This is a genomic window from Methylorubrum suomiense (genome assembly GCF_022179765.1).
Lineage (GTDB): Bacteria > Pseudomonadota > Alphaproteobacteria > Rhizobiales > Beijerinckiaceae > Methylobacterium > Methylobacterium suomiense.
The window spans coordinates 114,196-169,707 of sequence record NZ_BPRE01000010.1; the positions used below are offsets into that span (position 1 = coordinate 114,196).

56 protein-coding genes (2 of these 56 cut by a window edge) are annotated in these 55,512 nt (G+C 68.1%); 32 read left to right on the forward strand and 24 right to left on the reverse strand.

Annotated features, from left to right (window positions below):
- The 6 genes from mtdB to fae form a co-directional block, all read left to right on the forward strand.
- Positions 1 to 860, forward strand: the 3' portion of a protein-coding gene (gene mtdB, locus MFF26_RS16705) for an NAD(P)-dependent methylenetetrahydromethanopterin dehydrogenase (RefSeq protein ID WP_137828425.1). The gene continues 34 nt to the left of window position 1, outside the view; 860 of the gene's 894 nt are visible here — the last part of the coding sequence; the start codon falls outside the window, past its left edge; it ends in the stop codon at positions 858 to 860.
- Between the two features lie 98 nt (positions 861 to 958).
- Complete coding sequence (locus MFF26_RS16710; RefSeq protein WP_137828426.1) at positions 959 to 2,083, forward strand: ATP-grasp domain-containing protein; 1,125 nt, start codon at positions 959 to 961, stop codon at positions 2,081 to 2,083.
- Positions 2,013 to 2,984 carry a methenyltetrahydromethanopterin cyclohydrolase gene (mch, locus tag MFF26_RS16715; protein ID WP_137828427.1) on the forward strand — a complete coding sequence of 324 codons (972 nt, stop codon included), beginning with the start codon at positions 2,013 to 2,015 and terminating at the stop codon, positions 2,982 to 2,984. Before MFF26_RS16710 ends, mch begins: the two co-directional genes overlap by 71 nt.
- Positions 2,985 to 3,043: 59 nt before the next feature.
- Positions 3,044 to 3,958 carry an ATP-grasp domain-containing protein gene (locus MFF26_RS16720; RefSeq protein ID WP_137828428.1) on the forward strand — a complete coding sequence of 305 codons (915 nt, stop codon included), beginning with the start codon at positions 3,044 to 3,046 and terminating at the stop codon, positions 3,956 to 3,958.
- A complete protein-coding gene (locus tag MFF26_RS16725; protein WP_137828429.1) occupies positions 3,955 to 4,806 on the forward strand; it encodes a triphosphoribosyl-dephospho-CoA synthase in 852 nt (283 codons plus the stop codon). The genes MFF26_RS16720 and MFF26_RS16725 overlap by 4 nt, the downstream gene beginning before the upstream one ends.
- Positions 4,807 to 5,041: 235 nt before the next feature.
- Entirely contained in the window at positions 5,042 to 5,554 is a 513-nt protein-coding gene (gene fae, locus MFF26_RS16730; RefSeq protein WP_137828430.1) for a 5,6,7,8-tetrahydromethanopterin hydro-lyase, read from the forward strand.
- Between the two features lie 307 nt (positions 5,555 to 5,861).
- Here the strand turns inward: fae and MFF26_RS16735 are convergent, their stop codons facing one another.
- The 3 genes from MFF26_RS16735 to MFF26_RS16745 all read right to left on the reverse strand — a co-directional run bounded on the left by MFF26_RS16735 (position 5,862) and on the right by MFF26_RS16745 (position 8,742).
- Positions 5,862 to 6,992, reverse strand: a complete 1,131-nt coding sequence (locus tag MFF26_RS16735; RefSeq protein WP_137828431.1) for an FAD-dependent oxidoreductase — start codon at positions 6,990 to 6,992, stop codon at positions 5,862 to 5,864.
- Between the two features lie 523 nt (positions 6,993 to 7,515).
- A complete protein-coding gene (locus MFF26_RS16740; protein ID WP_137828432.1) occupies positions 7,516 to 7,917 on the reverse strand; it encodes a tautomerase in 402 nt (133 codons plus the stop codon).
- A 15-nt stretch (positions 7,918 to 7,932) separates the two neighbouring features.
- Positions 7,933 to 8,742: an SDR family NAD(P)-dependent oxidoreductase gene (locus MFF26_RS16745; RefSeq protein WP_137828433.1), complete on the reverse strand. Its 810-nt coding sequence runs from the start codon at positions 8,740 to 8,742 to the stop codon at positions 7,933 to 7,935.
- Positions 8,743 to 8,985: 243 nt separating this feature from the next.
- On the opposite strand from MFF26_RS16745, the gene MFF26_RS16750 reads away from it, so the two are divergent.
- The 3 genes from MFF26_RS16750 (at position 8,986) to MFF26_RS16760 (ending at position 13,660) form a co-directional block, all read left to right on the forward strand.
- Positions 8,986 to 9,939 (forward strand): GlxA family transcriptional regulator, encoded by a 954-nt coding sequence (locus MFF26_RS16750; RefSeq protein WP_238308220.1) that lies wholly within the window; start codon positions 8,986 to 8,988, stop codon positions 9,937 to 9,939.
- A 485-nt stretch (positions 9,940 to 10,424) separates the two neighbouring features.
- A complete protein-coding gene (locus tag MFF26_RS16755) occupies positions 10,425 to 11,660 on the forward strand; it encodes an HlyD family secretion protein (protein ID WP_137828435.1) in 1,236 nt (411 codons plus the stop codon).
- On the forward strand, positions 11,642 to 13,660 hold the full coding sequence (locus MFF26_RS16760; protein ID WP_238308221.1) for a glycosyltransferase: 2,019 nt from the start codon (positions 11,642 to 11,644) through the stop codon (positions 13,658 to 13,660). The genes MFF26_RS16755 and MFF26_RS16760 overlap by 19 nt, the downstream gene beginning before the upstream one ends.
- A gap of 25 nt (positions 13,661 to 13,685) precedes the next feature.
- Here the strand turns inward: MFF26_RS16760 and MFF26_RS16765 are convergent, their stop codons facing one another.
- Positions 13,686 to 14,387, reverse strand: a complete 702-nt coding sequence (locus tag MFF26_RS16765) for a HisA/HisF-related TIM barrel protein (protein WP_137828437.1) — start codon at positions 14,385 to 14,387, stop codon at positions 13,686 to 13,688.
- A 3-nt stretch (positions 14,388 to 14,390) separates the two neighbouring features.
- On the opposite strand from MFF26_RS16765, the gene MFF26_RS16770 reads away from it, so the two are divergent.
- The gene (locus MFF26_RS16770) at positions 14,391 to 15,425 is read left to right on the forward strand and encodes a hydantoinase/oxoprolinase family protein (protein ID WP_137828438.1); all 1,035 of its coding nucleotides are present in this window, start codon (positions 14,391 to 14,393) and stop codon (positions 15,423 to 15,425) included.
- A 53-nt stretch (positions 15,426 to 15,478) separates the two neighbouring features.
- Positions 15,479 to 15,679, forward strand: coding sequence for a hypothetical protein (locus MFF26_RS16775; protein ID WP_137828439.1), 201 nt, complete (start codon positions 15,479 to 15,481; stop codon positions 15,677 to 15,679).
- Between the two features lie 131 nt (positions 15,680 to 15,810).
- Here the strand turns inward: MFF26_RS16775 and MFF26_RS16780 are convergent, their stop codons facing one another.
- From MFF26_RS16780 to MFF26_RS16815, 8 genes are all read right to left on the reverse strand, one after another.
- On the reverse strand, positions 15,811 to 16,935 hold the full coding sequence (locus MFF26_RS16780; RefSeq protein ID WP_373324487.1) for a YncE family protein: 1,125 nt from the start codon (positions 16,933 to 16,935) through the stop codon (positions 15,811 to 15,813).
- A 29-nt stretch (positions 16,936 to 16,964) separates the two neighbouring features.
- Complete coding sequence (locus tag MFF26_RS16785) at positions 16,965 to 17,495, reverse strand: SRPBCC family protein (RefSeq protein WP_137828441.1); 531 nt, start codon at positions 17,493 to 17,495, stop codon at positions 16,965 to 16,967.
- 139 nt (positions 17,496 to 17,634) lie between these two features.
- The gene (locus tag MFF26_RS16790; RefSeq protein ID WP_238308223.1) at positions 17,635 to 18,171 is read right to left on the reverse strand and encodes an SRPBCC family protein; all 537 of its coding nucleotides are present in this window, start codon (positions 18,169 to 18,171) and stop codon (positions 17,635 to 17,637) included.
- 23 nt (positions 18,172 to 18,194) lie between these two features.
- A complete protein-coding gene (locus tag MFF26_RS16795) occupies positions 18,195 to 18,791 on the reverse strand; it encodes a DUF447 domain-containing protein (protein ID WP_238308224.1) in 597 nt (198 codons plus the stop codon).
- 9 nt (positions 18,792 to 18,800) lie between these two features.
- Positions 18,801 to 20,384: a DUF6513 domain-containing protein gene (locus tag MFF26_RS16800; protein ID WP_238308225.1), complete on the reverse strand. Its 1,584-nt coding sequence runs from the start codon at positions 20,382 to 20,384 to the stop codon at positions 18,801 to 18,803.
- A complete protein-coding gene (locus tag MFF26_RS16805; RefSeq protein WP_238308226.1) occupies positions 20,381 to 20,938 on the reverse strand; it encodes an amino acid kinase family protein in 558 nt (185 codons plus the stop codon). Before MFF26_RS16805 ends, MFF26_RS16800 begins: the two co-directional genes overlap by 4 nt.
- A gap of 77 nt (positions 20,939 to 21,015) precedes the next feature.
- Positions 21,016 to 21,729, reverse strand: a complete 714-nt coding sequence (locus tag MFF26_RS16810) for a (5-formylfuran-3-yl)methyl phosphate synthase (RefSeq protein WP_373324488.1) — start codon at positions 21,727 to 21,729, stop codon at positions 21,016 to 21,018.
- A 111-nt stretch (positions 21,730 to 21,840) separates the two neighbouring features.
- Positions 21,841 to 22,380 carry a DUF3280 domain-containing protein gene (locus tag MFF26_RS16815; RefSeq protein WP_137828446.1) on the reverse strand — a complete coding sequence of 180 codons (540 nt, stop codon included), beginning with the start codon at positions 22,378 to 22,380 and terminating at the stop codon, positions 21,841 to 21,843.
- A 195-nt stretch (positions 22,381 to 22,575) separates the two neighbouring features.
- On the opposite strand from MFF26_RS16815, the gene pedA1 reads away from it, so the two are divergent.
- The 8 genes from pedA1 (at position 22,576) to MFF26_RS16860 (ending at position 28,593) form a co-directional block, all read left to right on the forward strand.
- Positions 22,576 to 23,820, forward strand: coding sequence for a lanthanide ABC transporter ABC transporter substrate-binding protein PedA1 (pedA1, locus tag MFF26_RS16820; protein WP_238308228.1), 1,245 nt, complete (start codon positions 22,576 to 22,578; stop codon positions 23,818 to 23,820).
- Positions 23,821 to 23,889: 69 nt separating this feature from the next.
- Positions 23,890 to 24,141, forward strand: a complete 252-nt coding sequence (locus tag MFF26_RS16825; protein WP_137828448.1) for a DUF1902 domain-containing protein — start codon at positions 23,890 to 23,892, stop codon at positions 24,139 to 24,141.
- A gap of 359 nt (positions 24,142 to 24,500) precedes the next feature.
- Positions 24,501 to 25,487 (forward strand): YVTN family beta-propeller repeat protein, encoded by a 987-nt coding sequence (locus MFF26_RS16835; protein WP_137828449.1) that lies wholly within the window; start codon positions 24,501 to 24,503, stop codon positions 25,485 to 25,487.
- 43 nt (positions 25,488 to 25,530) lie between these two features.
- Positions 25,531 to 25,965 (forward strand): cupredoxin domain-containing protein, encoded by a 435-nt coding sequence (locus MFF26_RS16840; RefSeq protein WP_238308229.1) that lies wholly within the window; start codon positions 25,531 to 25,533, stop codon positions 25,963 to 25,965.
- Positions 25,966 to 26,070: 105 nt separating this feature from the next.
- Entirely contained in the window at positions 26,071 to 26,340 is a 270-nt protein-coding gene (locus tag MFF26_RS16845; protein ID WP_137828501.1) for a hypothetical protein, read from the forward strand.
- Positions 26,337 to 27,086, forward strand: a complete 750-nt coding sequence (gene pedB / locus MFF26_RS16850) for a lanthanide ABC transporter ATP-binding protein PedB/LutE (protein ID WP_137828451.1) — start codon at positions 26,337 to 26,339, stop codon at positions 27,084 to 27,086. The genes MFF26_RS16845 and pedB overlap by 4 nt, the downstream gene beginning before the upstream one ends.
- Positions 27,083 to 27,964, forward strand: a complete 882-nt coding sequence (gene pedC / locus MFF26_RS16855; RefSeq protein WP_137828452.1) for a lanthanide ABC transporter permease protein PedC — start codon at positions 27,083 to 27,085, stop codon at positions 27,962 to 27,964. The genes pedB and pedC overlap by 4 nt, the downstream gene beginning before the upstream one ends.
- An 8-nt stretch (positions 27,965 to 27,972) precedes the next feature.
- A complete protein-coding gene (locus tag MFF26_RS16860) occupies positions 27,973 to 28,593 on the forward strand; it encodes a hypothetical protein (protein WP_137828453.1) in 621 nt (206 codons plus the stop codon).
- 87 nt (positions 28,594 to 28,680) lie between these two features.
- On the opposite strand, the gene MFF26_RS16865 is transcribed toward MFF26_RS16860, so the two are convergent.
- Positions 28,681 to 29,016, reverse strand: coding sequence for a hypothetical protein (locus MFF26_RS16865; RefSeq protein WP_137828454.1), 336 nt, complete (start codon positions 29,014 to 29,016; stop codon positions 28,681 to 28,683).
- Positions 29,017 to 29,162: 146 nt separating this feature from the next.
- Positions 29,163 to 29,783: a helix-turn-helix domain-containing protein gene (locus MFF26_RS16870; RefSeq protein ID WP_137828455.1), complete on the reverse strand. Its 621-nt coding sequence runs from the start codon at positions 29,781 to 29,783 to the stop codon at positions 29,163 to 29,165.
- Positions 29,784 to 30,000: 217 nt separating this feature from the next.
- Between MFF26_RS16870 and MFF26_RS16875 the strand changes: the two genes are divergently transcribed.
- The 4 genes from MFF26_RS16875 (at position 30,001) to glnT (ending at position 34,326) form a co-directional block, all read left to right on the forward strand.
- Complete coding sequence (locus tag MFF26_RS16875) at positions 30,001 to 30,909, forward strand: class II glutamine amidotransferase (protein ID WP_137828456.1); 909 nt, start codon at positions 30,001 to 30,003, stop codon at positions 30,907 to 30,909.
- Positions 30,909 to 31,598, forward strand: a complete 690-nt coding sequence (locus tag MFF26_RS16880) for a protein glxC (RefSeq protein ID WP_137828457.1) — start codon at positions 30,909 to 30,911, stop codon at positions 31,596 to 31,598. Before MFF26_RS16875 ends, MFF26_RS16880 begins: the two co-directional genes overlap by 1 nt.
- Positions 31,598 to 32,932, forward strand: a complete 1,335-nt coding sequence (locus MFF26_RS16885; RefSeq protein WP_137828458.1) for an FMN-binding glutamate synthase family protein — start codon at positions 31,598 to 31,600, stop codon at positions 32,930 to 32,932. Before MFF26_RS16880 ends, MFF26_RS16885 begins: the two co-directional genes overlap by 1 nt.
- Before the next feature lie 95 nt (positions 32,933 to 33,027).
- Positions 33,028 to 34,326: a type III glutamate--ammonia ligase gene (gene glnT, locus MFF26_RS16890; RefSeq protein WP_137828459.1), complete on the forward strand. Its 1,299-nt coding sequence runs from the start codon at positions 33,028 to 33,030 to the stop codon at positions 34,324 to 34,326.
- A 304-nt stretch (positions 34,327 to 34,630) separates the two neighbouring features.
- Here glnT and MFF26_RS16895 read toward each other — a convergent pair whose 3' ends face one another.
- The 5 genes from MFF26_RS16895 to MFF26_RS16915 form a co-directional block, all read right to left on the reverse strand.
- On the reverse strand, positions 34,631 to 35,857 hold the full coding sequence (locus MFF26_RS16895; RefSeq protein ID WP_137828460.1) for a molybdopterin molybdotransferase MoeA: 1,227 nt from the start codon (positions 35,855 to 35,857) through the stop codon (positions 34,631 to 34,633).
- Positions 35,858 to 35,897: 40 nt separating this feature from the next.
- Positions 35,898 to 36,389, reverse strand: a complete 492-nt coding sequence (moaC, locus tag MFF26_RS16900; RefSeq protein WP_137828461.1) for a cyclic pyranopterin monophosphate synthase MoaC — start codon at positions 36,387 to 36,389, stop codon at positions 35,898 to 35,900.
- Positions 36,390 to 37,238, reverse strand: a complete 849-nt coding sequence (trpC, locus tag MFF26_RS16905; protein ID WP_137828462.1) for an indole-3-glycerol phosphate synthase TrpC — start codon at positions 37,236 to 37,238, stop codon at positions 36,390 to 36,392.
- Between the two features lie 44 nt (positions 37,239 to 37,282).
- A complete protein-coding gene (gene trpD, locus MFF26_RS16910; protein ID WP_137828463.1) occupies positions 37,283 to 38,296 on the reverse strand; it encodes an anthranilate phosphoribosyltransferase in 1,014 nt (337 codons plus the stop codon).
- A gap of 161 nt (positions 38,297 to 38,457) precedes the next feature.
- Positions 38,458 to 39,060 carry an anthranilate synthase component II gene (locus MFF26_RS16915; RefSeq protein WP_137828464.1) on the reverse strand — a complete coding sequence of 201 codons (603 nt, stop codon included), beginning with the start codon at positions 39,058 to 39,060 and terminating at the stop codon, positions 38,458 to 38,460.
- A 162-nt stretch (positions 39,061 to 39,222) separates the two neighbouring features.
- Here MFF26_RS16915 and MFF26_RS16920 point away from each other — a divergent pair, with 162 nt between their 5' ends.
- On the forward strand, positions 39,223 to 40,065 hold the full coding sequence (locus tag MFF26_RS16920) for a DUF5625 family protein (RefSeq protein ID WP_137828465.1): 843 nt from the start codon (positions 39,223 to 39,225) through the stop codon (positions 40,063 to 40,065).
- Positions 40,066 to 40,069: 4 nt separating this feature from the next.
- Here the strand turns inward: MFF26_RS16920 and trpE are convergent, their stop codons facing one another.
- Positions 40,070 to 41,590 (reverse strand): anthranilate synthase component I, encoded by a 1,521-nt coding sequence (gene trpE, locus MFF26_RS16925; protein ID WP_137828466.1) that lies wholly within the window; start codon positions 41,588 to 41,590, stop codon positions 40,070 to 40,072.
- A gap of 7 nt (positions 41,591 to 41,597) precedes the next feature.
- On the reverse strand, positions 41,598 to 43,502 hold the full coding sequence (locus tag MFF26_RS16930; RefSeq protein ID WP_238308230.1) for a peptidylprolyl isomerase: 1,905 nt from the start codon (positions 43,500 to 43,502) through the stop codon (positions 41,598 to 41,600).
- A 337-nt stretch (positions 43,503 to 43,839) separates the two neighbouring features.
- Between MFF26_RS16930 and tpiA the strand changes: the two genes are divergently transcribed.
- Complete coding sequence (tpiA, locus tag MFF26_RS16935; RefSeq protein ID WP_137828468.1) at positions 43,840 to 44,604, forward strand: triose-phosphate isomerase; 765 nt, start codon at positions 43,840 to 43,842, stop codon at positions 44,602 to 44,604.
- 183 nt (positions 44,605 to 44,787) lie between these two features.
- On the opposite strand, the gene MFF26_RS16940 is transcribed toward tpiA, so the two are convergent.
- Entirely contained in the window at positions 44,788 to 45,060 is a 273-nt protein-coding gene (locus MFF26_RS16940; RefSeq protein ID WP_137828469.1) for a hypothetical protein, read from the reverse strand.
- Positions 45,061 to 45,278: 218 nt separating this feature from the next.
- Between MFF26_RS16940 and secG the strand changes: the two genes are divergently transcribed.
- Complete coding sequence (gene secG, locus MFF26_RS16945; RefSeq protein ID WP_137828470.1) at positions 45,279 to 45,740, forward strand: preprotein translocase subunit SecG; 462 nt, start codon at positions 45,279 to 45,281, stop codon at positions 45,738 to 45,740.
- 168 nt (positions 45,741 to 45,908) lie between these two features.
- Positions 45,909 to 47,537, forward strand: a complete 1,629-nt coding sequence (gene pyrG / locus MFF26_RS16950) for a CTP synthase (RefSeq protein ID WP_238308231.1) — start codon at positions 45,909 to 45,911, stop codon at positions 47,535 to 47,537.
- A gap of 280 nt (positions 47,538 to 47,817) precedes the next feature.
- On the opposite strand, the gene MFF26_RS16955 is transcribed toward pyrG, so the two are convergent.
- Entirely contained in the window at positions 47,818 to 48,126 is a 309-nt protein-coding gene (locus MFF26_RS16955) for a hypothetical protein (RefSeq protein ID WP_137828472.1), read from the reverse strand.
- A gap of 158 nt (positions 48,127 to 48,284) precedes the next feature.
- On the opposite strand from MFF26_RS16955, the gene MFF26_RS16960 reads away from it, so the two are divergent.
- The 5 genes from MFF26_RS16960 (at position 48,285) to MFF26_RS16980 (ending at position 53,561) form a co-directional block, all read left to right on the forward strand.
- Positions 48,285 to 48,737 (forward strand): DNA polymerase III subunit chi, encoded by a 453-nt coding sequence (locus MFF26_RS16960; protein WP_137828502.1) that lies wholly within the window; start codon positions 48,285 to 48,287, stop codon positions 48,735 to 48,737.
- Positions 48,738 to 48,905: 168 nt separating this feature from the next.
- On the forward strand, positions 48,906 to 50,516 hold the full coding sequence (locus MFF26_RS16965) for a S10 family peptidase (protein ID WP_137828473.1): 1,611 nt from the start codon (positions 48,906 to 48,908) through the stop codon (positions 50,514 to 50,516).
- Between the two features lie 2 nt (positions 50,517 to 50,518).
- Positions 50,519 to 50,875, forward strand: a complete 357-nt coding sequence (locus MFF26_RS16970) for a hypothetical protein (RefSeq protein WP_373324483.1) — start codon at positions 50,519 to 50,521, stop codon at positions 50,873 to 50,875.
- A gap of 83 nt (positions 50,876 to 50,958) precedes the next feature.
- A complete protein-coding gene (locus MFF26_RS16975) occupies positions 50,959 to 52,086 on the forward strand; it encodes a carboxylate-amine ligase (protein WP_137828503.1) in 1,128 nt (375 codons plus the stop codon).
- A gap of 209 nt (positions 52,087 to 52,295) precedes the next feature.
- Positions 52,296 to 53,561, forward strand: a complete 1,266-nt coding sequence (locus MFF26_RS16980) for an adenylate/guanylate cyclase domain-containing protein (RefSeq protein WP_238308232.1) — start codon at positions 52,296 to 52,298, stop codon at positions 53,559 to 53,561.
- 100 nt (positions 53,562 to 53,661) lie between these two features.
- Here the strand turns inward: MFF26_RS16980 and MFF26_RS16985 are convergent, their stop codons facing one another.
- A protein-coding gene (locus tag MFF26_RS16985; RefSeq protein WP_137828476.1) for an amylo-alpha-1,6-glucosidase crosses the window boundary here: on the reverse strand, positions 53,662 to 55,512 show its 3' portion. Its footprint extends 486 nt past the window's final position; 1,851 of the gene's 2,337 nt are visible here — the last part of the coding sequence; its start codon lies off the right edge, out of view; it ends in the stop codon at positions 53,662 to 53,664.

A 55,512-nucleotide genomic window follows, 5' to 3' on the forward strand; every position in this document is an offset into this window, starting at 1 on the left:
TCAAGCATATGAGCCCGTTCGACGTGAACATGGCGGTCGATGCCGGCTTCGAGACCCTGATCACCTATACGGGCGTCGATCTCGCCGACGTGGTCTCGCTCACCCAGGATTCGATCTTCTCCCGCGCCCCGCAGGACGGCGTGCGCACCGGCATCTTCATCGGCGGCAAGAACGCCGAGACGGCCCTCGACATGGTCGATCGCGCCAAGAAGGCCTTCGTGCCGCCCTTCGCCAACCACGTCTTCGCCGATCCGGCCGGCTCCTTCACCACCGGCGCGGCGATGGTGGCCGAAGTGAACCGGGCGCTGAAGGCGAAGTTCGGCACCGATCTCAAGGGCAAGCGCATCGTCATCTTCGGCGGCGCCGGCGTGGTCGCCTATGTCGCGGCGGTGATCGGCGCGCTCGAAGGCGCGAAGACCGTGCTGGTGGGCCATGATGGCGAGGAGCGCGTCTCCAAGATCGCCTTCACCATGAAGTGGCGCTTCGGCATCGATGTCGGCGCGGTCGACGGCACGCTGCCGGAAGCCCGCCGCGCGGCCATCACCGATGCCGACGTGATCCTCTCGGCCGGTCCCGCCGGCATCCCGATCCTGACCGCCGAGGATCTCGAATCGGCGCCGAAGCTCCTGGTCGCCTCCGACGTGAACGCCGTGCCGCCCGCCGGCATCGCCGGCATCGACGTGAATGCCAAGGACGTCCCCCTGCCGGTCGGCAAGGGCGTCGGCATCGGTGCGCTGGCCGTCGGAAACGTCAAGTATCAGACCCAGTGCCGGCTGTTCCGCAAGATGCTGGAGGCCGACCAGCCGCTCTGCCTCGATTTCCGCGACGCCTACACCCTCGCCGTCGAGATCGCCGGCTGACCGCGCCCCGCATCGTCGAGGGCGGCGCGGTCCTGATCGCCGCCCAGTCCGGCCGAGCGCTGGCCCAGGCGGCCCGGCGGGCCGGGCTGAAGCCCTACGTGCTCGATCTGTTCGGCGACGAGGATACTCTGGCCCTCGCCGAAGCCCATCGTCCGTTGCCCGGCCGCTTCGGCGCCGGCCGACGCGACCGCGACGCCGTGCTCTCCGGGCTCGCCGCGCTGGCTGAAACGGCGGGTGGGGTGTTCGGCATCGTTCTCGGCAGCGGCTTCGAGGGCGCACCGGATCTGATCGCGGATATCGCGGCCCGTTTCCCGCTTCTCGGTGCGTCGGCCGCATCGATCGCGGCCCTGAAGGATCCGGCCGGCTTCGCCGCCCTGTGCGCGCGCCTCGCCATCCCGCACCCACCGCTCCGTGCCGGCCCCGTGGCGGAGCGGAGCGCGTGGCTCCTCAAGCGCGCGGGGGGCTGCGGCGGCTCGCATATTCGCGTCAGCGCCACCGGTACCGCCCCGCCCGGACATTATCTCCAGGCCCGCATGCCCGGCCGAGCCTTCGCCCTCAACTTTCTGGCCGACGGCCGGCGCATCGCCGCTTTGGCCCTGACGGAACAGTGGCAGGCGCCCTCGCGGCTGCGGCCGTTCCGCTACGGCGGTGCCCTGGCACGGGGCCGGGACGAGGCCGAGCCGGTCGCCCCCGCTCTCCGCGAGGCGGTGACGGAGGCCGTCGGCCGGATCGTGGCCGCCACGGGCCTCGCGGGTCTGGCCAGCGCCGATCTGCTGGTCGAGGGTGAAGGCTGGTGGCTCCTCGAGATCAATCCGCGCCCCGGCGCCACCCTCGACGTTCTGGACCGGCGCCCGACGCCCCTGTTCTTGGCGCATATCGAGGCGAGCCTCGGATGCATGGCGGCGCCGGAACCCTCGCCGCCGGATGCGGTCGGCGCCGAGATCTGTTACGCGGCGCGGGGATACGCGGCTTTGCCGCCGCTCGACTGGCCGGCCCATGTCCATGACCGACCGCGGGCCGGTAGCCGGGTGGGGCGCGACGCTCCGCTCTGCACGGTGACGGCGACCGGGCCAGACGCGGCGACGGTCAAAAGGAATTTGCGGGTGCGGGCCGATGCGCTACGCGCTCGCCTCGACGACACGGAGAACAGGCATGAGTTCCAACACGACCGTCCCGAGCCTCAACGCGCTGGCGGGACCGCTGGTCGAGAGCCTCGTCGCTGATGCGGCCAAGCTCCGGCTCGTCGTCGCACAGGAGAACGGAGCGCGCACGGTCGATGCCGGCGCCAATGCCCGCGGATCGATCGAGGCGGGTCGGCGCATCGCCGAGATCTGCCTGGGCGGCCTCGGCACCGTGTCGATCGCCCCGACCGGACCGATCGCCTCCTGGCCCTACAGCGTCGTCGTCCACTCGTCCGACCCGGTGCTCGCCTGCCTCGGCAGCCAGTATGCCGGCTGGAGCCTCGCCGATGAGGAGGGCGATTCCGGCTTCTTCGCCCTCGGCTCCGGGCCCGGCCGCGCGGTGGCCGTGGTGGAGGAACTCTACAAGGAGCTGAATTACCGCGACAACGCGACGAAGACCGCCCTGGTGCTGGAATCCGCCAGCGCCCCCCCGGCCTCGGTCGTTCAGAAGGTCGCCGCCGCCACCGGCATCGCGGCGGAGAACGTCACCTTCATCTACGCCCCGACCCAGAGCCTGGCGGGCGCGACCCAGGTGGTCGCCCGCGTTCTCGAAGTGGCCCTGCACAAGGCCCACACGGTGGGCTTCGACCTCCACCGCATCCTCGACGGCATCGGTTCGGCGCCGCTCTCGCCGCAGCACCCGGACTTCATCCAGGCGATGGGCCGCACCAACGACGCCATCATCTATGGCGGCCGGGTGCAGCTCTTCGTCGATGCCGACGATGCCGATGCCAAGCAGCTCGCCGAGCAGCTGCCCTCCACCACCTCGGCGGATCACGGCGCCCCCTTCGCCGAAATCTTCTCGCGGGTGAACGGCGACTTCTACAAGATCGACGGTGCCCTGTTCTCGCCGGCCGAGGCGATCGTGACCTCGGTCAAGACCGGCAAGACGTTTCGTGGCGGCCGGCTGGAGCCGCAGCTGGTCGAGGCCTCGTTCGCGTAGAGCGCAAGCGCCAAAGAACCCTCCTCCTCCGCGGGGGAGGGAAAAAAACGGAAGAATCCATGCGCATCGGGCTCGCGGCCGATAACGGCAATTGGCACAAGGCGCGCCTGCGTGCGGCGCTGCGCTCGCTCGGCGTCGAGCCGGTGCTGTTCTCGCTCGCCGACGTGGCCGTCGTGACCGGCGGTGGCGAGCCGCTGCAGGTGCCGGGCTTCGCGGACGGCTTGCCCGACGGCGTCCTCCTGCGCACCATCGCGGGCGGCACCTTCGAGGCGACCACCATGCGGCTCGGCGTGCTCCACGCCTTGGTCGCCTCGGGCGTCACCGTCTGGAACGGGCCGGTGGCCATCGAGCGCTCGGTGGACAAGGCGGCGACCTCGCTGCTGATCGCCCGCGCCGGCCTGCCCACTCCCGACACCTTCGTGGTCTCGAAGCGCGAAGCCGCCGCCGAGATCGTCGCCCGCGAGGCCCGACCCGGCCGGCCGATCGTTCTCAAGCCCCTGTTCGGCTCGCAGGGCGAGGGGCTGATGCTGCTGGAGACGCCGGACGACCTGCCGATCCCTGAGGCGGTCAGCGGCGTCTATTATCTCCAACGCTACGTGCCGCGCAGCGACGGGCTGTGGCGCGACTACCGCGTCTTCGTCTGCGAAGGCCGGGCCATCGCCGGCATGATCCGCGAGGGCGATGGCTGGATCACCAACGTCCATCGCGGCGGTCGGCCCCATGCCTGGGACGTACCGGCCCGCGCCGCCGAACTCGCCGAAGCCGCCGCCGCCGCGGTCGGCGTCGACTATACCGGCATCGACCTCGTCGAGGACGGGGAGGGCGGCTTCCTCGTACTCGAGGTCAATTCCATGCCGGCCTGGTCGGGGCTCCAGCAGGTCACCGAGGTCGATATCGCCGGCGCGGTCGCCCGCGGCTTCCTCAACGCGGTCCGCGCCGCCCGCCCGCCGCGCCTCGTCTCGGCCCTCGGATGAGGGCGGGATTGCCCGCCGCGACGGTGGCCGATCTCTATCGGGCCGCCTGTCTCGCCGAACTCGACGCGCTCAAGCCCGGCAACGTTCACGCCTATGCCTCCGGCCACCGCATGGTGACGGCCGATTTCGTCACCAGTGCCGACGTGTCGGCCCCCCTGCTCGCGGCGCCGGGTGCCCGGGTCGGCGCACGGGTGCGCGGCGGCGTGGAGGCGACGATCGCGGCCGTCGGCCAGAACACCAATCTCGGCATCCTGCTCCTCTGTGCGCCGCTGGCCCGCGCCGCGGAGGCCGGTGGGACGTTGGCGGAGGGCCTCTCGACGGTCCTCAGCGAGTTCGATGCGTCGGACGCGGCCGATGTCTTTGCCGCGATCCGCCGGGCCAATCCCGGCGGCCTCGGCAAGGCCGCGCGCCACGACGTCACCGAGACGGCTTCCGTCCCGTCGCTGTCGGAGGCAATGGCCGAGGCCGCCCCGCGCGACCGCATCGCCCGCGCCTATACCGACGGCTTCCGTGATCTGTTCGCGATCGGGCTCCCAGCGCTCGCTATGGCTCGGGGGCGGGGACTTGTCGCGCCCTGGACGACGACGGCCGTCCATCTGGCCTATCTTACGACGGTTCCCGACAGCCACATCGCCCGCAAGCACGGGGCCGAACGCGCGGAGGCCGTGCGGGCGGAGGCCGCGACCCGCCTCGCCGGGCTCGACCTCGCCGAACAACCCGTCGCGGCCCTGCTCGATTACGACAGCGCCCTGAAGGCCGACGGCCTCAATCCGGGAACGAGCGCGGATTTCACCGTTGCGACGCTGTTCCTCGATGCCCTGCTCGCGGCTCGCGACGAGCGGATCTGATCCCGCGCCCGTAAAGGAACGAAATCCCGTCCCGTCAAGGACCCGGCCGGTCCAAAAAATCGCCGATTTCAGGCTCTTGCGCGGGTTGTTCGGCGCAAAGGCCCGCTGTAGGGTCCGCCCCGCTATCCGGGCTAACCGGCTCGGCCCCCTGCCGGGCGCCGCGAACAAGGATGGCTTCCGGCCCCGCCTCCTCTCAGGGCGGGCCTTTTTTCAGGAATGCAGGGAGAGACCCCGAATGGCAAAGATCAACAAGCTTCAGGTCGGTGAGGCCCTCGTCGGCGACGGCAACGAGGTCGCCCACATCGACCTCATCATCGGCCCGCGCGGCTCGGCCGCCGAGACGGCCTTCGCGAACGGCCTGATCAACAACAAGCATGGCTTCACCAGCCTGCTCGCCGTGATCGCGCCGAACCTGCCGTGCAAGCCGAACACGCTGATGTTCAACAAGGTTACCATCAACGACGCCCGTCAGGCCGTCCAGATGTTCGGCCCGGCCCAGCACGGCGTCGCCATGGCGGTGCAGGATGCGGTCGCCGAAGGCATCATCCCGGCGGATGAGGCTGACGACGTGTTCGTGCTCGTCGGCGTGTTCATCCACTGGGAAGCGGCCGACGACGCCAAGATCCAGAAGTACAACTACGAGGCCACCAAGCTCTCGATCCAGCGCGCCGTGAACGGCGAGCCGAAGGCTTCGGCCGTGACCGAGCAGCGCAAGTCGGCGACCCACCCCTTCGCCGCCAACGCTTAGATCGGACACAGTCCTGGGCAGAGCGAGCCTCCGCCCGCACCGCGGGGCCTGCTCCAGCGACTGGCTTCGATCTTCCTCGGACGTTGATGGATTGGGACGGCTTCGGCCGTCCCTTTCTTTTTGTGCGGTGAGACGCCAGCGCCTCATCGGTCTGCCGGCCTCCGACTGTCGGCCGTCCGCGCGGCTTCGTCGGGCCCCCCGTCCGCAGCGAGCGGCGCAGGGTGGCACCCGTGACGTGAAGCCCGCGCAGCAGACCCTCCTTCGCCTGGCTGGACGCGGGACGGGTTTCGAGTCCCGAAGCGGATGCTCATGCCGGTCTCGGCCCGAACATCGCGACGACGCTGTGCGGTGCGTCGACCCCGAAGAACCGGGTAAGGTTCTGCGCCGATATCGCCGCGATCGCGGCGCTGCGGGGGAACAGCTCGCGCTCGTATGCGCGGAGCGCCGTATCGAGATCGTCGGGTGTCGCGACGATGGCTCTGGCGAGATCCGCTCCGTCGTAGAGCGCGAGATTCGCCCCCTCGCCGGCGAACGGCGACATCAGGTGCGCCGCGTCGCCCAGCAGGGTCAGGCCCGGAACATGCTCCCAGCGGTGACCGACCGGTAGCGCGTGGATCGGGCGAAGGACGGGCGCGACGTCGGTGGTCGTGATGAGGGCGGTCAGGTGTGGCGCCCAGCCGGAGAACTCCGTCGCGACACGGGCCAGGAGGGCCTTCCCATCACGGACGGGGATGGCGTCGAACCAGGGTTCAGGCCTGTCCAGTGCCGTGTAGGTTTGTAGGGCTCCGTCCGCATGCCTGTGAACCAGAATGCCCTGACCCGGCGCCACAGCCATGAGTGTGCCAACGCCGACCGCATCCGCGCTGGCCTTGAGGCATGCGTCGCCGTGATGGATTCGTGTCTCGACGAACGAGACGCCCGAATAGGCGGGCAAGGCCGCCGAGAGCCGGGGGCGGACCTTCGACCACGCGCCGTCTGCGCCTACGAGAAGGTCGGCTGTGACCGTCGCGCCGTTCGTGAAGGTCACGGCGTGCTGCCCATCGCCGCATCCCATGACCGCGACGGCTCGATGGTCCCACCGGATCGTCCCCTTGGGAAGTGAGGCGATGAGAAACCGGCGCAGATCGCCGCGATCGATTTCGGGCCGACCACCGGCCGCGTCGCCAAGCCTTTCGAGGAGAGTGGTTCCACGCGCATCGACGACGCGCTTGGCGTCTTCGCCGGGTCGCACGAGGCGGAGGAACGCGTCGTGGAGTCCAGCGTCCCGCAAGGCGACCTGTCCGGTCCGCTCGTGGATGTCGAGCAAGCCGCCCTGGGCCCTCGCATCGGCCGATGGCTCGGCCTCATAGATTGTTGCCGTGATCCCGTGGAGGTGAAGGATCCGGGCGAGGACGAGGCCGCCGAGGCCAGCGCCGAGGATCAGGATTGCGTGTCGCATGGCTGCGCTCCTGCGACCGTACGCGATCAGCACCGCTCAGTGCCGAGCACCACGGTTGCCCGAGATCGTCGGGCGGTTGCTTTCGGAGACGCTGGTCAAACCACCTGAACGGCGTGGATGACGTGTATTCGACCGCCTCGGGGCGGCCGTTTTTCGCGACATCGCCGAGGTTACCCCCGGCCCCCCGTTTCGGCAACGGCCCGGCTCACGGCAGCCGAAGAGCACCGGATTCAGCGCTGAGCAGTCCGTCACGCGATCAGGTCGATCAGCGCATGACGGTCGCGTCGAAACTCATCACCGTGACCGCGAGAAGGATGGCTTTCGATTTTGTTCGGTCCTGTGAAATGGCCCGTGCGCGCTCCCGCACTCGACGGAAGACGGGCGATGGGGCCGTCGGGTTTCCATTCGGCAGAAGCTTTCCGGGAACGTGGAAGCTCCCGGTTCTCGCATGCCTATCCACCCGCACCCGTTCCTTTGAAGCGAGGCAATTCCGCGAGGAGGCCACAGGCCGAGGCCGATGCGATCATGAACGGGGCGCGTCTTCGCTCGCGTTCCATTCGTCGCTCAGACCACCCAGCATGGGGTGATACATCTCGTCCCCCGCGTGCTGCGTGAACTCGAGATTGAGATTGTCGTCGCCAAAACCGAGAATGTCCCGGCAGGCTTCGAGCAGCAGGCGGGCCAGTTCTGCGCGCTGCTCCGACGGGCGCCCCCGGCGGATGTCGCACATCAGCAGGCCGGCCGGCCGAGGCTCGTCCCGGCTGCAGCGCCAGATCCCGTCCTCGCCCAGCACCCGGATCGCGACCGTCACCCGGTTGATGTCGGCCTGCATCTCCCGCGCGTAGATGTCGCCGAGGCGCTTGGCCAAACGCCGCTTGGCGTCGGGCGAGCATGCGAAGGGCGTGTCGAGCTGGAGGTACGGCATCGTTTGCGTTCCGCGTCAGGCCGCGCTGGCTGGGGTGAGGCCGTAGCGGAGCGACGGCTTGGCGTTGTTGAATTTCGGGCTGATGGAACGTCGACCTTCCTCCCAGCGCTCCCAATCCTCGACGTCCTGCAGGCCCGGGATGGTGACGCGTTCGCCCTGATCGAGGCCCGCGAGCGCCGCATCCACCAGATCGGCGGCCGACATCGTGACCGATGAGGTCTTCTGGGCCGCATAGCCGGCTACATCCCAGAACTCGGTCGCCGTCGCGCCGGGCAGCACGGTCTGAACGCGCACGCCTTTGTCAGCCAGATCCCTCTGCAACGTGTGGCCGAAGCTGAGCACGAAGGACTTCGAAGCGCTGTAGACGCCGTTCAGCATCTCGACCGCGACGCCGACGACGGACGAGATGTTGATGATCGTACCCGCGCCGCGCGCCGCGAAAGCCGGAGCGACCGCGTAGGTGAGCCGGGTGAGCGCGGTGATATTGAGGAAGATCATCGCCTCCATCGCGTCGATGTCCGCCTTGAGGATCGAGGCGACGGAGCCGATGCCGGCGTTGTTGACCAGCATGGTGATGCTCGAATCGTCGCGCAGGCGCGCTTCGAGCCGAGCGAGATCCTCCTTGCGGCCAAGATCGGCCTTGAACGGCTCAACCTTTCGCCCCGTTTCCCGGGTCAGACGATCGGCCAAGGCGCGGAGGCGCTCCTCATTGCGGGCGACCAGCACGAGGTCATAGCCACGTCTCGCCAGGCGATCGGCATAGATCGCGCCGATGCCCGCCGAGGCGCCGGTGATCACCGCGACGCCCTTGTCCTGCTCACTCATCGCTTCTCTCCGTGTGCCCGTTGATCCGATCCGCGCAGGGGGCAGGTGTCCCAAGGGGCAAAGGTCGCCGTTGCGCCATCGCCGGATGCCGGTCGCGCCGCTCTGGGCCGTGCGACCGGACATCGTCGATCATCCGCCTTCCCCCGTTCTGGCTGGGGCCGGCTTCCGATGAGTGCAGGCTATCTTTGACCCGTCATGACGCAAATGTCATATATGCGTCGTTTTAGGACGTATGGAATCAGCATGCAGCGCGTCGGCTTCGTCATCTTCCCCGGCCTCTCGATCATGGGGCTGGCGGCCGTGCCCGCCTTCGAGCTCGCCAACTTGGCCGATGAGCAGGCGCCCTACGACATCCGCTTCATCTCGGAGCACGGCGGGCCGATCCGCACTTCGGCCGGCATGAGCGTGGAGACGGAGCCCTTCGGCGAAGCGGCGTTCGATACCCTGGTCGTCGGCGGGGGCACGTCCGTCCTTCCCTCCACCTCAGGGCTGCTCTCGCTGATCCGAGAAGCGGCGCCGCGGGCGCGACGCGTGACCGCGATCTGCACCGGATCCTTCGTCCTCGGCGAAGCCGGTCTCCTCGCAGGCCGACGTGTGACGACGCATTGGATGCATGCCCGCGAGCTGCAGGCGCAGTGTCCGGACAGCACGGTGGACATGGACCGCATCTTCATCAACGACGGGCCGATCTGGACCTCGGCCGGCATGAGCGCCGGCATCGACTTGGCGCTAGCCCTGATCGAGGACGATCTAGGCCACGACGTCGCCCAGGCGATCGCCAAGAAGCTCGTGCTCTACCACCGTCGCGCCGGCGGGCAGTCGCAGTTCTCGGCCCTGCTCGATCTCGAACCGAAATCGGACCGCATCCAGTCCGCCCTGACTTACGCCAAACGAAACCTGCACAAGCCGCTGACGGTCGAGGAGTTGGCGGGCGCGGCGCATCTGAGCCCTCGGCAGTTCAGCCGCGTGTTCCATGCTGAAACTGGCCAATCGCCGGCCAAGGCGATCGAAAACCTGCGCGTCGAGGCTGCGCGGGTGATGATGGAGAGCAGTCGGCATCCGATCGACGTCGTTGCCGATCAGACGGGATTCGCCGATCGCAATCGGATGCGGCGCGCGTTCTTGCGCGCCTTCGGGCAACCGCCCCAGGTGATCCGCCGCAATGCCCGCGGGGCGTTGGCATCCACCGAGCCGTAATACCGTCGCCGAGAAACTCGTTTGCAAAAATCCATCGCATTGGGGTGAGGCTCGGAGCGGACATTCGCCGCGAGCCTGCCGAACGTCCGCAACCGAACTCTGAGCCGTCCGTCGCGCGATCAATTCGATCGGCTTTCGCCGATCGGGTTGGAACCTCATGACCTTAGACCGCCCGCAGGTCGTCTTTCACTTCCGCGCGGAACAGCGGAACGTCGACGTTCCGGCACGCGCAGCGTGCCCCTGCCCGCGTACAAGCCGCCGGCCCGAACGCGCCATGGCGGGGCTTGCCGTGATCCTCGGTGGGCTACCCCCCGCGTCGGCAGCCGAGCCGCCGTTAAGAAACATGCAACCATTGTGCGAGCCAAAGGATACCAACCGGCGCGTTGAAGGTTTACGCGAATGCATATCAAGAATCTCATCCCACGTGCTCGGGCGAATAGCCTGAGCTGACAGGACGCTGTGGAACTGTATGAGGATGATGTGGCATGTTCTGGAACACGCGTATTGTCCGCATTCTTGTTGGGCTGGCGCTTCTAGCTATCGCTGTCCTCGTGATGCTGCCGGGCCTGACCGGCTATACGAGTCTCGACGGCACCGTGAACGCGCGCTTCGCGGTGGTGTCGGCGCCGATCGAGGGGGTCGTGTCCGATACGCCACCGAAGGTCGGGACGGCCTTGAGCGAGGATTCCGAACTCTTCCAGATCAGCAACGATCGCATCGCCCGCACGGCCGAAGCGCAGCTCGATGCCGATCTCGGCGCTGCGCGCGAGCGCCTGAAGGCCCTCGAAGCGCAGTTGGGATTGCTCGCTTCCCTCAAGGCGGAACTCGCCGCGCGGCTCGGTGACTACCAGAGGGCAAGTCTGCAAAGTATCCAGCAGGAAATCATCATCCGCCAGCAGCGGATCAGCACGGCTCAGGCCAACCGCGTCTCGGCAGAGGCCGATCTCAGTCGCAAGCAGACACTGGGTGTCTCCGGAGTGGTCGCCAACAGCTCGGTCGAGGCTGCTCGGGCCGCGGCCATCGCCTCGGGCAATGAGGGAACGATTGCGAAGGCCGAACTCGACCGTCTGCATCAGCAGCTCGATGCCTTGAAGCGCGGGACCTTCGTCGGCGAGGGGCGCAACGACGTGCCCTATTCGCAGCAGCGCGGCGATGAAGTCACGATCCAGCTCGCCAATGTCGAGGCCCAGGCCAAGATCGAGCGGGCCCGCGTCCAACTTCTGGAACGGCAGCTCATGATTGAGCGCAGCCGGAACGATCGATTGTCGAGTGCGTCCATCCGCCTTCCGTTCCGCGGCGTGATCTGGCGCAACAACGTCGTGGGCGGATCGAATGTCGTGGTCGGCAACGAGCTGACGCGTCTGCTCGACTGCCGTGACCTCTTCGTCGACATCCTGCTCGACGAGGTCGATTACGATGAGATCAGGCCCGGCGATCCGGCGGAGGTGCGCCTGCTCGGCACCTCGGAGGTGATCGCGGGACGGGTCATCTCCGTCCGGGGATCGAGCGCGGCGGTCGAGGAAGTGACGCTTGCGGCCATGCCGCCGAAGAGCCGGGGCAAGAACGCCCGCATCCGGGTCAGCCTCGACCAGAACCCGATGCACACCGACTACGAGAACTTCTGCCATGTCGGGCGCACCGTGCAGGTTCGGTTCGCGCGATCGGCTGCAGCGCTGCCTCTCGTCAATTGGGTGAAGAGCCTGTGGTTCAGTATCTCCTAGAATTGGAGCTCGGACCGATGGCTCCGACCCTGGTGGTCGCAGCCGTCTTTCTCGTCTTCATCACGAACTGGCCGCGGCAGCGAAGTTGGTCCCGCGCGATCGCCTGCGCCTTCGTGCTCGCGGTGGCCATTCGGTATCTCCTCTGGCGGTTCTTCTACACCGTGCTGCCGCATCCGGCCGACGGGAGCTTCGCGTTCATCTGGACCTGGACCGTGTTCTGCGTGGAACTCGGTGCCTTCGCCGACATCCTGCACTTCCTCGTCGTGATGAGCCGTTCCGTCGACCGGAGCGCCGAGGCGAACCGCCGAGAGAAGAGTTTTTTCGCGCGCCCGACGGAGGAGTTGCCGACGGTCGACGTCTTCATCCCGACTTACAATGAGCCGCTCGACGTGCTGGAGCGGACGATCATCGGCGCTCTCGCGCTCGACTATCCGCGGGACAAATTCACGGTCTACGTCCTCGACGACAAGCGACGCGATTGGCTCAAGACGTATTGCGAGGAAAAGGGCGCCATCCACGTCACAAGGCCGGATAATTCCCACGCCAAAGCCGGTAATATGAACAATGGTCTGAAGGTGTCGTCGGGTGATTTCATTGCGATTTTCGACGCCGACTTCGTTCCGTACCGCAATTTTCTGCGCCGTACGCTGCCCTTCTTCACCGATCCGACGATCGGGATCGTTCAGACCCCGCAGCACTTCTTCAACAAGGATCCGGTCCAGTCGAACCTCTCGCTCGAGAAGGTTTGGCCCGACGAGCAACGGCTGTTCTTCGACGAGATGGCGGCGAGCCGCGACGCTTGGGACGTAAGCTTCTGCTGCGGCTCCTGCTCGATCGCCCGCCGTGCGGCCCTGGATGTGATCGGGGGCTTCCCGCACGACTCGATCACCGAGGATCTGCTCACGACCCTCGCCATGCTGAACCGGGGATACAAGACCCGTTACCTGAACGAGCGCCTGTCGATGGGCCTCGCCGCGGAAAATCTGAAGGGATATTTCGTCCAGCGGGGCCGCTGGTGCCGCGGCGGCATCCAGACAATCTATCTGCATAACGGGCCGCTGCGTGGACCGGGCCTGACCCTGTTTCAGCGGGTGATGTTCCTGCCGCTGTCATGGCTGATGCAATATACGACGCGGTTCATCATTCTCGTGGTTCCGGCAGTCTATCTCTGGACTGGCGCCGCACCCCTCTTCATCACCGGCACGCAGGACATCGTCTCTTATCAATTGCCCGTCGTCGCGGCCTACTTTCTTCTGATGGGCTGGCTGACCCCGACCCGCTATCTGCCCCTGGTGTCGAGCGCCGTGGGCACCTTCGCGACGTTCCGCATGCTGCCCGTGGTGGTCTCCAGCGTGATCAAGCCCTTCGGTGTGCCGTTCCGCGTCACGCCGAAAGGCTCCGGCAACGAGGAGAATGCCTTCGACGCCTATACCTTCTTCTCGATCGCCTTCTGGATCGCCGTCACCGCCCTCGGCCTCGTCATCAACATCGTGCCCGAATGGTCGCGCATCGGCGACAGCGAATTCTCGCTCGTCTCGGCCTACTGGGCCGCGCTCAATATTCTTGTCCTCCTGGTCGCGGCGCTGATCTGTTTCGAGAAGTCCCGTCCGCTTCTCGACAGTTTCGCAACCGATGAGCCGGCGCGGATCGTCGCCTCCGAACAGGCTCTCTCCGCCCGGATCGTCAGCCTTTCGCTCGATCGGGGTGTCGCGGCGTTCCCGATCGACCCCGGCCTGCGCGCGGGCGACCGGATCTGGATCGAGATGGAGCGCTTTCCGCATCTCGAAGCCAGGGTCGAAGGCATGGCGCCCGGCACGCGTCGCAGGCCGGCCTGCATCAGCTTCTCCTACGCGCTCGGAGGGGCCTGCCGCGATGCGATGATCGTCCGGCTCTACACAGGCCAGTACTCGCAGGACATCGACGGCATCGACAAGTCGGCGATTTTCGGGGGGCTTTGGAGCCGCCTTTTCGGACGCTCCCGTACCTACGATCCGGCCTGAGCCGAGATCCCTTCTGAGCGGGCCTTCATCGCAGCGTACCGTCATGGATGGCTGAGGCCACCAGGGCACCGGCAGCGCCGGCTTCCGTCAGGCGCGCCACATCCTGCGGCCCGCGCACGCCGCCCGCCGCGAAGATCGATCGGTCTCCCGCCCGATCCACCGCCTGCGCGATCCGAGTGAGATCCGGGCCGGTGCCGGTGCCGACGCGGGCCAGCGTCATCACGATGACCTCATCGGGCCACGCGCCGACATCGTCGTGCAGCCCGTCCGGCCCCAGCCGCTCGTCGCCCCGGCTGTCGAGGGAGAGGACGGCGCGATTGCCCAGCATCCGCACGAGGCTTTCGTCGCGCTGGCTCTCGCTGCCGATCACCGGCCGGCCGAGCCCCATGCCGAGGAACCGCTCGACCCCGTCCGCGTCGGCAAATCCGGCATCGACCCACAGCCCGACGCCGGGACAGGCACGGGCGACGGCCTCCAGGCTGGCCCGGTCGGGCGCCGTGCCATCCATGATCGCGTCGAGGTCGGCCACGTAGAGCGTGTCGGCGGCTACCGCGTCGAGGAGGCCGCGGGCGATGTCGGCCGGAGCCGAACCCCTGGCCAAGGGGGTGACGATCGGGGCATAGGCATCGCGCTCGCCCGCACGGGCGCGCACCACCACGCCGCGGCGCAGGTCGATCACCGGTACGAGCCGGAACGGCGCCGCCCGAGCCTTGAGAGCGTGAGACATCGCGTGAACCGGACCAAGAGCAGGATCGTCGGGTGGGATCTCGGCGGGGTGCATGTCAAGGCGGCACTCGTCGAAGATGGCCGCGTGATCGAGGCGGTGCAGGCGGCTTGCCCGCTCTGGCGCGGCGTTCCGGCTCTGGACAAGACGTTCTCGGAATTGCCCGATTGGGCGCGGGGCGAGGCCGACCACGCCGTCACCATGACGGGCGAACTGACCGATTGCTTCGCGGACCGTGCCGACGGTGTCCGGAAGCTCTCGGACTGGGCCGCCGCGACGCTGACAGGCCGTGTGCGCATCTATGCCGGCAGCGCCGGCTTCGTTTCTCCCGCGAATGCGGGGGACATTTCAGACAGGATCGCCTCCGCCAATTGGCACGCCACCGCCGCCCTCGTCGGTCGCTGCCGGCCCGATGCTCTTCTCATCGATATCGGCTCAACCACCGCCGACCTGATCCCGATCGTCGGCGGGAATCCGGCCGCCACGGGCTACAGCGATGCCGAGCGACTGGAGGCGGGCGAACTCGTCTATACCGGCGTCGTGCGGACCCCGATCCTGGCCTTCGCGACCCACGCCCCCTGGCGTGGCCGGCGCACCGCCCTGATGGCCGAGACCTTCGCCACGGCTGCCGACATTCACCGCCTGACCGGCGACCTGCCCGACGGCGCCGACCAGCAGCACAGCGCCGATCTCAAGGGCAAATCGCTCGCCGAGACCGAGACCCGCCTCGCCCGCATGGTCGGCCGGGATCGGGGGGAGGGCAGCGCGCAGGAATGGCGGGCGCTCGCCGCATGGTTCGCCGAGGCGCAGTTGCGCCCCCTGCACGATGCGGCGTTGGTGCTGCTGTCCCGGCCGGATGTACCGCCGGATGCCCCCCTCGTCGTCTGTGGCGCCGGCCGATTCCTCGCCGAGCGCTTGGCTCGCCGGCTCGGACGGGAACCGCTTCCGCTGACCGACCTCATCGCCGAAAGAATTCCCCCGTCGGGACGCGAATGGGTGTCGACCTGCGGGCCGGCCGTGGCCGTGGGGTTGATCGCGTGAGGAACGGCGCCCGTCCCGCGCGTTACCGGAACTGAAATGAGGAGAGGGGAAGAATGAGCGCAGCCCAGAAACTCACCCGTATCCTGGCGACCCGGACCGGGCCGGATGTCGAGTTGGCCTTCGTCACCGAGGACGGCCGCACCACCCGGGTTCTGGTCAGCGAAGATCAGGTCGACCGGCTCGTGGACGAGTTGGAGGACATCCTCAACTCACCCGCCGAGGGTGATTCCGGCGAACCGCCGGCGGCGGCCTGAGCGCCGTTTCCTCGCGTTCGTGATCGAGCGGTCTTCCGCTCACACTCTTCCTGGGATGCGCCGCGGAAGCGGAGCCCTCCTTCGAGGCCTCTTCGCGGCATCTCAGGATGAGGGGATTGGACGGGAGGGGCCTACCTCAAGAAATCCCCGAACGCGCGCGGGCCGTCGCCGGTCTCGATCGTGCCCGTGATCTTGAGGCTCGACGGGTCGATCAGGCTCAAGCTGTTGTCGCCCCAATTGGCGACGACGATCACCGTCCCGTCGCGCGTCGCGGCGATTCCCTCCGGATGGTCGCCGACATCGATCGTGCCGAGCTTCGTCATCGTGGTGGGGTCGAACGCCGTCACGGTGTTCGAATACTGGTCGGTGACGAAGCCGCGCTGCCCGGCGAAGGCGATGACGTAGGGGCGCTGGCCCGTCTTGACCCGGCCGGTCTCACGGCCGGCGGCGATGTCGATCGCCGACACGTCGTCGGACAGGACGTTGGCGGTGTAGGCGCGGGTGGCGTCGGGCGCGAGCGTCAGGCCGAACGGGTGGGTCCCCACCGCGATGCGCCGCCTCTCCGTCCGCGAGGCCACGTCGATCACCGAGACCGAGTCGGATTCGCGGTTGGCCACCAGCAGGGTCGCCCCGTCCGGAGTCACGGCGATGCCGGAGGGCGACTTGCCGGTTGCGATCTCCCCGTCGAGCGTCAAGCCGTCCGCAGTCGCGCGCAGGGCGAACACCCGCTCGCCGAACCAATCGGCAACGTAGACTTCGCCCGATACGGGATTCACGCCGATGCCGAGGGGGCCGCCGGGCAGGCCCAGTTCGGAGACGACCTTTCGGGCGGCGAGGTCGATCACCGTGACGCCGTGCCCCTCCGGCCGCGTGATGTAGGCGCGGGTCCGGTCAGGCGAGAGCGCGATGCCGGCCGGGGCGCCCGCGACGGGAATCGATTGCAGGATTTTCTTGGTGGCGAGATCCACGATCTCCACCGCGTTGCCGAGCTGCGCCGTGACGATGGCTTCCTGGGCCGGGGCAGGGGTGGCCGCGAACAGAAGCAGGCACAGGCCGAACCAGCAAGAAATCGTCCCCCTGCTGCGAAGCGGGGTACCCCCGGGATGCGCAGGCGAGGGGAGCACCGGTGCAGCTTGGCCAGCCTCGACCCTCATCCCCGGGACGCCGGGTTCTCCCTTGCCCAACATCCCCCGAGGGGCACCCTTCCCCGCAAAGAGGGAAGGGGAGGGGCGGCACGCCTGTCCGATCACGACCATCGAGCGCGCCGCCTGCATCATCGGAGACCCTACGAACCCTTCTCGGCCTTGTTCTTCACGTTCTCGAGGCTCGCCTTGTAGAGACCGCTGACGGCGCTCTTGGCAGCCTCGTCGTTGAGGTCCGGCGGCGGATCGTTGTTCATGTAGCCGCGATAGAAGGCGCCGCGCCAAGTCAGCTTGGTCTTGTCGCCGTTGCCCTCGACCTCGACGGTGGAGGAGTAGTCGTTCACCGGGAGGGTCTTCGGATCGACCTTGGTGATCCGGTACATGAAGGTCTTCTTCTCGGCGTCGTACTTGGCGAGCTCTTCCTCGACCGTGGCGCCGCCCTTGAGCGTCAGCGTACGGGTCGCCTTGACCTCGTTGCCGCCCTTACCCTCGGTCTTCTCCACCGGCGGGATCCAGCTGCCGTCCTGGAAATTGCCGACGATCTGCCAGACCTTGTCGGCGGGGGCGTTGATCTCGATCGATTCCGAGACTTTCTGGCGGGTCGGGCCATGGGCCTGGGCCGCGAAGGTCACCGTCGCCAAAGCCGCGACCGCGGCGAGCGTCCTGAACTGCATCGTCTCTTCTCCTCCCCTGCGCCACGGTTGGCGGCGCGTCCTCGACGTGTCACCCCACACATTGCCCGCCGCAACGGCTTAGCCAGGGGTCGGCGCAGGCCATCACAGCGAATTTTGTGCAGGCGTGTCGGGCAGCCCCTCAGGAACCGCCCTTCTCAAGCCGCGCCTTGAGATTCTCCAGGCTGGCGTGAATCCAGTCCCGCACCGCCTTCTCCGAATTCTCGTCGTTGAGGGCGGGTGGGGGATCGTTGTTCGGGTAGCCGCGATAGAAGGCGGCCTTCCACTCGACGCGCGCCGCCCCCTCGCCCTCGGGCACGACCGAGAGGGTCGCCGAGTAATCGTTGGCCGGCAGGTCCGCGACGTCGTTCTGAGTGAGGTAATAGGCGAAGCTGCGCGCTTGCGCATCGAGCTTGCGGGTTTCCTCGACGAGGGCATGCCCGTTGTCGAGCGTCAGACGGTAGGTGGGCTTGGCCGCATCGGCCACGCGCTCGGCCCCCGTGACATGCGCGATCCAGGTGGCGTCCGCGGGGTTGCCTATGACGGTCCAGACCTTGTCGGCGGGCGCCGCGATCGTCACGCTCTCGACCACCTTGCGGCGGGTCGGCGCGTGCTGGGCATCGGCGGCGGTGGCCATGGCGGCGAGCGCGGCGGCGGCCAGGAGGACGGTTCGCATCATCGTGGAAAGCATCTCCTGCCCCATCAGGCGGGGCGGCCCACGTCCTTGAGAACCCGTTCGCTGCGCCCGAGGGCGGCGGCGACCTTGTCCTCGATCCAGTCCCAGGCCTCGCGCTCGGCGGGGCCGGCCGTCTTCTCGATGGCGATGGCGTGGTAGGCCATCTCCGTCAGAACCTTCTCGGGTTCCAGCATGTGAAGCCGCGTCGAGAGGATGGCGGCCTCGATCACGGCTGCCTGCGCCCGATTATAGCCGATGAACGGCACGTGGCTCTGCGCGTGGACCATACGGCCCCGGTAGCGCGGGCGGGTCTCGTCCTCCGCGATGGACGCGACCTCGAACTCGGCATGGCCGAAGCAATCCGCGAGGCGTTTGCCGGGGATCCTGTCGCAATCCACCACCGGCCAGTCGCGGCGGCCGGTGACGATGCCCGCGATCACCCGCACGTCGCTCGGTGCGGAGGCGCAGAAATAGGGCCGTTCGGCCAGATTCGTGATGGTGGGCGAGGGGCGGAACGGCGCGAGCACGAAATTCTCGCCGTCGCGGATCAGGCCAAACGGCACGAGGTGCATGGCGCCTTCGGCCGAAAGGGTGGTGACGACGGTCTCGAGGATCAGCGGCATGGCCGGCTCCTAACCTCGCTCCTCGTCCGGCACCAGCCGTCCGCAGACGATGCGCCCGCCGCGCGGTTCGCTGAGTGCGTCGCGCGCCGCGTCCGAACCCGTACCGGTCTCGATCTCGGGCGCCTGCGCATCGCGCTCCGGCGGGATCGCGGCCGCCTGCGCGGCTTCTGGCGCCGCAGGGCCGCTGTGGCGCGTATGGGCGGCGTTGCCCCCCTTGGTCGGCCCGGCCTGCTTGAAGGCCGTGGTATCCTCCTGGGCGCGATCGGCGGCGCAGCCCCAGTCGAGCGGCTCGTCCTGGACGTAGCGCTTGCCCAGGCGAAACGCCGTCTCGGCCTTGGTCAGTTCACCCCCGAGATAAAAGGCGTGGGCGCCGTCGCTTTCCACGCCCAGATCGGGGAAGAACGCCATCGCATCGGTGCCTGTCTTATGAATGTCGCGATTGAAGACGTGGATGCCGTCCTCGGCCACGGCGATGCGGTAGTTGGGATCGCGCACATCCGCCGCCTGCGCCGCGATCTCGTCGGGCGTCTGCACGAAGGGGCGCTTGTCGTGAAGGGCCAGGAGCTCCCGGCCGTAGCCCTTCGGCAGGGCGGCGTCGGCCTTGGCCGCGTACATGATCCGGCGAGCCGCGTCGTGCTCCTCGACGGTACGGCGGGTATGGTTGGAGACCTGCACGATCAGAACGTTGCGGATCGCCAGCTCCGAGCACATCCCCACCAGCAGGGCCGTGACGCCGAGGCTGTCGGCCTCGGTGAGTTCGGTCAGGTTGCCGGTGCCCATCATCATCTCGATGTCGGGCCAGCGGACGCGGGTGTCGCGGTAGCGGGCGATCGAATCGACGAAGCCGAAATGGATCGGCTCCAGGATCGGATCCGCCAGGAAGGGCTTGCCCGCCTTCACCATCCGCTCGATCGCGCGATCGAGCGAGGGCAGGTCATCGGGACGCATCGGCACGAGGACGGGCACGGCGTCGGTCTCGAAGGCGAGGTCGAGCGTCTCCTCGTTGAGACTCAGCAGGTAATCGGCCCCGGCCTTCGCCCCACGGGTCAGCTCGTCCAGCGAGAAGGAATCGACGCTGACGGTCAGACCGGCGGCCTTCAGACCGCGGACGCTCTCCTCAAGATGGGGAAAGGCGGTGTCGGGCAGGCCTCCGAGATCGATCACGTCGGCGCCCTTGCGGGCCAGTTCCACGCCCTTCGCGACGATCTGCTCGGGCGTCATCTTCGAGGCATCGACGATCTCGGAGAAGATGCGCAATTCGTGGCGGGAGAGGTCCACCTTGCGGGCGGTGAGCCCAAGATAGGCCGGCAGATCGACCACCTCGTCCGGCCCCCGCTCCACCGGCAGGCCAAAATGGAGGCTCAGCGCTTCCGGGTTCGCCCGACAGCGTCCGGGCAGGACGATGCGGGTCGCCCCGTCGGGCATCCGGACGCGGCGCTTGATGATCTCTTCCGTCATCAAGGCGGCGACCTTCACGCCGGCATCGGCAATCGACCAGACGTAGCGCTCCGGCGGCAAGGTCGCGGCGACCTTTTCGAGGCGGGCATGGGCCAGCTTGCCGGTGATGAAGACGAGATGTTCGGGCGCGCTCATGCGGCCTGTCCCAGGGCGGAGGGGCCGCGCACCACGATCTCGCCGGCAAAGGCCGCGGCGAAGCGCGGGAAGGCGGCGTCCACCACACCGGCGGCGGCAAGCTCCGCCGCATCGGTGGCGATCACGGGCGCGGATTTCTCCAGGATGCAGCGGCTGGCGCCGAGCCGGCTTGCGAGCCAGAGCGCCAAGCTGTCGGACGTGACCTCCCAACTCTCGGGGATTTCCGGGAAACCCGCCTTCAGCGCGGCCGGGTCCCAGACGATGGAGCGACCCTCCCTGAGGGCCCGCGTGAGATCCTCAAGGCGGACCGTGGCGGTCAGGCGCGGTTCGAGACTGCAGAAGATCTCGGCCATGCGGCCCATGGCGTCGAGGGCGAGGCGATGGGCGAGGGCGTCGTCGAAGCCGAGGGCGGCCTGAGATGCGCGCACCGCGTCGGCGAAGGGGCCACCGCCGGGGACGACCGCGACGGGGCCCTCGACCACGCACGCGGCGAGGATGGCACGCAGGCGCTCGCGATCCGAGACGAGGCTGCCGCCGATCTTGACGACGTGCACCTCCGCTGCAGCGTCGCGCGCCGGGACATCAACGGAGGGAGCCGAACGGGAGAGGGAGGATCGGGCGGCGTGCATCGTCAGGCGGCGTCGGCGCGGCGCAGCACCCGCACAGCCGCGACGGCTTCGGCGATGCGAGCCTCGTCCAGTCCCTGCCGCCGGTCGTCGGCGCGGCAGAGGCCGCCGCGGAAGCCGAGATAATCCGGACCAAGACCCGCAAGGGCCGGGATATCGGCGCGCCGCAGGGAGCCGGCGAGGCCGCTGATCAGCCCGCAAGATCGACAGGCTGCGATGAAGGCGGAGAGTTTCGGGGCGGGCAGAAGATCGCGAAGGCCGATGCCGTGCTTACCCCGCGTATCGATCATGGCACCGGAGAAGCCCGCCGCCGCGAGCCGTGCCGGGAGATCGGGCAGGTCGAGCGCATCCTCGGCGAACACGACGCCGATCAGGCGGCCCGGAGCCGCGTCGGCAGCCTCGGCCAGGGTGTCGTCATGTGCCACGCCGACCGCGATCTTGATCCAGCGCGGTCCCGCCTGCGCCATCGCGGCAACGGCGCTCACAAGGTCGGTACCGGTGCCATCGCCGGCCACCGCACTGGTGACCGCCCGACCGGCGATCGCCTCGACGATCGCCCGCACCGTGGCGACCGGCAGGGCGCCGAGCGCGCCGCGCTCGGGATCCTTGGCATCGATCAGATCGGCGCCGGCCTGCAACGCAAGGCGCGCCTCCGCGACGTCGCGGACGCTGACGAGGATGGACGCGCGTTCGGGCTTCAAGGTCTGAGACACGGGAATGCTTAAACGCTCGGACAGGGCGCCTGTGCAAGCCCCGCTGGGGATGGCCCTGTCATCGTCCGGCGCACGGCACCGCTGCGGCGGCAACGGATCTTGGAGAGGCGGCAGAGGTCAGGAGCGGGGAGGGAGCGGTTCCGCCAACAGGCGATTCTTCACGATCCAGCGCACGGCGTGGGACCAGTCGTCGTCGGTATTGGCCCTGATCACGACCTGACCCTGGCGCAGCACCTTCCCACTCTCGGCTTCGCTGATGGTGACGACGAGACTGAACAACTGGTTGGCACCCTTATCGGCGAACGCCGTCACGGCGAGCTCGGCACCGAGTGCCTTCGCGATCGGCCCGGTGCAGCCGTTGCATTTGTAGAGCGGACTCTCCTTGCGAATTTCCTCCGCCTGAGGCGCGAGATCGACGCTCTGAATTCCGGCTTTCTCCGTGAGCTGGTCCTTCAGCACATCCGTGACGAGGCCGAGCCGTTTCTGATCCGCCGGCAGGTTCTTGCGGCCATAGGCCAGGGTCGGGTCGTTCATTTCCGCCGGGAAGATCGCGGCCTTGCGCGCCTCGTCCGCCATGGCTGTCCCGCCGAATACCGGCAACAGCGCGAGCGCCGCCAGGGCATGACGGCGGAAGGCCGGGTGGGCGCGCGGTCTCATGGGGCGAAGCCTCGACGAAGTGTCGCGGCCAGGACTGCCGCGGGAGGAAATATCTCGGGCGTTCGGTGAATTTGGCAACGGCGGACCTATGACCGCCCGCGCTGCGGATCGTCCCCCCGAAGGGTCATGTCTTAGAAAAATCTTATGTTTTCGCCGTTGAGGCGGGCGGTCCAATGTTGCTAGCGTGGCGCCCGCATGCGCCTTTTCCCATCCCACCTCCTCGCCCTCGCGCTCTTCGCGGGAATCCCGGCCGCCGCGGCGCAGGAGCCGAAGGCGGCCACCGGCGAGCCGTCGCCCGGTACGCCGAATGCCCAGGCGGCCCAGCCCGGCGGGAGCGATACGCATATCGCGATGATCTATCGCTCGGTGCCGCCCCCGTCCTCCTACGACGCGGAGGCCGAGCCCGAGGATCTCGGCGTCGCCGGCGCCCGAATGGCGGTGAAGGACAACAACACCACCGGCCGCTTCACCAAGCAGACCTATGCCCTGGACGAGGTCGCCCTCGAACCCGGTCTGGACGCCGTTGCGGCGGCGAAGGAACTGGCCGCCAAGGGGGTCAAGTACTTCGCCCTCACCCTGCCGGCCGACGAGGTGCTGGCGGTGGCCGACGCCCTCAAGGATCAGGATATCGTGATCCTCAATGCCGGCGCTCCGGACGATCGCCTGCGCGGTGCCGATTGCCGGGCCAACGTGTTCCACACCCTCCCCAGCCGCGCCATGCAGACCGACGCGCTGGCGCAGTACATGACGCTGATGCGCTGGCGGAAGATTTTCCTGATTGTCGGTCCGACCGAGCGCGATAAGGCCTATGCCGAGGCGCTGAAGAATTCGGCCAAGAAGTTCGGCCTCAAGATCACCGCGGAGAAGCCCTGGACCTTCGGGCCGCTGGCCAAGGCGCGGGGCGACACGCCGACCCGCGCCGAGGCGATGGTGTTCACCCGCGGCCTCGATTACGACATGGCGATCGTCGCCGACGAGGAGGGCGATTGGGGCGACTACGTCCCGTTCCGCACCGTCGATCCCCGCCCCGTCGCCGGCACTCAGGGGCTGATCGCCACGACCTGGCACCCGACGCTGGAGACCTGGGGCGCGGCCCAGGCGCAGAACCGCTTCCGCCGCCAGACCGGCCGGTTGATGAAACCCCTCGATTACCAGGCCTGGGCCGCGGTGCGCACGGTCGGCGAGGCGGCGACGCAGAAGAAGTCGACCGAAGTCGGGGTGATCCGCCCCTATCTGACGACGCCCGAATTCTCGCTGCCGGCCTACAAGGGCGTCTCGCTCACTTACCGACCGTGGGATCACCAGCTGCGCCAGCCGGTGATCGTGGTGCAGCCCAAGGCGATGGTCTCGGTGGCGCCCGAGCAGGGCTTCATCCACCAGCGCACGCCGCTCGACACGCTCGGCACCGACGAGCCGGAGACGACGTGCAAGCTGAAGTGAGCGCGACGCTTGCGGCGCGACGCACGGGGTCCTACCGTCCGGGCATCGCTTTTTTAGGCGGGCAATTCCATGCAGGCTCCGGCTCAGCTCACCGTCACGGTGCATCACGACGAGGCGGCCCAGCTCTGGTACGTCCATGCCTCGGAACTGCCCGGCCTCCATGCCGAGGCGTCGACACTCGATGCCCTGGTGGCGATCATCGAGGATGTCGCCCCCGACCTCATCGAAACGAACTTGTCGCGGGGTGCCGACGGCGCCGCTCCGCCGACCGAGTTGCGGGTGCAGCACGTCTTCAGAGCGAAGCCTGCCCGCGCCGCATAGATGGGCGGCAACCTCTACCCCGAGCTCGTGCGTCTGCTGCGGGAGGCGGGATGCCTGTTCGTGCGGCCGGGCAAGGGCTCGCACGAGATTTGGTAGAGCCCACGGACCAACCGCCGGTTCACCGTGCCTCGCAACACGGCCATGACGCACACGGCCAACGCCATCCTCAAGGATGCCGGGCTCGAAAAGGCGTTCTGATCAGAGCGCCCAGGATGCCCTTGCGGCAATCCACCGCCCGGTGTGGGACGGCGCGGACACCGATTTTCCGTTTGTGCCGCGCGCCCTAGATGGCCATGTCGCTTCAAGAGATGATTCGAACCAAGGCGCGGCCAAGCGCCGGAACGACAGGGAGGAAGCCGATGGTCGCTCGCTTCAGGGCGGGGATGGGTTTGGCGGTGCTTGCGGGCGCCTGGGTCGCCGGGGCCGAGGGCGCTCAGGCCTTCACCGCCTACGTCACCAACGAGAAGGCCAACACCGTCTCGGTGATCGATACCGCGACCATGGCGGTGACGGCGACGTGGAAGGTCGGACGCCGTCCTCGTGGCGTCACACTCTCGAAGGACGACAAGGAGCTGTTTGTCTGCGCCAGCGACGACGACCGCATCGACGTGCTCGACACCGCCACCGGCAAGGTGGTGCGCTCGCTGCGCTCCGGCCCCGATCCGGAGCAGTTCATCCTCGATCGCAGCGGCAACCCGCTCTACGTTGCCAACGAGGATGACAGCCAAGTCACGATCCTCGACATCGAGAAGAACAAGGTGCTCGCCGAGGTGCCGGTGGGCGTGGAACCGGAGGGAATGGGTCTGTCACCGGATGGCAAGATCCTGGTCAACACGTCCGAAACCACCAACATGGCCCACTTCATCGACACCAAGACCTTCGAGGTGATCGACAACGTGTTGGTCGATGCCCGGCCCCGCTTCGCGGAGTTCTCCGGCGATGGAAAGATCCTCTGGGTCTCGGCCGAGGTCGGTGGCACGGTTTCGATCATCGATACCGGGACGCGCAAGGTCATCAAGAAGATCACCTTCAAGATTCCCGGCGTCACCGACGAGCAGATCCAGCCGGTCGGCGTGCGCCTGACGGCCGATGGCAGCAAGGCCTTCGTCGCCCTGGGCCCCGCCAACCGAGTGGCGGTGATCGATGCCAAGACCTACGAGGTGCAGAAATACCTGCCCGTGGGCCAGCGCGTGTGGCAGCTCGCCTTCACGCCGGACGAGAAGCAGCTCTTCACCACCAACGGCACGTCGAACGACGTGTCCGTGATCGATGTCGAAGCTTTGAAAGTGGTGAAAAGCATTCCCGTGGGCCTGCTGCCCTGGGGCGTGGCGATCTCGAAGAAGTGAGCCGGACAACAAGAAAAGACGTACGGCCCTAGGAGGAAACGACATGGCATGGACTACGCGCCTCGGCCTCGCCGCCGTGGCCCTAATGCTCGCCGCTGCCCCGGCCGGGGCCCTCGACCTGACCAAGAAGCGTCAGAATTTGCCCGACCTCGTTCTCGGTAACGAGGAGGGCAACGACTTCATGGTGGAGAACAAGGACATCGAGCTGGAAGCCGGCAAGGCTTACCGCTTGCGGATCGTTGCCAATGGGCGGCAGGAATACAAGTTCTACGCGCCGGAATTCTTCCGCTACATCTGGCTCAACCAGATCGTCATCGAGCACAAGGAGATCCATGGCGGCGGCCCGCCCGATCACCTCGAATTCGACGATCCGGGCGAGATCGCCATCGAGTTCGTCGCGATCAAGCCCGGCGAGTACCGGTGGTACGCGCAAGGGCTCGAGGAGAAGGGGATGGCCGGCAAGATTTCGGTAAAGTGAGGGATAGTGCTCATGAACCCCACAAGCCGGATACGCTGCGCACCGCGCGCTGACATGCACGTACAGAGTGTGCGATCGTCCTCACCGCGCTCCGTCCTGGCCTTTCTGCCCGGTCGTATTCTCCCCGCAACGGGGACGGCAGGCGCCTGGGCGGTTGCGGCGGTCCTTCTGACGACTCCCGCGCTCGCCGACGACAAGGCGGCGTGCAGCGCCGGGATTGCCGACATCAAGGCGAAGGTCGCGGCCCTCGCCCCCGACGCCGTCCCGCAGAAGCTCAAGAAGGCCCTCCGGGTCGCCGAGCGCGAGCAGGGCGAGGGCGAGTACGACGAATGCGTCGAGGCGCTTGAAGACGCCAATCGGGCTCTGCCGCGATGAGCGCGGCTCTGGAGGTCGCGGGCGTCAGCCACCGCTTCGGCCAGCGCGCCGCGCTCTCCGATGTGTCGATCACCGTCGAGCGCGGGCACTTCATGGCGCTGCTCGGCCCCAACGGGGCAGGTAAGACCACCCTGTTCTCCGTGATCACCCGGCTCTACAACAACCAGGAGGGGCGGGTGTCGATCCTGGGCCATCCCCTTGATCGCGAGCCGTCGCGGGCGCTCGCGCGGTTGGGCGTGGTGTTCCAGGCCCGGACCTTGGACACCGATCTCACCGTCGCGCAGAACCTGCATTACCATGCGAGCCTGCACGGTATCGGCCGCAAGGCCGCCCGCGCCCGCATCGAGCAATTGCTCGCCCGCGTCGGCTTGTCGGAGCGTCGGGACGACAAGATCCGCACCTTGTCGGGCGGTCAGTCGCGCCGCATCGAGATCGCCCGCTCGCTGATCCACGAGCCGCGCCTCCTGCTCCTCGATGAGCCGACCGTCGGGCTCGATCTCGAATCCCGCGCCGACATCGTCGCCATCGTCCGCGCGCTGGTGCGCGAGGAGGAACTCTCGGTGCTGTGGGCGACCCATATCTTCGAGGAGATCTCCCCCGAGGACGATGCGGTCGTCCTCCACCGCGGTCGCATCGTCGCTCGCGGCAGGGCCGGGGAGATCGGTGCCCCGGGCGAAACCCTGGAAGCCGCCTTCAGACGGCTCGTGGCGGATCCGGGCAAGACCGCGGGAAAGGTGGCCGCATGACCGCGCCGTTGAACATTGCCGTCGCGGAAGGCGCCCGGTCGGTTCCCCATGCCGGTCGGCTCGACGCGGTCGGCTACCTAATCGCGCTCGGCGGCATCGTCCGTCGTGAACTTCTGCGCTTCTTCAATCAGAAGGAGCGCTTCTTCTCGGCGCTGGTACGCCCGCTCGTCTGGCTGTTCATTTTCGCGGCGGGCTTCCGCAACACCCTCGGCGTCTCGATCACGCCGCCCTACGAGACTTACGTGCTCTACGAGGTCTACGTGGTGCCGGGGCTGGCGGTGATGATTCAGCTGTTCAACGGCATGCAATCCTCGCTGTCGATGGTCTACGACCGCGAAGTCGGCTCGATGAAGGTGCTGCTGACCTCGCCTTATCCGCGCTGGATGCTGCTGCTCGCCAAGCTGATCGCCGGCGTCTGCGTCTCGATCGTCCAGGCCTACGCCTTCCTGGCGGTGGCATGGTTCTGGGAGACCGACATCCCGACCATCGGCTACCTCGCCGCGCTCCCTGCCTTCCTGGCGGCGGGCATGATGCTTGGGGCCATCGGCCTGTTCCTGTCTTCGCTGGTGCGGCAATTGGAGAACTTCGCCAGCGTGATGAACTTCGTGATCTTCCCGATGTTCTTTGCCTCTTCCGCCCTATATCCGCTGTGGCGCATCCGGGAATCGAGCGACACGCTGTACTGGATCTGCCAGGCCAACCCGTTCACCCACGCCGTCGAGCTGGTGCGCTTTGCCCTGTACGGGAAGTTCGAGCCGCTCAGCTTCGCCGTCGTGATCGGCACCGGCCTCCTGTTCTTTACGCTCGCCGTGATCGCCTACGACCCGGGCCGCGGAATCATGGCCCGTCGCGGCGGACCGGCCGGCGAGACACCGTGAGAGGAAACATGCGCGCGACCCTTCCCCTGACCCTCCTGCTGGCACTGGCCGCCGGGCCGGCCCTGGCGCAGCCGAAACAGGATCCGGATTGGCCCTGCGCCCAGCGCCGGGTGCCGACGATCGGCTACGGTGCGGTCTGGACCGGCCCGGATCCGGCCGAGGCCGGTGATTGGGGCAGTGACCGCGAGGCGGCGCAACTCGCCCGCAAGCTGGCCTCCCGCCGGACGGAGCTGCGCGAGGCCGATAGCCTCATCGATGAATTCGTCGAGAAGGCCGATCCGGCGGAGAAGGGAAAGCGCCTGACCCGCGTCTTTGCCGGCGTCTTCGAGGTCATCACCGGAGAGCGCAGCACGGTGATGAACGGGATCGTCCGCTACGCCCAGGGACAGCGCCGGCTGGCCGAGCGAATTCGCGACGAGGCCGACAAGGTCAGCGAACTGCGCGATGCGCCGGAGAACGACACCACGAAGGTCGCCTCCAAGGACGTCGCGGAACTGGAAACCAAGTTCAACTGGGATCGTCGCATCTTCGACGAACGCAACCAATCGGTCTCCTATGTCTGCGAAGTGCCGACATTGCTGGAGCAGCGTCTCGGCGAGATTGCCAAGCGGATCCAGGCCAAGCTCTGATCCGTCATTCCTACCAAAGTCCCTCATTCCTCAAGGCTGCTGCGCAGCATCTCAGGACAAGGGTTGGGGTGGGACGACGCCTTTGATTCAAGGGCAGTAGCGCAGGGGACGACCGAACGGATCGTCGTATCCGGGACCGGGGCGGAAGCCGTAATAGCTCGGCTTCCCGAGGCCGTAGGCTGACCCGACATAGCTCGGGTCGTCCGGGGCATCGGTCGGCACTGGGGCGATCCGCGGAGCGCAGCCCGCGAGGCGTCGCGGTGAGGGCAGGCGCTCGACGATGGAATCGCCTTCCGCGCGCGGGAAGAAGCGCGGCGCCTGTGGGCCCGGCACCGTCTCGTAACGTTCGAGCAGATCGGCGGCAGAGGACGGCGTCGCGACGAGCGCGAGAAGGGCACAGGCCCAGAGCCGTCCGCTCGTCATGACCGCATCCCCGTGTAAGAACCCGGGAAGCCGTCGCAGTTTATGGTGAACGGTCCGTTACCGCGGCGCTTTCGGCGAGGCATCGCATACAGGCTGCCCGGCGGCATCCGCAATGACGAGACGGGAGCCGGGCCGAGCGGGTCTCCCTACCCCCGCGGATAGACGATGATCGACAAGTAGGTGGACGGCGTCTTCAGGAGCTTTGCCGGCCCATGCAGGCCGCTGGGGTCGAACATCAGTGCATCGCCGGGATGGAGATGATAGTCGAGACCGGAATGGTGATAGATCACCTCGCCGGTCAGCATGTAGATGAACTCAGTTCCGACATGGCGGAAGCTAGTATAGGCTTCCGCCTCCTTCTGAAGCGTGATGAGATAGGGCTCGACGACCACGTCGCCGCGGATGCCCGCCCCCAGCAATTCGTAGATATGTCCGACCTTGGTGCCGCGCCGCTCGATCAGCACGCCCTGGCCGCGCTTCACGTGGGAGCAGTCGCGCGTCTCCTCGAACGCCGCGAACAGGGCCGTGATCGGCACGTTGAGTGCGGAGGCGATGGCGTTGATCGAGGCTAGCGAGGGCGAGATCGCCCCGTTCTCGATCTTCGAGATCATGCCCGGAGAGATGCCCGCCGCCGCTCCGAGATCGGCCACCGACAGGTCACGCTCGCGCCGCAACACCCGCACCTGATGGCCGAGCGCCTTCTCGAGCGGACGCTCCTCGGCCACCGGAGCGTTCGAGGCGGTATTCAGTAGAGTTCCCGCAGTCACCGTGACTCGCTCCGGTCGGCACAGACCCAATATGGCGCGCGATGACTGAGGCTGCCAGTCGGAAGCCGGCGGCAGATCCAGCTTCGCGGGGGGAGTTTGGGGCCACGAGAAACGTCAGTTTCCCATCAAGAAATTTTAGTTCCCCATAATTGACAGCATCGGCGGCCCATGCGAGCAATCCGACAACGGGCGAAGCGGCTCGCTGAGGGTGAAGGCGATGTGCGGGATTGTTGGGCTCTTCCTGAAGAATCCGAAGCTGGAGCCGCAGCTCGGAACGCTGCTCGCCGACATGCTGAAGACCATGACGGATCGCGGGCCCGACAGCGCCGGTTTCGCCGTCTACGGCTCCGACGGGACGGGCGTGAAGCTGACCCTGCGCGGACCCGACGCCAAGACCCTGGCCGGGGCGGTTTCCGGCCTCGAAGCGGCGCTCGGCGGTGTCGTCGGCGCGACGGCGCGCGACACCCATACCGTGATCGCCCTGGAAGCCGACCAAGAGACGGCCGCCCGTGATTGGCTCTCGGCCAACGCGCCCGGCATCGACGTGGTCAGTGCCGGCAAGCGTATGGAAATCTACAAGGAGACCGGCCTGCCGGAGAACGTCGCCAAGCGCTTCGATCTCTCGAAGATGACCGGCACCCACGGCATCGGTCACACCCGCATGGCCACCGAGAGCGCGGTGACGACGAACGGCGCGCACCCCTTCTCGACCGGTCTCGACGAGTGCCTCGTTCATAACGGCTCGCTGTCGAACCACAACGACATGCGCCGCCGCCTCCAGCACGAGGGCATCACCTTCGCCACCAAGAACGACACCGAGGTCGCCGCCGGATATCTGAGCTGGCGGATGCGCGAGGGCGCCTCGCTGAAGGACGCGCTCGAATCGAGCCTGACCGACCTCGACGGCTTCTTCACCTTCGTCGTCGGCACCGAAACGGGTTTCGCCGTCGTGCGCGATCCGATCGCCTGCAAGCCCGCCGTGATGGCCGAGACCGACGATTACGTCGCCTTCGGCTCCGAGTACCGGGCGCTGATCGGGCTGCCGGGGATCGACAAGGCCCGCGTCTTCGAGCCCGAACCGGCACGCGTCTACGCGTGGGAACGCCAAACGGGGGAGCGCCACTGATGCCCGTCTACGATCTGAGAAGCGCAGGCCTGCGCGACCTGAACCGCCAGCTGCATGCGCTGCGGCCCGACACCAACGAGACCCACTGGACGGTCCAGAACCCCGACGGCGCCCACGCCATCGCGGCCGGGCTCGACGCCCCAGTCACCGTCGAGATCGAGGGCAATGTCGGCTATTACTGCGCCGGCATGAACAAGCTGGCCAATGTCGTGATCCACGGCAGCGCCGGCACCGGGGTCGCCGAGAACATGATGAGCGGCTTCGTCCACGTGAAGGGCGATGTCAGCCAGTCGGCGGGTGCCACGTCCCATGGCGGCATGCTCGTCGTCGACGGCAATGCGGGCGCCCGCTGCGGCATCTCGATGAAGGGCATCGACATCCTCGTGAAGGGGTCGATCGGCCACATGTCGGCCTTCATGGCCCAGGCCGGGACGCTGACCGTTCTCGGGGATGCGGGCGAGGCGCTCGGCGACTCGCTCTACGAGGCGCGCCTCTACGTGCGGGGCTCCGTGAAGAGCTTGGGGGCCGACTGCATCGAGAAGGAGATGCGCGACGAGCACCGTGAGCAGCTCTTCGCCAAGCTGAAGGCGGCCGGGCTCGCGGGCGAGGTCGATCCGTCCGAGTTCCGTCGCTACGGCTCGGCCCGCACGCTCTACCACTTCCATGTCGACAACGCCGGAGCCTATTGATGGCCGAGAACGCTAAGGGCCCCCGTACGGCGCCGCGCTATTCGGCGACCTTCACGCCCGAAGTGATGTCCGAGATCCGCCGCGCGGCGGCGACCGGCATCTACGACATCCGCGGCGCCGGCGCGAAGCGCAAGCTGCCTCATTTCGACGATCTGCTGTTCCTGGGCGCCTCGATCAGCCGCTACCCGCTCGAGGGCTACCGCGAGCGCTGCAGCACCGAGGTCGTGCTGGGCTCGCGCTTCGCCAAGAAGCCGATCCACCTCAAGACGCCGATCACCATCGCCGGCATGAGCTTCGGCTCGCTCTCGGCCAATGCCAAGGAGGCCCTGGGGCGGGGCGCAACGATCGCCGGCACCTCGACCACCACCGGCGACGGCGGCATGACGCCGGAGGAGCGCGGGCATTCCAAGACGCTGGTCTACCAGTACCTGCCGTCCCGCTACGGCATGAACCCGGACGACCTGCGCCGGGCCGACGCCATCGAGGTCGTGATCGGCCAGGGCGCCAAGCCCGGCGGCGGCGGCATGCTGCTCGGCCAGAAGATCACCGAGCGCGTCGCCGGCATGCGCTGCCTGCCCGCGGGCGTCGATCAGCGCTCCGCTTGCCGCCATCCGGACTGGACCGGGCCGGACGACCTCGAAATCAAGATCGGGGAGCTGCGCGAGGTCACCGAGTGGGAGAAGCCGATCTACGTCAAGGTCGGCGCCTCGCGGCCCTATTACGACACGGCCCTCGCGGCCAAGGCCGGTGCCGACGTGGTGGTGCTCGACGGCATGCAGGGCGGCACCGCCGCGACGCAGGACGTGTTCATCGAGCATGTCGGCCTCCCCACCCTCGCCGCGATCCGTCCCGCCGTGCAGGCCCTGCGCGACCTCGGCCTGCACCGCAAAGTGCAGCTCATCGTCTCCGGCGGCATCCGCTCGGGTGCCGACGTCGCCAAGGTCCTGGCGCTCGGGGCCGATGCGGTGGCTATCGGCACCGCCGCGTTGATCGCGCTGGGCGACAACGATCCGCGCTGGGAGGAGGAGTATCAGGCGCTCGGGACCACGGCCGGCGCCTATGACGACTGGCACGAGGGCAAGGACCCCGCCGGCATCACCACGCAGGATCCGGAGCTGATGAAGCGCCTCGATCCGGAACTCGCGGGGCGGCGCCTCGCCAATTACCTCGCGGTGATGACGCTGGAGGCCCAGACCATCGCCCGCGCCTGCGGCAAGAGCCACCTCCACAACCTCGAGCCCGAGGATCTGGTGGCGCTCACCATCGAGGCCGCCGCCATGGCCCAGGTGCCGCTCGCCGGCACCAGCTGGGTTCCGGGCCAGACCGGGCTCTGAGAGGACCAGGGCCGCCCTGATCGGAGGGGCGGCCTTTTTCTTGAATGCGGGGCCTGGAGCGCGAGGCTCGGCCCACCGGACGGGAGGACATCGTCATGCCCCTGGATCTCGAGAGCGCCGCCAAGGAACGCGGCATCAAGTATTTCCTCGTCTCCTACACCGATCTCTTCGGCACCCAGCGCGCCAAGCTGGTGCCGGCGGCGGCCATCAAGAGCACTTGCAAGAACGGAGCGGGCTTCGCGGGTTTCGCCACCTGGCTCGATATGAGCCCGGCCGATGCCGACCTGTTGGCGGTGCCCGATCCCGACGGCCTGATCCAGCTGCCCTGGAAGCCCGAGGTCGGCTGGCTGCCGGCGGATCTCGTGATGGATGGCAAGCCGGTCGAGCAGGGACCGCGCAACATCCTCAAGCGCCTGATCAAGGACGCCGCCCGCGACGGCCTTCAGATGAAGACCGGCGTCGAGTGCGAGTTCTTCCTGATCACGCCCTGCGGCTCGGAGCCGGCCGACATGGCCGACAAGCAGATCAAGCCCTGCTACGACCAATCGGCCCTGATGCGCCGCTACGACGTCATCACCGAGATCTGCGACGCGATGCTGTCGCTCGGCTGGAAGCCCTACCAGAACGACCACGAGGACGCGAACGGCCAGTTCGAGATGAACTGGGACTATGACGATGCCCTCGTGACCGCCGACCGGCACGCCTTCTTCAAGTACATGACCCGCTCGATCGCCGAGAAGCACGGCCTGCGGGCGACCTTCATGCCGAAGCCCTTCATGGACCTGACGGGCTCCGGCTGCCACGCCCACGTCTCGGTCTGGCGCGACGGTCGCAACGTCTTCGCCGATGCCTCCGACGAGATCGGCATGTCGCAGGACGGCTACCACTTCATCGGCGGCCTGATCCACTCGGCGGACGCGCTCGCCGCGATCACCAATCCTTGCGTAAACTCCTACAAACGCATCAACGCACCCCGCACCACCTCGGGCGCGACCTGGGCGCCCAACACCGTCACCTATACGGGCAACAACCGCACCCACATGATCCGCATCCCGGATGGCGGGCGGCTCGAATTCCGCCTCGCGGACGGCGCGGCCAATCCCTACCTGCTCCAGGCGGCGATCCTGGCCGCGGGCATGGACGGGATCCGCAACCGCCGCGATCCGGGGAAGCGCCTCGACATCAACATGTACACCGACGGGCACACGGTGGAGGGCGTGAAGCGCCTGCCGCTCAACATGCTCGACGCCATGCGGGCGCTCGAGCAGTGCGACGTGCTCAACAACGCCTTCGGCTCCTTCGTGCCGAGCTACCTCAAGCTCAAGACCGAGGAGTGGAACAGCTATTGCCGCCACCTGACCCAGTGGGAGCGGGACACCACGCTCGATTGCTGAGGATCCGCTCGCACCATATGAGGCCGCAGCATCGATCCGGTCGCTGCGGCCGCTCGCCGAGAGCCTGCTCGACAGGCACAACCCACTCAATCCCCTCATCCTGAGGTGCCGCGAAGCGGCCTCGAAGGAGGCCTCCAGACATCGCGCGATCCCTGGAGCCCTCCTTCGAGGCTCAGGCTTCGCCTGAGCACCTCAGGATGAGGGTGAGGATTGGAGTGATCGCAGCATCGAACCAGTCTGATCTTGAGGAGACAACAGGTCGCCGAGACCCCCCGCGGCGACGGGCCACCGCTTCACGTCATCCTTAGACGATGCGCCGGTCGAGCCGGATGATGCGGCAGGGATCGCCCGCCTTCGCCGCCGGCGCGAGCGGCGCGCGGACCAGCAGGGCTTCGCTCGCGCCGAGCACCGAGAGCATGGACGAATCCTGGCGGTTCTCGGGATGTACCACCGGCAGGCGATCCGGGGCCGTATCGAGGCGGGCGCGCAGGTAATCCTGGCGCTGGTCGTTGCCCGGCATATCGCGTCCGAGTACGGCCGGTTCGCTGCGATCGGCACCGGCCGCAGGATCGCCGAGCAGCGCCCGGATCGCCGGGACGACGAAGAGCAGGCCGCAGACGATCGACGAGACCGGATTGCCCGGCAGGCCGATCACCGCCATGGCGCCGAGCCGCCCGAACATCAGAGGCTTGCCGGGCCGGAGGGCGATGCGCCAGAATCCGAGTTCGAGACCCTCCTCGCGCAGGGCCGCCTGAACGAGATCGTGGTCGCCGACCGAGGCACCGCCCAGGGTCACGACGAGATCCGCGCCGGCCTCCCGGGCGCGCCCGATGGCCCTTCGCAAGGCATCGAGATCGTCGGAGACGATGCCGAGATCGATCGCTTCCGCACCCGCCTCGCCGGCGAGCGCGCTGAGCGCCAATCCGTTCGAGGCGATGATCTGGTCCCAGGCCGGCGTCTCGCCCGGCCGCACCAGCTCGTCGCCGGTCGCGATGACCGCAACGCGCGGGCGACGGCGCACCGGCACCACCGCGTGACCGGCGGCCGCCGCGAGGGCGAGGCGGCGGGTGTCGAGGGTCTCGCCCGCCCGCAGCAGCGTCTCGCCCTCGGAGAAATCGAGCCCGGCCCGGCGCAGGAAGCGGCCGCTCGCGACGGTTTCGCGGGCGATCACCGTGTCGCCGGCGGCGTCGGCATTCTCCTGGATCAGGATGGCGTCGGCGCCCTCGGGAACGGGAGCCCCGGTGAAGATGCGCACGGCCTCGCCCGGCCGGATGCCCTGGGCATAGCCATGGCCGGCGGCGCTGGTGCCGACCACGCGCAGTGTCGCGGGCACCTGCGCCACGTCGGCCGCACGCACGGCGTAACCGTCCATGGCCGAGGCGGGGAAGGGGGGCTGGGTGCGCCCGGCGGCGAGATCGGCTGCCAGCGTGCGTCCGGCAGCCCGGGCGACCGGGACCGACTCGGGCTCGACCGGGCCAGGGATGGCGGCGAGGATTTTCGTGAGGGCTTCGGCGACGGGGAGGAGACTCATGCGTGGCGCTTCCCGCGGCGCGCTGCGCCGGGACGCGCGCTCACGCCTCGTCCTCCGCCCGCCACTGCCCGGATTTCCCGCCCTCCTTGGACAGGAGGCGGATGCCTTCGATGCGCATCCCCCGATCGGCGGCCTTCACCATGTCGTAGACCGTCAGGCAGGCGACCGAGACGGCGGTGAGTGCCTCCATCTCGACCCCGGTCTGGCCCTGAACCCGCACCTCCGCGGTGAGCCGCAGGCCGGGCAAAGTCGCATCCGGCTCGCAGGCGATCTTGACCTTGGTCAGCAGGAGCGGATGGCAGAGCGGGATCAGCTCATGGGTGCGCTTGGCCGCCATGATGCCGGCGAGCCGCGCGGTGCCGATCACGTCGCCCTTCTTGGCGTCGCCCTCGCGGATCAGCGCCAGGGTCTCCGGGCGCATCACGACGACGCCCTCCGCGACGGCCGTCCGCGACGTGGCGGCCTTGTCCGAGACATCGACCATGTTGGCCGCGCCGGTGGCATCGATATGGGTGAGGCGGCCCTCGCTCACTTACTTCTCGTCCCCGAACAGCAAGGCCCGCGTCGCGGCGGTCACGTCCGCCTGCCGCATCAGGCTCTCCCCGACCAGGACGGTGTCGAGGCCGTGCGGGCGCAGCCGCCGAACGTCGGCATGACCGCCGATGCCGCTCTCGGCCACCGCGATCCGGTCCGCGGGGATGCCGGGCTTGAGCCTGATCGCGGTCTCGAACGAGACCTCGAAGGTCTTGAGATTGCGGTTGTTGACGCCGACCAAGCGTGTGCCGAGCGGCAGGGCCCGTACCAGCTCTTCCGCGTCGTGGACCTCGACCAGCACGTCCATGCCCAGGTCGTGGGCGGTCTCGACCAGGGCCGCGGCCTCCGTATCATCGAGACAGGCCATGATGACGAGGATGCAGTCGGCGCCCCAGGCCCGCGCCTCGAACACTTGGTAGGGCTCGAACAGGAAGTCCTTGCGCAGCACGGGCAGGGCGCAGGCCGCGCGGGCCGCGACGAGGAATTCCGGAGCACCCTGGAATGAGGGGGCGTCGGTCAGCACCGAGAGGCAGGTGGCGCCCCCCGCCGCGTAGGCCCTGGCGAGCGCCTCGGGATCGAAGTCGGCCCGGATGAGCCCCTTGGAGGGCGACGCCTTCTTGATCTCGGCAATCAGCGCCGGTCGCCCTTCCGCGATATGCGCTTCGATGGCGGCGGCGAAGCCCCTCGGCGCATCGGCCTTCGCCACGAGCTTCTCGAGCTTGGCCAAGGGCAGGCGCAGCTTCGCCTCGGCGACCTCGCGACGCTTGTAGGCCTCGATCCGGGCCAGCACACTCGCGCGCTGCGGTGCCGGGGGGCTCGCGATCACATCGGCCACGATGTCGTCCATCGGTCGATCCTCGGTGTCCTGCACACGGCCCTGTCGGGGCCTTATCACGCCTGGGATGCCGCGACGAGCCGGGCAAGGGTCGCTCGCGCCGCGCCGGAATCGATGGCGGCCTGCGCCCGCTGGACACCCTCATTGAGGCTGCCGGCGGCACCGGCCACGACGAGACCGGCGGCCGCATTCAGCACGGCGATGTCGCGATAGGCGTTGCGCTCCCCCTCCAGCACGGCGCGCAGGGCCGCCGCGTTGTGCTCGGGATCGCCGCCACGCAGGTCGTCGAGGGTGGCGAGCGGGAGGCCGACATCCTGCGGGTGAATGGTGAAGCGGGAGAGCGCACCGTCCTCCAGCGCGACCACCGCCGTCGGGCCGGTGGTGGTGATCTCATCGAGCCCGTCCGCGCCGTGCACGGTCCAGACCCGGCGGCTGCCGAGGGTGCCGAGCACGCGGGTCAGAGGCTCGGCCCAGGCGGAGCGCGAGACGCCGAAGACCTGGGCGGTGACGCCGGCCGGATTCGAGAGCGGACCGAGCATGTTGAAGATCGTGCGGAACGGCAGTTCGGAGCGCGTCGGGGCGACGTGGCGCATGGCGCCGTGATGCGTCTGGGCGAACATGAAGCAGAGGCCGGCCTGCTCGAGGCAGCGCTGCAATCCTTCGGGTTGGAGCCCGATGGTGACGCCGAGGGCGGCCAGCACGTCGGCGGCGCCCGAGCGCGACGTGGCCGCGCGGTTGCCGTGCTTGGCGACCGGCACGCCGCAGGCGGCGGTGAGGATCGCGGCGAGCGTCGAGACGTTGTAGCTGCCCGAATGGTCGCCGCCGGTGCCGACAATGTCGATGGCCCCCTCCGGCGCCGTCACGGGCAGCATCCGCGCCCGCATCGCCGAAACCGCTCCGACGATCTCGTCCTCGCTCTCACCGCGCACGGCGAGCGCGGTCAGGAAGGCGCCGGCCTGAACCGGCGTGACGTCGCCCGAGAGCAGATCGTCGAAGGCGGCACGCGCCTGATCGCGGGTCAGCGCGGTGCCAGTCGCGACCGTGGCGAGATGGGTCTTGAAGGCGTCCATGACGGCTCGCTCGTATCCTCCGTTCCCCTCGCCCTGTTCGGAAGGGGGAGGGGTGGTGCAGAAGGCACCGAAGCGACCTCTTCTGAACGCCCCCCCCATCGTCCTCTCTCCGCGGGCGGGAGAAAAGCCAGCGCCGTCAATGCACGGCGAACCCGTCCTTGTCACCCGCGGGCGCCGGACTCCGCCCGCCACGCGGCGGCGATGTCGAGGAAATTCCTCAGGATTTGCGTGCCGTGGTTCGAGAGGATGCTCTCGGGGTGAAACTGCACGCCGTGCACCGGCAATGTCCGGTGCTGCAATCCCATGATGAGGCCGTCCGCCTCCGCCGTGACCGCGAGATCGTCCGGGCAGCTCGCGCGGTCGACCACCAGGGAATGATAGCGGGTGGCGTCGAACCCCTCGTTGATGCCGCGGAACACGCCCTTGGCCTCGTGGCGAATGGTGGAAACCTTGCCGTGCATGGGGGCAGGCGCGCGCACCACGTCGCCGCCATAGGCCTGTCCGATGGTCTGGAGCCCGAGGCACACGCCGAAGATCGGCACCTCCGCGCCGAGTTCCCGCACCACGTCGAGGCACACCCCGGCCTCGTTCGGCGTGCAGGGCCCCGGCGACAGCACCAGGGCGTCCGGCGCCCGCTCACGGATCCCGGCGACGTCGATCTGATCGTTGCGCACCACGTCGATCCGGCCGCAGAGCGGGCCGATGAGGTGGACGAGATTCCACGTGAAGGAATCGTAGTTGTCGATGACGAGAACGTTGGACATCGGGCAAGGCCTTGCGGCGAAATCGGCGGACCTGACTCCGACCCAAATCCTCATCTGAGGTGCCGCGGTGCGGTCTCGAAGAGGGCTCCAGCGCGCTCGTGACTTCTGGAGCCCTCCTTCGAGGCCGCCGCTGCGCGCCGGCACCTCAGGATGAGGGGGTGGATGGGATGGACCGTGCTGACGGCGTGGCGACCCACTTGGGCCAAGTCAAGCCCGCCGCTTCTCGGAAAAAGGAACACGGGGTGGCCGAAATGTGCGGCAACGCGCATTCACGAAACTGTTCAAATGGGAATGCTGCGTTTATTGATAAATCAACTAATGGACGTGGCTGTGGGCATCTTTATTGTTAGACAGCGATGGCTGCATATCATATTTGCTATCTTATTATTCTGGCTATCAGGCTTTGAGTTCTGGAGGAGGGAAACGTTCACGGTCCCCCTTGATCAGCCAATCTCGTTATCGACAGCGGGAAAGTTCGAGCATGATTTTCGCGTTCGAGTTGATACTACCCACGAGCTGACGATCCGCTTTTCCAAAGGAACGCGTTCGCGCGAGGAAGCGATGCGGCTCGTCGGTAGTCGGTGGGACTGCCGAGAAAAGACTTTAAAAACAGACTGCGACGCATCTGTTCCTCTTCGATGGATCCTTACGGACCAATTCGGGAAGGTCGTCGTCGCAGGCGAGGGTGAAACACATGGCATGACGGGTCATGCATCGGATGAGTTTTGGCGCACCGTCGTGCCGTCAATTTACGTCCAGGCAGGCCACTATCATCTCAGTGCGACAATCCTTCGTGACGTGCCGGAATTTCACGGAATGACAGCACACCTGTCGTTCGCCTTGCCAGGCGGCAAACGATCGTTCGGCTGGCAGAGCGACTTGGCCTTCTGGGGTGGCTTGATAAATTTCTTTGTTTTGATTCCCATGACAGGCAGCTTCGGCATGATTTTGATTGGGCAGGGGCTCGGTGCCTGGGTTCGAAGCCGTCGTCGGGTCGGCCCCTGATCGGCTACTGTCCCCGCCGCGCCCGGCTCGCGAACGACACCGCGTCCTCCGCGGCCCGGAACAGGGCCTTCGCCTTGTTGACGCATTCCTGCTGCTCGGAATGCGGATCGGAATCGTAGACGATGCCCGCCCCCGCCTGCACGTGCATGCGCCCGTCCTTCACGATGGCGGTGCGGAGCACGATGCAGGTGTCCATCTCGCCGCGGGCGCCGAAATAGCCGATGCAGCCGCCATAGGGGCCACGCTTCTCGCGTTCCAGCTCGTCGATGATCTCCATCGCCCGCACCTTCGGGGCGCCCGAGACCGTGCCGGCGGGAAAGCCCGCCGCCAGGGCCGACAGCGTGTCGTGCGCGGGATCAAGATCGCCCTCGACATTCGAGACGATGTGCATGACTTGGCTGTAATATTCGAGGAAGAACGATCCGGTCACCCGAACACTGCCGATCTTCGACACCCGGCCGACATCGTTGCGGCCGAGATCGAGCAGCATCAGGTGCTCGGAACGCTCCTTCGGATCGGCGAGCAGCTCTTCCGAGAGCGCCTTGTCCTCGGCGGGCGTTGCGCCGCGGCGGCGCGTGCCAGCGATGGGGCGGATCGTCACCGTTCCCTCGCGGACCCGCACGAGGATCTCGGGGCTGGAGCAGACGACCTGGAAATCCTCGAAATCGAGGTAGCACAGGAACGGGGCCGGGTTGGTGCGGCGCAGGGAGCGGTAGAGCGCGAAGGCCGGAAGGGTGAACGGCGCTTCGAAGCGCTGGGACAGGACTACCTGGAAGATGTCGCCCGCGACGATGTACTCCTTGGCCTTGGCGACCATTCCCAGGAACGCGTCCGGTGGCGTGTTCGAGACCGGAGAGGGCAGGGCGAGGCTGCCCGCATCCGCCCGGGTCTCGATCGGCAGCGGTCCCTCCAGGGCCGCCGCCACCCGGTCCAACCGGTCCTGGGCGGCTTCCAGGGCGACGCCCGCGCTCACGCCCTTGACCGGACGCACGGGGGTCACGACGGTGAGGGCGTCGGCCACCGCGTCGAACACCACCATGGTCCGCGGGCGCACGAGAATGGCGTCCGGCACGCCGAGCGGGTCGGGGTTGGGCTCCGGCAACCGCTCCATGGCGCGGACCATGTCGTAGCCGAGATAGCCGAACAGGCCCGCCGCCATCGGCGGCAGCGTCGCACTGCCGGGCTCGTCGCCGATGGCGCTCTCCGCGATCAGAGCGCGCAGCGATTCCAGGGGCGGGCGGTCGTCGGTGACGAAGGTCGACAGGGTTGCGTCCCGTGCGATCTCGGCACGGCCGTCGCGGCACCGCCAGATCAGGTCGGGGTCGAGCCCGATCATCGAGTAGCGCCCGCGCACGGCGCCGCCCTCGACCGATTCCAGCAGGAAACCGGGGCCGGCATGCCCTTCCTTGAGCTTCAGGAACGCGGCGACGGGCGTCTCCAGATCGGCGACCAGGGTGAGGCCGAGCAGGCTCGGACGGCCCGCCTCGTAGGCGCGCACGACCGAGACATGAGCGGGATCGGTCATCCTGGCCTCAATACTCGCCGCCGAGGGCGCGCCGGAACGCGGCCTGGTTGACACTCACGCCCGCGCTCTTCTGCACTTCGGTCAGGAACTCGCCGAGCACGTCGTCGGCGAGCGCCGTCCGCAGCGAGTTCACGAGCTGCGTGTCGGTCGGCGTGCCCGGCACGAAGGCCGGCATCGTCGCAGCCGTCACCTTGAACACCGCGCGACCCTCGCCCGAGGGGGCCGAGGCGGCCTTGCCGACCGGTGTCACGAAGATGCGCTCGACGGTCTCGTTCGAGAGGTCGTCCTTGGACTGATTGCGGCCGAGATCGGTCACCTCCTTGACGGTGAGGCCGGCCTCCTGGGCCACGGTCTCGATTGCGTCGCCCTTCTCCAGCCGCTCGGTGAGCTCCTTGGACTTGGCGACGAGCCTTTTGTCGGTCTCGGCCTTGGTCCAGCCCTTCACCGCCTCGTCGCGCACCTCGTCGAGGGATTTCTCCCGCGAGGGCGTGACCTTGACCACGTCGTACCAGATCGAGCCGCCGTCCTTGGTGCGCAACGCCTCGGTGTCGTTGCCGACATCGGCCCGGAAGGCGGCAGCCAGCGTGGTGTCCTTATCCGGAATGCCGGCCACCGGATTCCCGGCCGGATCCAGCCCGCTTGCATCGACCGCCGGGATCGAGAGCATGGTCAGGCCCTGTTCGCCCGCGATCTCGGCCAGCGGCTTGGCGGCGGCGCGGGCATCCTCGATGGCGTCCTGCGCTTGCTGAAGGCCCGTCTCCCGGGCGCGCCGCAGGGCGACTTCCTTGCGAACCTCGTCGGCCACCGCCTCGAACGGCTTGACGTCGCCGGGTTCGATGCCGGTGACGCGCAGGAGCACGGTGCCAAACCGGCCCTTGACCGGCTGGCTGACCTTGCCCTGCTCCAAACCGAAGGCGGTGTCCGCCACCGCCGGATCGAACAGCTCGGACTTCGACAACGTGCCGAGGTCGAGCTGCTTCGGATCGAGGCCGCGGGCGGCGGCGATCGCCTCGAACGTTTGCTCGCCGCTCTCGATCTTGGCCCGCGCGTCCTGGGCCGCGGCCTCGTCGGGGAAGGTGATCTGCTGGATCGTCCGGCGCTCCGGCTTGCCGAACCGACCCTTGTTGGCGTCGTAGGCGGTGCGGGCATCGGCTTCGCTCACGGAATCGGGCTTGGCGAGCGTCTCGGGCTCCAGCACCAGCAGATTCAGGTTGCGGTATTCGGGGGCACGGAAGCTGCCCTTGTTCGCCTCGTAATAGGTCTTCAGCTCGTCGTCGGTCGGCGCCGGGATCTCGCCGACGGCCGAGGGCGCCAGCGTCAGCACGGCGGCCGAGCGGCGCTCGGTCGAGTAGCGATGCACCGCCTCGCGCATCACCTGCGGCACCGGGAGGTCGGCGACGGTCGCGTCGGCCAGCTGGAGCCGGGCGATGACCGAGCGCTGCTCGCGCACGAACAGGGCCTCGTTCAGGCCCGCGCGCTGGAGCGTCTGGTAGAACAGGGTGCGGTCGAAGTTGCCATTGGCACCCTTGAAGCTCGGTTCGTCCTGGATCGCCCTGAGCACCGCGGCGTCGGAGACGGCGAGGCCGAGATCGGCGGTCTTCTGATCGAGGGCGGCCTCGGTGATGAGCTGCGACAGAACCTGCCGCTCGAGGCCAAGAGCGCGGGCCTGATCCGGCGTCAGGGTGCGCTTGAGCTGCTGCTGATAGCGCTGGAGCTGGTTCTGGTAGGCGGTGCGCACCTCCTCGGCCGAGATCGGCGTCTTGCCGACGGTGGCCACCGTGGTGCTGGAGCCGCCGCGGAAGAATTCCTCCACGCCGAAGATCGCCACGCCCGCGATGAGGAGCGTGAAGATCACGCTCAGCACGATCTTGCCGAGCCAGTGCTGGCTGGCGCTGCGTATGGACTGGAGCATCGGACGTCCGGACCTGCAAACCCTGATCGCCCCAGCGCACAGCGTGGGGCATCTGTCGAGGCTCGCGATAGACGATCGGGGCGTCTCCCGCAAAGGGCGGGTTCACGGCAATCGCGTGCGGCGAGCACCCTCCGCCTTGTCGCGATGCTGTCTCAAGCGTCGACGGTCGCGTCCGGTCGTTGAGGTTCCGGCGCCGAAGCCGTTGGCCAAACCGCTCTCCGCTCCCTGACATGCGGCACGATCGCTTCCCCCGGATGGCCTGGAAGGTTTGCGCGCCCAAGCTTGCTCTGCTAGGTCCGCCCCCATCGGATTGCAGGTGCGAGGGGGCCGAAACGCCATGGCGAGCGAGGGACGACGTCCACTGGTTGCCGGCAACTGGAAGATGAACGGCCTGCGCTCCTCGATCGCGACCGTCGAGGCGATCCGGGACGGTTTGTCGCCCCAGCTTCTTCAAGACATCGACGTGCTGATCTGTCCGCCCGCGACGCTGATCTCGGCCTGCGTCGAGGCGACGAGCGGTTCGCCGATCGCCATCGGCGGCCAGAACCTGCATGCCCGGCCGAACGGAGCCTTCACCGGCTCGATTTCGGCGGAGATGTTCGCCGATCTCGGCGCCTCCTACGTCATTGTCGGCCATTCCGAGCGCCGCGCCTATCACTACGAGACCGACGACGGCGTCCATGCCAAGGCGCTCGGCGCCCGCCGGGCGGGCCTTCGCGGCATCATCTGCGTCGGCGAGACCATGGAGGAGCGCCAGCAGGGCCGCGCCCTCGACATCGTGCGGGCGCAGCTCGCCATCGGTATCCCGAAAGGCGCGACCGCCGAGGATACGGTGATCGCCTACGAGCCGGTCTGGGCGATTGGTTCCGGCCGGACCCCGACCCCGAAGGAGATTGCCGAGGTGCACGCCTCCCTGCGGGAGATGCTCGACAAGATGGCCGGCAATGAGGGCGCCAAGATCCGCATCCTCTACGGCGGCTCGGTCAAGCCCGGGAACGCCCGTGAGCTGATGTCGGTCGAGAATGTCGACGGCGCCCTGGTCGGCGGCGCGAGCCTCGTGGCCGAGGATTTCCTGGGGATTTGTCGGGCCTACGAGAAGTAGGTCCATCCTCAACCACCCCCCTCATCCCGAGATGCCCGCGGAAGCGGCCTCGAGGGAGGGGGCAGCCGGCTCACGATCCCTGGAATCCTCCTTCGAAGGCTGCGCTTCGCTCCGCACCTCAGGATGACCGGGGAAGGGTTGGACCGCCGGGAGCACGCCGCCTTGCACTGATGGCGCGCGACGTCAGGCCGGTGTCTTCGCCACCGCCTCTTTCGTGCGCTCGATCATCGACAGCACCGCCACGTAGAAGGCCTGGTGCAGCGGGCTCATCTGGTCCGGCCGGATCGTGTCCGCGAGCGCCGCCTGCAGCCCGTCCATCGCCGCCGCACGGCCGGCCGGATCGGGCTTCTCGAGGGCAATCCGCAGCAGATCGGTCTGAACCGCCGCGAGCTCGTCGCGGTCGGCGCGGTCGATGAAGCTGCGCAGGCGCGCGGCGTCGGTCTCATATTCGCTCATGCGTCCTCCTCGCATGCTGTCATCCGCCTGGCGAGTGGCGATGCGCAGAAACGCGTGCGCCGGCCCCTCTCATGCGGCCGAGGCCGGTTGGCGCGGCTGGGCAAACGGTGTAGGAGCCCCCACTTCGTGCAGCGGCCTCCGCGAGCGCGCCCCTTGCGCGCGATCAACGGCGGTCAGGCACCGAGAGGCTCCGTCGACGGGCGGACACCGGAAACACCATGCAGACCCTCCTGATCGTCGTCCACCTCATCATCGTACTGGCGCTCATCGCCGTGGTGCTGCTTCAGCGCTCGGAAGGCGGCCTGGGACTCGGCGGCGGCGGCAGCGGCGGCGTGTCGGGCTTCATGACCGGCCGGGGACAGGCGAACGCGCTCACCCGCGCCACGGCGATTCTGGCGGCCCTGTTCTTCACCACCAGCATGGCGCTGGCGATCATGGCTCACCGCTCGGCGGCGCCGCGCTCGATCCTCGACGGAACCGGCCAGCAGCAGGGACAGGCCGAGCAGCCCAACAAGCCGGTGAACGCCGACAACCTGCTCGACACGCTCCGCCAGGGCAGCCAGAACGCGCCCGTGGGTCAGCCCGCAGCGCCGCCGTCCACCGCGCCGGCCGCCCCGGTCGAGAGCGCGCCGCCCGCTGCCCCGACGCCGTCGACCCCCGAGGCGCCGCAGTCCCGCTGATCTCCCGACGTCGCCGGTGCTCCATCGGCCACGGAAAAGACTTCACCGAAAAAAACTCTCGCACCGGCGCGAGGCTGTTAGGCCTGCGCCGCGCCCCGTTCGGCTGACGGGATGCGGCGACCGTTGCGGTTTGGCGAATCGCTCGAGCCCCTTTATGGACCGAAGCCCATGACGCGGTACGTTTTCATCACCGGCGGCGTGGTCTCCTCGCTGGGCAAGGGTCTCGCCTCGGCAGCCCTTGCCGCCCTGCTCCAGGCACGCGGCTACCGCGTCCGTCTGCGCAAGCTCGATCCTTACCTCAACGTCGATCCGGGGACGATGAGCCCGACCCAGCACGGCGAGGTCTTCGTCACCGACGACGGCGCCGAGACCGACCTCGATCTCGGCCATTACGAGCGCTTCACCGGGCTCCCGGCCTCGCGCGCAGACAACGTCACCACGGGTCGGATCTACCTCGACATCATCACCAAGGAGCGGCGCGGCGACTATCTCGGCGCCACGATCCAGGTGATCCCGCACGTCACCAATGCCATCAAGACCTTCGTCCTCGACGGCAACGACGAGTACGATTTCGTCCTCGTCGAGATCGGTGGCACGGTCGGCGATATCGAGGGGTTGCCGTTCTTCGAGGCGATCCGCCAGATCGGCCAGGAGCGTCCGCGCGGCAGCGTCTGCTACCTGCACCTGACGCTGCTTCCCTACATTCCGTCGGCCGGTGAGCTGAAGACCAAGCCGACCCAGCACTCCGTCAAGGAGCTGCGCTCCATCGGCATCCAGCCCGATATCCTGCTCTGCCGCTGCGACCGCCCGATCCCCGAGGACGAGCGGCGCAAGCTCGGACTGTTCTGCAACGTGCGGGAGAGCGCGGTCATCGAGGCGCGCGACGTGGACACGATCTACGCCGTGCCGCTCTCCTACCGGGAGGCCGGCCTCGACCGGGAGATCCTGGCCCATTTCGGCATGGAGCCGCCCCAGGAGCCGCAGCTCGACCGCTGGAAGAAGATCCTCGACCGGGTGCGCAACCCGGAGGGCGAGGTCACCATCGCCATCGTCGGCAAGTATACGGGCCTCAAGGACGCCTACAAATCGCTGACCGAGGCGCTCACCCACGGGGGCATCGCCAACAACGTGCGCGTCAACCTCGAATGGATCGAGGCGGAAGTGTTCGAGCGCGAGGATCCGGTGCCGTTCCTGGAAGGGCTGCACGGCATCCTCGTGCCGGGCGGCTTCGGACAGCGCGGCGCCGAGGGCAAGATCCGCGCGGCCCGCTATGCCCGCGAGCGGCGCATCCCGTATTTCGGCATCTGCTTCGGCATGCAGATGGCCGTGATCGAGGCGGCGCGCTCGCTCGCCGGCATCGAGAACGCCAATTCGACCGAGTTTGGCGAGACCTCCGAGCCGGTGGTGGGCCTGCTCACCGAGTGGATGCGCGGCAACGAGCTGGAGCGGCGGGCGGCGGAGGGCAATCTCGGCGGCACGATGCGGCTCGGCGCCTACGGGGCGACCCTGAAGGCCGGGACCAAGATCGCGGAGATGTACGGGGAGACCGAGATCTCGGAGCGCCACCGCCATCGCTACGAGGTCAATATGGCCTATCGCGAGTGCCTGGAGGCCAAGGGCCTGCGCTTCTCCGGAACCTCGCCGGACGGCCTTCTGCCCGAGACGATCGAGCATGAGGGGCATCCCTGGTTCATCGGCGTCCAGTTCCACCCGGAGCTGAAGTCGCGTCCCTTCGAACCGCACCCGCTGTTCAAGGGGTTCGTCGCCGCCGCGGTCGAGCAGAGCCGGTTGGTCTAGGTCGCCGGAGCATCCGATCGCACCCGAGGGATAGGCTGCCGTCTCGGTCGAATTCACCGTGACGGCAGAAGCGAGATCGGTTTTGCCGCTTTCAGGCCAGGATCGCCCGCGGCATTCCGGTTGTCCGGTTCATCCGGGAAGCCGACGAACCGTTTACGGGGATCGATGACCGGTTCGTGCCCGATCTGATCGGGCTGCCCTCACAGGCGGATTGAGGCCGCTACACCACGCATGAAAAAGGGGCCGGAATCACCCGGCCCCCTTTCCTGAATGCGTTGGCTTAGCGGCCTGCGGCTCCGCCCGCGGCACCCGCGCCACCGGCTCCCGTTCCGGTGCTCATGCTTCCGCCCGCGGTTCCGCCCGCCGCACCGGGGGCCCCGGGGGCCATGCCGGTTCCGGTCGATCCGGTGGTCGCACCGGTGGCGGAGCCGGTCGAGCGCTCCATGCCCTTCTCGGAATTGCTCTTCACGCTGCCGGGATTGTTCATGTTGCCCTCGGCACTGCCGCCGCCGGCCGCTGTCTGGGCGAAGGCCGCACCCGAAAGGGCGAGGCCGAGGGTGGCCGCGAGGGCGATCGTGGTGGTCCGCATGGTTCGTTTCATCCCTGATGGTTGTCTCGAGGGTAAACCTGGCGACCATCGGCAATGTTCAGAACATTCTCCTCCTCGGCAGCGGCGTGCCGCTCGGTAGGCCCGCGACGCTCGGTCCGCGCTGTGCCGGAACGCTGCGGCCCTATATCAGTGCGGCCGTGACCGAGATTCTGTTCTATCACCTTCAGCGCCAGCCCCTCGAGAAGGTGCTGCCGAACCTCCTCGAGAAGTCGCTGGAGCGCGGCTGGCAGGCGGCCATCCAGGCGGTGAGCGAGGAGCGGTTGCAGGCCCTCGACGACGGCCTGTGGACCTACACGGACGAAAGTTTTCTCCCCCACGGCACGGACCGAGACACCGACGCCGCGACCCAGCCGGTGGTGCTGACCCTGCGCACCGAGAACCCCAACGGCGCCTCGATCCGCTTTCTCGTGGAGGGGGCGGATCTGCCTGAGGATGCGGGTGGCTACGAGCGCATCTGCATCCTGTTCGACGGCACCGACACCGACGCGTTGCTGCGCGCTCGCGAGCAGTGGCGCGGCGCCAAGGAGGCCGGTCACACGGTCGCCTACTGGCAGCAGGACGAGTCCGGCCGCTGGGCCAAGAAGGCATGAGGCGGCCTTCGCCGGCTCCGCGTCGAATCCCTCGTTCCGGGCTTCGTCGCGGGGACGGGACTCTCGATCTCAGGCTTTCCGCGGCTCTGATCCCAGGGCCGGCAACCACCCTTCCGGCCGGTGCTCGGATCCGCAGCGGCGAACGATGGTAGAGACGGATACGAGCGCATGATGCATCCGACCACGCGCCTTCCCGCCGGGGCGGTTCGCGCCTGCCTCGCCGGCCTCCTCGCGGTCTGCCTCGGCCTCGCGCCGGCGGTCGCCCCGGCTCAGCCGGCATCCCCGCAAGGACAGTCGCGCAAGGCACCCGAACGCGAGGGACGGCGCCTGCCGCCGGACGCCACCACCGAGCATCGGATCGATCTGGGTGAGGGCCGTACGCTCGGCTTCAAGGCCACCGCCGGAAGCCTCGGCCTCGTGGACGAGGACGGCAAGCTCCAGGCCGAGATCGCCTTCATCGCCTATCTGAAGCCCGGCACGGCGGAAGAGAGTGCGGCGCGCCCGATCACCTTCGCGGTCAATGGCGGGCCGGGCGCGGCCTCGGCCTATCTCAATATCGGCGCCATCGGTCCCTGGCGTCTGCCCACCGACGGCGGCACCATCAGCCCGTCGCAGCGGCTCGACCTTCAACCCAACCCCTCGACCTGGCTCGATTTCACCGATCTGGTGTTCCTCGATCCCGTCGGGACGGGCTATAGCCGCGCCGCCGACGGGGACGGCAAGAAGTACTGGAGCATCGAGTCCGACGCCTCGGTCCTGGCGGCGACCATCGCGCGATACCTGCGCCAGAACGATCGGCTCGCCTCGCCGAAATTCTTCGTCGGCGAGAGCTATGGCGGCTTCCGCGGACCGCTCATCGCCCAGAAACTTCAGGACGATGTCGGAATCGGATTGTCCGGGCTCGTGCTGCTCTCGCCGGTCCTCGATTTCGGCTGGCTGCAATCGCCGCGCACCACGCCCTGGGGCTACGTGACCCGACTGCCCTCCTTCGCGGCCGCCGCTCTGGAACGCGCCGGCACGACCCCCGACCGTACCCTGATGCGCGAGGCGGAGGCCTACGCCGCGGGCGACTATCTCGCCGACCTCTTGAAGGGGCCGTCCGACCGCGAGGCGGTGGCGCGGCTCACGGAGAGGTTGTCGGCCCTGACCGGCCTCGATCCAGAGACCGTACGCCGGCAGGCGGGCCGCATCTCGTCATCGAGCTATCAGCGGGAGATCGGCCGCGACGTCGGGCGGGTCGCGTCGGCCTACGACACCGGTGTGACCGGCTGGGATCCGGATCCGGGCGCGGCCCATTCCGGCTTCGAGGATCCAGTGCTGACCGCGCTCCAGGCACCGCTCTCGGGGGCGATGGTCAGGCTCTACACCGAGCGCCTCGGCTGGCGCGTCGAGAACATGCGCTACGAACTCCTGAACAATGCGGTCAACCGCGGCTGGAGTTGGGGCTCGGGCCGTTCCGCGCCCGAGGCGATGGGAGCCCTCAAGGACGTCCTGGCGCTCGACGGCACCCTGCGCGTTCTGGTCGTTCACGGCTTCACCGACTTGGTGACACCCTACTTCACCTCGAAGCTCCTGATCGACCAGATACCGGTCTATGGCGAGGCCGATCGGCTGAAGCTGTCGGTCTATCCGGGCGGGCACATGTTCTACACGCGCCCCGACTCGCGGAAGGCGTTCCACGCGGACGCCGCCGATCTCTATGCCCGTGCCCTGCGCGCCCGCTCCGATGGCAGCGCGGGGGGAGGGCGCGAGGCCGACCGGCCGAGGCCGACGCCGTGAGGGTGTTGGTCTTTCTCCCGGCGCTCGCGGCCCTGTCCGCCTGCACCGCCACGGAGCGGGCGGCCCCGTTTCCCGCGCCGCCGCCGCCCAGTGCCGTCCTGCCGAAGGCGCCCGCCCCGTCATACGGGCCCGTCCTCGACGGGAGTGGCGCCTGCACCGGGTCCGCGCCGGAAACGGCCGCCGCCATCGAGCCCGGCATCGGCGAGTGCGATCTCGTTCGGCTCAAGGGACGTCCACCCACCGATGTCCTGATCGGCGAAGGCCGCTCCGGCCGCGAGGTGCAGGTGCTCTACACCGAGCCGGGGGCGAAGGAGCTGTATTTCTTCGTCAACAACCGACTCGACCGCATCGTGCGTTAGAGCCTTCGGGAAACTGGACAGCGGATTGCTTGCGGCGCGTGGTGCCCGGCATTCCGTCCGGAGAGCGGGAGGCAGACGGCGCGATGGCCCACGAGTACCGGTTCGGGATCGAGGAGGAATTGTTCCTGGCGGATGCCCGCACGCGGGCGGCGCCGCAGGAATCGGTGGCAGCCTTCCACAAGGCCGCCGGCCACCGCCTCGACGGGGTCGAGCGCGAATTGCTCGAGAACCAGGCCGAAATCTCCTCCAAGCCGTCGGCGAGCTTCGCCGAGGCGGAGGATGCCCTGGCGAGCCTGCGCACCGGTTTGTGCCGGATCGGGCGCGAGCACGGCCTCAAGGTCTTCGCTGCCGGTACGCATCCGACCGCGATCTGGGCCGAGCAGCGCGAGACCTCGAAGCTGCGTTACCGCAAGATGATCGACAATCTTCAGATGGTGGGGCGCCGCTCCGTCGTCTGCGGCCTCCATGTGCATGTGGAGGTACCGGAGCCCGGCGAGCGCATCGCCCTCATCAACCGCCTGATGCCCCACCTGCCGGTTCTGCTCGCGCTCTCGACCTCCTCGCCGTTCTACGACCGGCACCGTACCGGGCTCGCCGGATATCGTCTGCGCGCCTATGCCGAGCTGCCCCGCACAGGCCTTCCCGAACTCTTCACGGACGCCGCCGATTTCGACCGCTACGTCCGGGTGATGACCCGGGCCGGCGCCGTCGAGGACGCCACGTATTTCTGGTGGCACATCCGTCCCTCCATTCGCTATCCGACCCTGGAGCTTCGGGTGGCCGACAGCTGCACCCGGCTCAAGGATGCGCTCGCCATCGCCGCGCTCTATCGCTGCCTCGTACGGCTCTCTGTGCGCCGGCCGGACCTCGCCCCACCCCTGACTGGGGCCAGCCGCGGGATCGTCATGGAGAATCTATGGCGGGCCGAGCGCGATGGCGTGAACGCCGCTCTCGTCGACGAGGCGGCGGAGGAGACCGTCCCGGTGCGCCGCCTCGTCGAGCGGCTGCTCGACCTCACGGCGGAGGATGCGGCGGCCCTGGGCTGCGCCTCCCAGGTCGCCCACGCGCTCACCATCGCCAGCTGCGGATCGAGCGCCGACGGGCAGATCGCGGCCTATGAGAAGGCGCTCGATGCCGGCGCCGGCAAGCGCAAGGCGCTTTCCCGCGTCATCGACTGGCTGGCCCAAGAGACGGCGGATTGCGGCCGGTAGCCCCTCCCGGATGGCAGGAATCGGGAATCCAACGCTCGGCTCCCGCCACCTGCGCGGGAGCCGCCGAAGGAATCGCGGTGCACTGACCGAGACGCGGAGATCCGGTGACAGCCGCGCTGGCACCGAAATCGCGTTGCAACCTCAACCATGACCTCCACCATGAGCTGGGCAAGCCTTGCTTTGACCGGCGAAGTGACCACTTTCGGCGGATGCTCGACGAGGACGCCCCGAGACCTGCCCCGACCGCCCTCGCTGACGGGTCGGAAGCCGAGGACGTGCCTTTCGGCGCGCTCCAGTCCTGTGTCGGCATCCGCGACTGGCTCCTGGGCGAGGGTGCCCGGCTTCCGAAGGCCGACGACCTGCTGTCCGGCCTGGCGCAGCGCCTCGACGAGATCGGCGTGCCGATCGATCGGGCGACGACCGCCATCGACACGCTGCACTCGGAATATTCCGGCGTCGGCCGTCGCTGGACCCGTGAGGAGGGATCGAGCGTTCGCCTGTTTCCGCACGGCGAGGCCTCGGAGCGGGCCTATCGCGAGAGCCCGTTCTACACGGTGCACCAATCGGGCGAATGGCTCGTCCTCGATCTGGCCCGAACGCCTGACACCGCCTACGCCGTCATCCCCGAGCTGAAGGCTGCCGGCTACACCCATTACATCGTGGCGCCGCTGATCTTCACCAACGGCACGCGCAACGGCATCACCTTCGCGACGCGCGCAGCGAGCGGCTTCCGCGACGAGGACATCGCGATCCTGCGCTTCGTCATGCCGACGCTGGCCGCCGTGATGGAGATGCGGCTCCTCAACAAGCAGCTCGATACGGTGCTGCGCATCTATGTCGGCGACGAACCCCACCGGGCGATCCTGTCGGGCGACATTCGCCGTGGGCAGGTCCGGCGCATCCGCTCGGCCATCCTGTTCGCCGACATGCGCGACTACACGCGCCTGTCCGCCGACCTGACGCCCGAGGGCGCGGTGGATCTCCTCAACGCCTTCTTCGACTGCCTCGTCCCGCCGATCGAACGCGAGGGCGGCGAGGTGCTGAAATATCTCGGCGACGGCCTTCTCGCGATCTTCCGCGAGTCCGGGGACGATATGGGCAGTGCCGCGAAGGGGGCGCTCACCGCCGCGCAATCGGCGCTCGCGGCGCTCACCGAGGCCAACGCCGTTGGTCGCTTCTCCGGCAAGGTGGTCGATGCCGGCATCGCCCTCCATCATGGCGAGGCGGCTTATGGCAATGTCGGCTCCGGCACCCGGCTCGATTTCACCGTGATCGGCCGCGACGTGAATCTCGCGAGCCGCTTGGCACGGCTGAACCGCGTGCTCCAGGAGCCGCTACTGATGTCGAAGCCCTTCGTCGATTTCCTCTGGGGCGACCCCGAGCCGTTGGGCAGCCACCCGCTCGACGGATTCCCCGAGCCGATGGCGGTGTTCCGGCCCGAGAGGAAATCGAAGCCGCTGGCGAAGGCGGGCTAACGCCGCCTCCAAAGCCTATCAGGGTCGGCCCGGCCTCGCCCCAGCCAGCGGAAGGCACCGCCTCGCGCTATACGGAGCGAGGCGGCGCGTTTCCGGCACCCTATTTCAACATCGAGATCTGCACGTCCCCAACCCGGCGCGTCACCGCCACCGTGACGTCGTGCCCGTGACGGTGCAGGCGGATATCGGCCCGCGAGGCGCCGAGCTTGAGGTTGTACAGCTCCACCGCCTCCAAGAACTTCGGAAGAACCGGGTTTCGGAAACGGATGCGGTTGCGGGCGTGATCGAGTTCCAATCCCAGGCTTGCCGCGAGGAACGCGAACGGGGCGGCGGCGGCCCAGGCCTGGGGTGAACAGGCGACCGGGTAGCTCACGGGGCCGCGCTGGCGCCGCCGCATGAAGCCGCAGAACAGCTCCGGCAGGCGCTTCTGGTCGTAGTAGAGGCTGGTGTCGAACATGCCTTCGAACACCCGCGCGGCCTCGTCCTTGAGGCCGTAGCGGGCCAGACCCATGGCACAGATCGCGTTGTCGTGCGGCCAGATCGAGCCGTTGTGGTACGACATCGGATTGTAGCGGGCCTCGCCCTTGGCGACGGTGCGAATGCCCCAGCCGTTGAATCCGTCATTCGACAGGAGCTGCGCCGCCACCTGCGCCGCCCGCTCCGGCAAGGCGATGCCGGTGAACAGGGCGTGGCCGGTGTTCGACGAGCGCACCGCGCAGGGACGCTTGGCGCCGTCGAGCGCGAGGGCATAGGTGCCGATCTCCTCGCACCAGAATGCCTCATCGAACTTCTTCTGGATCTTCTCCGCATCCGCCGTGAGGCTTGCCGCGAGATCGTCCTCGCCGAGCAGGCGTGCGAGCTTCGCCGCGCCCTGCTTGGCCGCGAAGACATACCCCTGCACTTCGCACAGAGCGATCGGGCCCTTGGCCATGGCGCCGTCGGAATGGAAGATCGAATCGTGGCTGTCCTTCCAGCCCTGATTGGCCAGCCCCTGCTCGGTCTCGCGGGCATATTCGACGAAACCGTCGCCGTCCCGGTCGCCGTACTGGTCGATCCAGGCAAGCGCCAGTTTGAGCTGCGGCCAGATCGAGCGGATCGTGTCCAGATCGCCCGTCACCTCGTGGTACTGGGCGGCCAGCATCACGAAGAGGGGCGTGCCGTCGATGGTGCCGTAATAGTGGCGGAACGGCACCTCGCCGAGCATCGCCATCTCGCCGCGGCGGGTCTCGTGCAGCACCTTGCCGGGCTGAGCATCCGCGGCCGGGTCGACCTCCTTGGCCTGGGTCGCCGCGAGGAAGCGCAGCACGCCCTTGCCGAAATTGGGGTCGATCCAGAGCGCCATCATCGCGGTGATGATCCCGTCGCGCCCGAACACGGTCGAGTACCAGGGGATGCCGGCGAACGGGTAGACGCCCTCCTGGGTGCGGGTCGCCAGCATGTAGAGGTCGGCGGTGGCCCGGCAGAGCCCCTCATTGAACTGGTCGTTCGAAGAGATGATCGTGGTGATGCCGGCGGTGAGCTCGCGCAGATCCCGGCGATTGTCGCGATAGGCACGGGCGAAGATGCGGCCCTCGCTCAAGGAACGGTCCGGCCGGTCGGCAAGGCTGCCCGCCGCGCGCGACAGGGCGGCGGCGGCGGCCTCACCCGCCTTCTCGGGGCCCGGGGCCTTGGTGAAGGCCCGGTGCGACTCGAAGGCGATGCGGATGAACAGCGAGGTATGGGCACCGGGGGCCAGCTCGACCAGGAATTCGGCCTTGCCCGGCTCCAGCAGGTGCGGCTTCGGCCCCAGATGCACCGAGGTGGTGCGCACGATGTCGTCGAGCCCCGCGTAGCGGAACTGCACCTCGGTGTCCGAGCGCCGCTCGACCGTGCGCTTGCCGCGGTTCACGCGATCGGAACCGCGCACCTCGAACAGATCGCGGAAATCGGCGTCGAAGGTCACGCCGATCCG

Excerpts from the sequence above, each read along its gene's own strand:
- MFF26_RS16840 (WP_238308229.1), top strand. The coding sequence starts at position 25,531 with ATGGCATGGACTACGCGCCTCGGCCTCGCCGCCGTGGCCCTAATGCTC.
- MFF26_RS16740 (WP_137828432.1), bottom strand. The coding sequence starts at position 7,917 with ATGCCGTACCTCCAGCTCGACACGCCCTTCGCATGCTCGCCCGACGCC.
- MFF26_RS16955 (WP_137828472.1), bottom strand. The coding sequence starts at position 48,126 with ATGCGGACCACCACGATCGCCCTCGCGGCCACCCTCGGCCTCGCCCTT.
- pedC (WP_137828452.1), top strand. The coding sequence starts at position 27,083 with ATGACCGCGCCGTTGAACATTGCCGTCGCGGAAGGCGCCCGGTCGGTT.
- glnT (WP_137828459.1), top strand. The coding sequence starts at position 33,028 with ATGCCCCTGGATCTCGAGAGCGCCGCCAAGGAACGCGGCATCAAGTAT.
- MFF26_RS16975 (WP_137828503.1), top strand. The coding sequence starts at position 50,959 with ATGGCCCACGAGTACCGGTTCGGGATCGAGGAGGAATTGTTCCTGGCG.
- MFF26_RS16725 (WP_137828429.1), top strand. The coding sequence starts at position 3,955 with ATGAGGGCGGGATTGCCCGCCGCGACGGTGGCCGATCTCTATCGGGCC.
- MFF26_RS16735 (WP_137828431.1), bottom strand. The coding sequence starts at position 6,992 with ATGCGACACGCAATCCTGATCCTCGGCGCTGGCCTCGGCGGCCTCGTC.
- MFF26_RS16980 (WP_238308232.1), top strand. The coding sequence starts at position 52,296 with ATGCTCGACGAGGACGCCCCGAGACCTGCCCCGACCGCCCTCGCTGAC.
- MFF26_RS16800 (WP_238308225.1), bottom strand. The coding sequence starts at position 20,384 with ATGAGCGCGCCCGAACATCTCGTCTTCATCACCGGCAAGCTGGCCCAT.
- trpE (WP_137828466.1), bottom strand. The coding sequence starts at position 41,590 with ATGACCGATCCCGCTCATGTCTCGGTCGTGCGCGCCTACGAGGCGGGC.
- MFF26_RS16780 (WP_373324487.1), bottom strand. The coding sequence starts at position 16,935 with ATGGTCGTGATCGGACAGGCGTGCCGCCCCTCCCCTTCCCTCTTTGCG.
- trpD (WP_137828463.1), bottom strand. The coding sequence starts at position 38,296 with ATGGACGCCTTCAAGACCCATCTCGCCACGGTCGCGACTGGCACCGCG.
- MFF26_RS16790 (WP_238308223.1), bottom strand. The coding sequence starts at position 18,171 with ATGATGCGAACCGTCCTCCTGGCCGCCGCCGCGCTCGCCGCCATGGCC.
- secG (WP_137828470.1), top strand. The coding sequence starts at position 45,279 with ATGCAGACCCTCCTGATCGTCGTCCACCTCATCATCGTACTGGCGCTC.
- pyrG (WP_238308231.1), top strand. The coding sequence starts at position 45,909 with ATGACGCGGTACGTTTTCATCACCGGCGGCGTGGTCTCCTCGCTGGGC.
- MFF26_RS16755 (WP_137828435.1), top strand. The coding sequence starts at position 10,425 with ATGTTCTGGAACACGCGTATTGTCCGCATTCTTGTTGGGCTGGCGCTT.
- MFF26_RS16965 (WP_137828473.1), top strand. The coding sequence starts at position 48,906 with ATGATGCATCCGACCACGCGCCTTCCCGCCGGGGCGGTTCGCGCCTGC.
- tpiA (WP_137828468.1), top strand. The coding sequence starts at position 43,840 with ATGGCGAGCGAGGGACGACGTCCACTGGTTGCCGGCAACTGGAAGATG.
- MFF26_RS16920 (WP_137828465.1), top strand. The coding sequence starts at position 39,223 with ATGGGATGGACCGTGCTGACGGCGTGGCGACCCACTTGGGCCAAGTCA.
- MFF26_RS16940 (WP_137828469.1), bottom strand. The coding sequence starts at position 45,060 with ATGAGCGAATATGAGACCGACGCCGCGCGCCTGCGCAGCTTCATCGAC.
- MFF26_RS16750 (WP_238308220.1), top strand. The coding sequence starts at position 8,986 with ATGCAGCGCGTCGGCTTCGTCATCTTCCCCGGCCTCTCGATCATGGGG.
- pedA1 (WP_238308228.1), top strand. The coding sequence starts at position 22,576 with ATGCGCCTTTTCCCATCCCACCTCCTCGCCCTCGCGCTCTTCGCGGGA.
- mch (WP_137828427.1), top strand. The coding sequence starts at position 2,013 with ATGAGTTCCAACACGACCGTCCCGAGCCTCAACGCGCTGGCGGGACCG.
- MFF26_RS16865 (WP_137828454.1), bottom strand. The coding sequence starts at position 29,016 with ATGACGAGCGGACGGCTCTGGGCCTGTGCCCTTCTCGCGCTCGTCGCG.
- MFF26_RS16875 (WP_137828456.1), top strand. The coding sequence starts at position 30,001 with ATGTGCGGGATTGTTGGGCTCTTCCTGAAGAATCCGAAGCTGGAGCCG.
- MFF26_RS16930 (WP_238308230.1), bottom strand. The coding sequence starts at position 43,502 with ATGCTCCAGTCCATACGCAGCGCCAGCCAGCACTGGCTCGGCAAGATC.
- trpC (WP_137828462.1), bottom strand. The coding sequence starts at position 37,238 with ATGGACGACATCGTGGCCGATGTGATCGCGAGCCCCCCGGCACCGCAG.
- MFF26_RS16860 (WP_137828453.1), top strand. The coding sequence starts at position 27,973 with ATGCGCGCGACCCTTCCCCTGACCCTCCTGCTGGCACTGGCCGCCGGG.
- MFF26_RS16785 (WP_137828441.1), bottom strand. The coding sequence starts at position 17,495 with ATGCAGTTCAGGACGCTCGCCGCGGTCGCGGCTTTGGCGACGGTGACC.
- MFF26_RS16825 (WP_137828448.1), top strand. The coding sequence starts at position 23,890 with ATGCAGGCTCCGGCTCAGCTCACCGTCACGGTGCATCACGACGAGGCG.
- MFF26_RS16815 (WP_137828446.1), bottom strand. The coding sequence starts at position 22,380 with ATGAGACCGCGCGCCCACCCGGCCTTCCGCCGTCATGCCCTGGCGGCG.
- MFF26_RS16915 (WP_137828464.1), bottom strand. The coding sequence starts at position 39,060 with ATGTCCAACGTTCTCGTCATCGACAACTACGATTCCTTCACGTGGAAT.
- pedB (WP_137828451.1), top strand. The coding sequence starts at position 26,337 with ATGAGCGCGGCTCTGGAGGTCGCGGGCGTCAGCCACCGCTTCGGCCAG.
- MFF26_RS16880 (WP_137828457.1), top strand. The coding sequence starts at position 30,909 with ATGCCCGTCTACGATCTGAGAAGCGCAGGCCTGCGCGACCTGAACCGC.
- MFF26_RS16835 (WP_137828449.1), top strand. The coding sequence starts at position 24,501 with ATGGTCGCTCGCTTCAGGGCGGGGATGGGTTTGGCGGTGCTTGCGGGC.
- MFF26_RS16885 (WP_137828458.1), top strand. The coding sequence starts at position 31,598 with ATGGCCGAGAACGCTAAGGGCCCCCGTACGGCGCCGCGCTATTCGGCG.
- MFF26_RS16745 (WP_137828433.1), bottom strand. The coding sequence starts at position 8,742 with ATGAGTGAGCAGGACAAGGGCGTCGCGGTGATCACCGGCGCCTCGGCG.
- fae (WP_137828430.1), top strand. The coding sequence starts at position 5,042 with ATGGCAAAGATCAACAAGCTTCAGGTCGGTGAGGCCCTCGTCGGCGAC.
- MFF26_RS16895 (WP_137828460.1), bottom strand. The coding sequence starts at position 35,857 with ATGAGTCTCCTCCCCGTCGCCGAAGCCCTCACGAAAATCCTCGCCGCC.
- MFF26_RS16775 (WP_137828439.1), top strand. The coding sequence starts at position 15,479 with ATGAGCGCAGCCCAGAAACTCACCCGTATCCTGGCGACCCGGACCGGG.
- MFF26_RS16795 (WP_238308224.1), bottom strand. The coding sequence starts at position 18,791 with ATGCCGCTGATCCTCGAGACCGTCGTCACCACCCTTTCGGCCGAAGGC.
- MFF26_RS16765 (WP_137828437.1), bottom strand. The coding sequence starts at position 14,387 with ATGTCTCACGCTCTCAAGGCTCGGGCGGCGCCGTTCCGGCTCGTACCG.
- MFF26_RS16720 (WP_137828428.1), top strand. The coding sequence starts at position 3,044 with ATGCGCATCGGGCTCGCGGCCGATAACGGCAATTGGCACAAGGCGCGC.